Source organism: Streptococcus sp. 23.2 (genome assembly GCF_016648665.1).
In the GTDB taxonomy this organism is placed as follows: domain Bacteria; phylum Bacillota; class Bacilli; order Lactobacillales; family Streptococcaceae; genus Streptococcus; species Streptococcus salivarius_E.
Genome location: NZ_JACLQJ010000012.1, coordinates 1 through 56,853 on the forward strand (window position 1 = coordinate 1; position 56,853 = coordinate 56,853).

General features: G+C 39.4%; 65 protein-coding genes and 1 other RNA gene (1 of these 66 only partly in view). 12 read left to right on the forward strand and 54 right to left on the reverse strand.

Annotated features, from left to right (window positions below):
* Positions 1-158: 158 nt before the first annotated feature.
* From tgt to rplK, 18 genes are all read right to left on the reverse strand, one after another.
* Entirely contained in the window at positions 159-1,301 is a 1,143-nt protein-coding gene (tgt, locus tag H7T98_RS07185; RefSeq protein ID WP_037600045.1) for a tRNA guanosine(34) transglycosylase Tgt, read from the reverse strand.
* 204 nt (positions 1,302-1,505) lie between these two features.
* Positions 1,506-1,640 carry a 50S ribosomal protein L34 gene (rpmH, locus tag H7T98_RS07190; RefSeq protein ID WP_002885866.1) on the reverse strand — a complete coding sequence of 45 codons (135 nt, stop codon included), beginning with the start codon at positions 1,638-1,640 and terminating at the stop codon, positions 1,506-1,508.
* A gap of 195 nt (positions 1,641-1,835) precedes the next feature.
* Complete coding sequence (locus tag H7T98_RS07195) at positions 1,836-2,399, reverse strand: NAD(P)H-dependent oxidoreductase (RefSeq protein WP_073690051.1); 564 nt, start codon at positions 2,397-2,399, stop codon at positions 1,836-1,838.
* Positions 2,396-2,992 (reverse strand): TetR/AcrR family transcriptional regulator, encoded by a 597-nt coding sequence (locus H7T98_RS07200; RefSeq protein WP_073690050.1) that lies wholly within the window; start codon positions 2,990-2,992, stop codon positions 2,396-2,398. The genes H7T98_RS07195 and H7T98_RS07200 overlap by 4 nt, the downstream gene beginning before the upstream one ends.
* A gap of 129 nt (positions 2,993-3,121) precedes the next feature.
* Positions 3,122-4,165, reverse strand: a complete 1,044-nt coding sequence (jag, locus tag H7T98_RS07205; protein WP_201061581.1) for an RNA-binding cell elongation regulator Jag/EloR — start codon at positions 4,163-4,165, stop codon at positions 3,122-3,124.
* A gap of 11 nt (positions 4,166-4,176) precedes the next feature.
* Entirely contained in the window at positions 4,177-4,983 is an 807-nt protein-coding gene (locus H7T98_RS07210; protein WP_064523431.1) for a membrane protein insertase YidC, read from the reverse strand.
* A gap of 114 nt (positions 4,984-5,097) precedes the next feature.
* The gene (gene rnpA / locus H7T98_RS07215) at positions 5,098-5,433 is read right to left on the reverse strand and encodes a ribonuclease P protein component (protein WP_002891957.1); all 336 of its coding nucleotides are present in this window, start codon (positions 5,431-5,433) and stop codon (positions 5,098-5,100) included.
* Between the two features lie 84 nt (positions 5,434-5,517).
* Positions 5,518-6,903, reverse strand: coding sequence for an argininosuccinate lyase (gene argH, locus H7T98_RS07220; RefSeq protein WP_037600057.1), 1,386 nt, complete (start codon positions 6,901-6,903; stop codon positions 5,518-5,520).
* A gap of 326 nt (positions 6,904-7,229) precedes the next feature.
* On the reverse strand, positions 7,230-8,429 hold the full coding sequence (locus tag H7T98_RS07225; protein ID WP_002885646.1) for an argininosuccinate synthase: 1,200 nt from the start codon (positions 8,427-8,429) through the stop codon (positions 7,230-7,232).
* A 945-nt stretch (positions 8,430-9,374) separates the two neighbouring features.
* Positions 9,375-10,118, reverse strand: a complete 744-nt coding sequence (locus H7T98_RS07230) for a response regulator transcription factor (RefSeq protein WP_002885796.1) — start codon at positions 10,116-10,118, stop codon at positions 9,375-9,377.
* 1 nt (position 10,119) lies between these two features.
* Positions 10,120-11,436 carry a GHKL domain-containing protein gene (locus H7T98_RS07235; protein WP_021144662.1) on the reverse strand — a complete coding sequence of 439 codons (1,317 nt, stop codon included), beginning with the start codon at positions 11,434-11,436 and terminating at the stop codon, positions 10,120-10,122.
* A 23-nt stretch (positions 11,437-11,459) separates the two neighbouring features.
* A complete protein-coding gene (locus tag H7T98_RS07240; protein WP_002885700.1) occupies positions 11,460-12,740 on the reverse strand; it encodes a hypothetical protein in 1,281 nt (426 codons plus the stop codon).
* Positions 12,741-12,761: 21 nt separating this feature from the next.
* Positions 12,762-13,652: a hypothetical protein gene (locus H7T98_RS07245; RefSeq protein WP_002885882.1), complete on the reverse strand. Its 891-nt coding sequence runs from the start codon at positions 13,650-13,652 to the stop codon at positions 12,762-12,764.
* A gap of 59 nt (positions 13,653-13,711) precedes the next feature.
* Entirely contained in the window at positions 13,712-15,019 is a 1,308-nt protein-coding gene (locus H7T98_RS07250; RefSeq protein WP_002885760.1) for a GHKL domain-containing protein, read from the reverse strand.
* Positions 15,020-15,473: 454 nt separating this feature from the next.
* Positions 15,474-16,928: a glutamate--tRNA ligase gene (gltX, locus tag H7T98_RS07255; protein WP_021144664.1), complete on the reverse strand. Its 1,455-nt coding sequence runs from the start codon at positions 16,926-16,928 to the stop codon at positions 15,474-15,476.
* 236 nt (positions 16,929-17,164) lie between these two features.
* Positions 17,165-19,135, reverse strand: a complete 1,971-nt coding sequence (locus H7T98_RS07260) for a peptide ABC transporter substrate-binding protein (RefSeq protein ID WP_201061582.1) — start codon at positions 19,133-19,135, stop codon at positions 17,165-17,167.
* A 181-nt stretch (positions 19,136-19,316) separates the two neighbouring features.
* Positions 19,317-20,006 carry a 50S ribosomal protein L1 gene (rplA, locus tag H7T98_RS07265; RefSeq protein ID WP_037598508.1) on the reverse strand — a complete coding sequence of 230 codons (690 nt, stop codon included), beginning with the start codon at positions 20,004-20,006 and terminating at the stop codon, positions 19,317-19,319.
* A 99-nt stretch (positions 20,007-20,105) separates the two neighbouring features.
* On the reverse strand, positions 20,106-20,531 hold the full coding sequence (gene rplK / locus H7T98_RS07270; RefSeq protein WP_002885648.1) for a 50S ribosomal protein L11: 426 nt from the start codon (positions 20,529-20,531) through the stop codon (positions 20,106-20,108).
* A 171-nt stretch (positions 20,532-20,702) separates the two neighbouring features.
* Here rplK and H7T98_RS07275 point away from each other — a divergent pair, with 171 nt between their 5' ends.
* Complete coding sequence (locus tag H7T98_RS07275; protein ID WP_037600084.1) at positions 20,703-21,056, forward strand: DUF3397 domain-containing protein; 354 nt, start codon at positions 20,703-20,705, stop codon at positions 21,054-21,056.
* A 95-nt stretch (positions 21,057-21,151) separates the two neighbouring features.
* Here the strand turns inward: H7T98_RS07275 and H7T98_RS07280 are convergent, their stop codons facing one another.
* From H7T98_RS07280 to H7T98_RS07300, 5 genes are all read right to left on the reverse strand, one after another.
* Complete coding sequence (locus H7T98_RS07280; protein ID WP_002885818.1) at positions 21,152-21,649, reverse strand: beta-class carbonic anhydrase; 498 nt, start codon at positions 21,647-21,649, stop codon at positions 21,152-21,154.
* Positions 21,650-21,800: 151 nt separating this feature from the next.
* Entirely contained in the window at positions 21,801-22,496 is a 696-nt protein-coding gene (locus H7T98_RS07285; RefSeq protein WP_037598509.1) for a TIGR00266 family protein, read from the reverse strand.
* 88 nt (positions 22,497-22,584) lie between these two features.
* Positions 22,585-23,946 carry a DNA repair protein RadA gene (radA, locus tag H7T98_RS07290; RefSeq protein WP_110980829.1) on the reverse strand — a complete coding sequence of 454 codons (1,362 nt, stop codon included), beginning with the start codon at positions 23,944-23,946 and terminating at the stop codon, positions 22,585-22,587.
* An 11-nt stretch (positions 23,947-23,957) separates the two neighbouring features.
* A complete protein-coding gene (locus tag H7T98_RS07295; RefSeq protein WP_110980830.1) occupies positions 23,958-24,410 on the reverse strand; it encodes an isochorismatase family protein in 453 nt (150 codons plus the stop codon).
* Between the two features lie 9 nt (positions 24,411-24,419).
* Entirely contained in the window at positions 24,420-24,866 is a 447-nt protein-coding gene (locus H7T98_RS07300) for a dUTP diphosphatase (RefSeq protein WP_002886985.1), read from the reverse strand.
* A gap of 206 nt (positions 24,867-25,072) precedes the next feature.
* On the opposite strand from H7T98_RS07300, the gene H7T98_RS07305 reads away from it, so the two are divergent.
* From H7T98_RS07305 to galU, 6 genes are all read left to right on the forward strand, one after another.
* Positions 25,073-25,675, forward strand: coding sequence for an NADPH-dependent FMN reductase (locus H7T98_RS07305; protein ID WP_002886986.1), 603 nt, complete (start codon positions 25,073-25,075; stop codon positions 25,673-25,675).
* An 18-nt stretch (positions 25,676-25,693) separates the two neighbouring features.
* A complete protein-coding gene (locus H7T98_RS07310) occupies positions 25,694-26,944 on the forward strand; it encodes an NAD(P)H-dependent oxidoreductase (RefSeq protein WP_002885631.1) in 1,251 nt (416 codons plus the stop codon).
* A 116-nt stretch (positions 26,945-27,060) separates the two neighbouring features.
* A complete protein-coding gene (locus H7T98_RS07315) occupies positions 27,061-27,852 on the forward strand; it encodes a formate/nitrite transporter family protein (RefSeq protein ID WP_201061584.1) in 792 nt (263 codons plus the stop codon).
* Between the two features lie 8 nt (positions 27,853-27,860).
* Positions 27,861-28,421: an MptD family putative ECF transporter S component gene (locus H7T98_RS07320; protein WP_038676838.1), complete on the forward strand. Its 561-nt coding sequence runs from the start codon at positions 27,861-27,863 to the stop codon at positions 28,419-28,421.
* Positions 28,422-28,539: 118 nt separating this feature from the next.
* The gene (locus H7T98_RS07325) at positions 28,540-29,562 is read left to right on the forward strand and encodes an NAD(P)H-dependent glycerol-3-phosphate dehydrogenase (RefSeq protein WP_022496721.1); all 1,023 of its coding nucleotides are present in this window, start codon (positions 28,540-28,542) and stop codon (positions 29,560-29,562) included.
* Positions 29,563-29,579: 17 nt separating this feature from the next.
* Complete coding sequence (gene galU / locus H7T98_RS07330) at positions 29,580-30,494, forward strand: UTP--glucose-1-phosphate uridylyltransferase GalU (protein ID WP_003091906.1); 915 nt, start codon at positions 29,580-29,582, stop codon at positions 30,492-30,494.
* Positions 30,495-30,539: 45 nt separating this feature from the next.
* On the opposite strand, the gene H7T98_RS07335 is transcribed toward galU, so the two are convergent.
* The 7 genes from H7T98_RS07335 to ffs form a co-directional block, all read right to left on the reverse strand.
* Positions 30,540-31,214 (reverse strand): rhomboid family intramembrane serine protease, encoded by a 675-nt coding sequence (locus H7T98_RS07335; RefSeq protein ID WP_201061587.1) that lies wholly within the window; start codon positions 31,212-31,214, stop codon positions 30,540-30,542.
* Entirely contained in the window at positions 31,205-31,732 is a 528-nt protein-coding gene (locus tag H7T98_RS07340; protein WP_003092039.1) for a 5-formyltetrahydrofolate cyclo-ligase, read from the reverse strand. The genes H7T98_RS07335 and H7T98_RS07340 overlap by 10 nt, the downstream gene beginning before the upstream one ends.
* A gap of 68 nt (positions 31,733-31,800) precedes the next feature.
* Positions 31,801-32,934 carry an N-acetyldiaminopimelate deacetylase gene (locus tag H7T98_RS07345; RefSeq protein ID WP_014635100.1) on the reverse strand — a complete coding sequence of 378 codons (1,134 nt, stop codon included), beginning with the start codon at positions 32,932-32,934 and terminating at the stop codon, positions 31,801-31,803.
* A gap of 76 nt (positions 32,935-33,010) precedes the next feature.
* Positions 33,011-33,709: a 2,3,4,5-tetrahydropyridine-2,6-dicarboxylate N-acetyltransferase gene (gene dapD / locus H7T98_RS07350; RefSeq protein WP_002886999.1), complete on the reverse strand. Its 699-nt coding sequence runs from the start codon at positions 33,707-33,709 to the stop codon at positions 33,011-33,013.
* Positions 33,710-33,794: 85 nt separating this feature from the next.
* Complete coding sequence (locus H7T98_RS07355) at positions 33,795-34,547, reverse strand: HAD family hydrolase (protein ID WP_201061595.1); 753 nt, start codon at positions 34,545-34,547, stop codon at positions 33,795-33,797.
* Between the two features lie 113 nt (positions 34,548-34,660).
* The gene (locus H7T98_RS07360) at positions 34,661-35,500 is read right to left on the reverse strand and encodes a methyltransferase domain-containing protein (protein ID WP_201061589.1); all 840 of its coding nucleotides are present in this window, start codon (positions 35,498-35,500) and stop codon (positions 34,661-34,663) included.
* Positions 35,501-35,514: 14 nt separating this feature from the next.
* Positions 35,515-35,600: signal recognition particle sRNA small type (gene ffs / locus H7T98_RS07365), an RNA gene on the reverse strand.
* A 320-nt stretch (positions 35,601-35,920) separates the two neighbouring features.
* Here ffs and H7T98_RS07370 point away from each other — a divergent pair.
* The 3 genes from H7T98_RS07370 to H7T98_RS07380 are packed head-to-tail and all read left to right on the forward strand — an operon-like array spanning position 35,921 to position 36,568.
* On the forward strand, positions 35,921-36,079 hold the full coding sequence (locus tag H7T98_RS07370; protein ID WP_038676853.1) for a class IIb bacteriocin, lactobin A/cerein 7B family: 159 nt from the start codon (positions 35,921-35,923) through the stop codon (positions 36,077-36,079).
* Between the two features lie 19 nt (positions 36,080-36,098).
* Positions 36,099-36,266, forward strand: a complete 168-nt coding sequence (locus H7T98_RS07375) for a class IIb bacteriocin, lactobin A/cerein 7B family (protein WP_002885883.1) — start codon at positions 36,099-36,101, stop codon at positions 36,264-36,266.
* Between the two features lie 47 nt (positions 36,267-36,313).
* Positions 36,314-36,568 carry a hypothetical protein gene (locus H7T98_RS07380; RefSeq protein ID WP_048674209.1) on the forward strand — a complete coding sequence of 85 codons (255 nt, stop codon included), beginning with the start codon at positions 36,314-36,316 and terminating at the stop codon, positions 36,566-36,568.
* Positions 36,569-36,652: 84 nt separating this feature from the next.
* Here the strand turns inward: H7T98_RS07380 and tadA are convergent, their stop codons facing one another.
* The 8 genes from tadA to H7T98_RS07420 all read right to left on the reverse strand — a co-directional run bounded on the left by tadA (position 36,653) and on the right by H7T98_RS07420 (position 41,750).
* The gene (gene tadA, locus H7T98_RS07385) at positions 36,653-37,171 is read right to left on the reverse strand and encodes a tRNA adenosine(34) deaminase TadA (RefSeq protein ID WP_201061591.1); all 519 of its coding nucleotides are present in this window, start codon (positions 37,169-37,171) and stop codon (positions 36,653-36,655) included.
* A 768-nt stretch (positions 37,172-37,939) separates the two neighbouring features.
* The gene (locus tag H7T98_RS07390) at positions 37,940-38,332 is read right to left on the reverse strand and encodes a single-stranded DNA-binding protein (RefSeq protein ID WP_002885697.1); all 393 of its coding nucleotides are present in this window, start codon (positions 38,330-38,332) and stop codon (positions 37,940-37,942) included.
* 228 nt (positions 38,333-38,560) lie between these two features.
* A complete protein-coding gene (locus H7T98_RS07395) occupies positions 38,561-38,788 on the reverse strand; it encodes a sulfurtransferase TusA family protein (protein ID WP_003095911.1) in 228 nt (75 codons plus the stop codon).
* Between the two features lie 14 nt (positions 38,789-38,802).
* Positions 38,803-39,834 (reverse strand): YeeE/YedE family protein, encoded by a 1,032-nt coding sequence (locus H7T98_RS07400; RefSeq protein ID WP_021144677.1) that lies wholly within the window; start codon positions 39,832-39,834, stop codon positions 38,803-38,805.
* A gap of 137 nt (positions 39,835-39,971) precedes the next feature.
* Positions 39,972-40,595: a YtpR family tRNA-binding protein gene (gene ytpR, locus H7T98_RS07405; protein WP_070654501.1), complete on the reverse strand. Its 624-nt coding sequence runs from the start codon at positions 40,593-40,595 to the stop codon at positions 39,972-39,974.
* 31 nt (positions 40,596-40,626) lie between these two features.
* The gene (locus tag H7T98_RS07410; RefSeq protein ID WP_070654503.1) at positions 40,627-41,151 is read right to left on the reverse strand and encodes a hypothetical protein; all 525 of its coding nucleotides are present in this window, start codon (positions 41,149-41,151) and stop codon (positions 40,627-40,629) included.
* A gap of 3 nt (positions 41,152-41,154) precedes the next feature.
* Positions 41,155-41,469, reverse strand: a complete 315-nt coding sequence (locus H7T98_RS07415) for a thioredoxin family protein (RefSeq protein WP_084915253.1) — start codon at positions 41,467-41,469, stop codon at positions 41,155-41,157.
* Positions 41,466-41,750 carry a DUF4651 domain-containing protein gene (locus H7T98_RS07420; RefSeq protein WP_003091918.1) on the reverse strand — a complete coding sequence of 95 codons (285 nt, stop codon included), beginning with the start codon at positions 41,748-41,750 and terminating at the stop codon, positions 41,466-41,468. Before H7T98_RS07420 ends, H7T98_RS07415 begins: the two co-directional genes overlap by 4 nt.
* A 99-nt stretch (positions 41,751-41,849) precedes the next feature.
* On the opposite strand from H7T98_RS07420, the gene pepA reads away from it, so the two are divergent.
* Positions 41,850-42,917, forward strand: a complete 1,068-nt coding sequence (pepA, locus tag H7T98_RS07425; RefSeq protein ID WP_183137346.1) for a glutamyl aminopeptidase — start codon at positions 41,850-41,852, stop codon at positions 42,915-42,917.
* Positions 42,918-42,932: 15 nt separating this feature from the next.
* Complete coding sequence (gene proC / locus H7T98_RS07430; protein WP_183137347.1) at positions 42,933-43,703, forward strand: pyrroline-5-carboxylate reductase; 771 nt, start codon at positions 42,933-42,935, stop codon at positions 43,701-43,703.
* Between the two features lie 26 nt (positions 43,704-43,729).
* Here the strand turns inward: proC and H7T98_RS07435 are convergent, their stop codons facing one another.
* The 16 genes from H7T98_RS07435 to rpoB form a co-directional block, all read right to left on the reverse strand.
* Entirely contained in the window at positions 43,730-44,392 is a 663-nt protein-coding gene (locus H7T98_RS07435; RefSeq protein ID WP_183137348.1) for a CPBP family intramembrane glutamic endopeptidase, read from the reverse strand.
* 112 nt (positions 44,393-44,504) lie between these two features.
* A complete protein-coding gene (locus H7T98_RS07440) occupies positions 44,505-44,951 on the reverse strand; it encodes a hypothetical protein (protein WP_013991259.1) in 447 nt (148 codons plus the stop codon).
* 77 nt (positions 44,952-45,028) lie between these two features.
* A complete protein-coding gene (locus H7T98_RS07445) occupies positions 45,029-45,685 on the reverse strand; it encodes a CPBP family intramembrane glutamic endopeptidase (protein ID WP_037601483.1) in 657 nt (218 codons plus the stop codon).
* Positions 45,686-45,696: 11 nt separating this feature from the next.
* Complete coding sequence (locus tag H7T98_RS07450) at positions 45,697-45,894, reverse strand: helix-turn-helix transcriptional regulator (protein ID WP_002885716.1); 198 nt, start codon at positions 45,892-45,894, stop codon at positions 45,697-45,699.
* A 250-nt stretch (positions 45,895-46,144) separates the two neighbouring features.
* Positions 46,145-47,338: an acetate kinase gene (locus H7T98_RS07455; protein WP_037601479.1), complete on the reverse strand. Its 1,194-nt coding sequence runs from the start codon at positions 47,336-47,338 to the stop codon at positions 46,145-46,147.
* A gap of 56 nt (positions 47,339-47,394) precedes the next feature.
* Positions 47,395-48,351: a class I SAM-dependent methyltransferase gene (locus H7T98_RS07460; RefSeq protein WP_201061593.1), complete on the reverse strand. Its 957-nt coding sequence runs from the start codon at positions 48,349-48,351 to the stop codon at positions 47,395-47,397.
* A gap of 44 nt (positions 48,352-48,395) precedes the next feature.
* Positions 48,396-48,713: a competence type IV pilus minor pilin ComGG gene (gene comGG, locus H7T98_RS07465; RefSeq protein ID WP_021144683.1), complete on the reverse strand. Its 318-nt coding sequence runs from the start codon at positions 48,711-48,713 to the stop codon at positions 48,396-48,398.
* Positions 48,691-49,128, reverse strand: coding sequence for a competence type IV pilus minor pilin ComGF (gene comGF, locus H7T98_RS07470; RefSeq protein WP_002887014.1), 438 nt, complete (start codon positions 49,126-49,128; stop codon positions 48,691-48,693). The genes comGG and comGF overlap by 23 nt, the downstream gene beginning before the upstream one ends.
* The gene (gene comGE, locus H7T98_RS07475; protein ID WP_021144685.1) at positions 49,115-49,345 is read right to left on the reverse strand and encodes a competence type IV pilus minor pilin ComGE; all 231 of its coding nucleotides are present in this window, start codon (positions 49,343-49,345) and stop codon (positions 49,115-49,117) included. Before comGE ends, comGF begins: the two co-directional genes overlap by 14 nt.
* 31 nt (positions 49,346-49,376) lie before the next feature.
* Positions 49,377-49,805, reverse strand: coding sequence for a competence type IV pilus minor pilin ComGD (gene comGD, locus H7T98_RS07480; RefSeq protein WP_253183813.1), 429 nt, complete (start codon positions 49,803-49,805; stop codon positions 49,377-49,379).
* Positions 49,765-50,079: a competence type IV pilus major pilin ComGC gene (comGC, locus tag H7T98_RS07485; protein ID WP_037611125.1), complete on the reverse strand. Its 315-nt coding sequence runs from the start codon at positions 50,077-50,079 to the stop codon at positions 49,765-49,767. Before comGC ends, comGD begins: the two co-directional genes overlap by 41 nt.
* An 8-nt stretch (positions 50,080-50,087) precedes the next feature.
* Positions 50,088-51,188, reverse strand: coding sequence for a competence type IV pilus assembly protein ComGB (gene comGB / locus H7T98_RS07490; RefSeq protein WP_175057819.1), 1,101 nt, complete (start codon positions 51,186-51,188; stop codon positions 50,088-50,090).
* Complete coding sequence (gene comGA, locus H7T98_RS07495) at positions 51,070-52,011, reverse strand: competence type IV pilus ATPase ComGA (RefSeq protein WP_002885658.1); 942 nt, start codon at positions 52,009-52,011, stop codon at positions 51,070-51,072. Before comGA ends, comGB begins: the two co-directional genes overlap by 119 nt.
* Positions 52,012-52,092: 81 nt before the next feature.
* Positions 52,093-52,455: a DUF1033 family protein gene (locus H7T98_RS07500; RefSeq protein WP_002887019.1), complete on the reverse strand. Its 363-nt coding sequence runs from the start codon at positions 52,453-52,455 to the stop codon at positions 52,093-52,095.
* Between the two features lie 162 nt (positions 52,456-52,617).
* Positions 52,618-56,256 (reverse strand): DNA-directed RNA polymerase subunit beta', encoded by a 3,639-nt coding sequence (gene rpoC / locus H7T98_RS07505; protein ID WP_037603707.1) that lies wholly within the window; start codon positions 56,254-56,256, stop codon positions 52,618-52,620.
* A 100-nt stretch (positions 56,257-56,356) separates the two neighbouring features.
* Positions 56,357-56,853, reverse strand: partial view of a DNA-directed RNA polymerase subunit beta gene (gene rpoB / locus H7T98_RS07510; RefSeq protein ID WP_002892041.1) — the 3' portion only. It continues 3,082 nt past the right edge of the window; the window shows 497 of its 3,579 coding nt (coding positions 3,083-3,579); its start codon lies off the right edge, out of view; the stop codon is at positions 56,357-56,359.

The window sequence follows — 56,853 nt, forward strand, 5'->3', positions numbered from 1 at the left end:
TTATCTTGTCAATAACTTTTTTAAAGTTTTGGAACCTTTTCAAGTTTGTGGCAAGTCTGTTAAGACAACTTTTATATTCTAACACCCAATTTAGTTCTTGTCAATAGGGTTTTTGAAAAAAATAAAGCAGTACAATCATGTACTGCTAAATAAATTATTTAAAAATTTCTTTTACTTGCATTATAACCATATTTTTCAATGAAATCTTGGCGAAACTCAAGTAAATTGTCATCTATAATAGCTTGTCGTACCTTGGCCATTAAATTTACCAAGAAGTAGAGATTATGGTAACTTGTCAGGCGAATTCCAAACGTTTCATCTGCTTTCAACAAATGTCTCACATAAGCACGTGTGTAATTCTTACATGTATAACAATCACACTCAGGATCTATAGGGCTAAAATCTTCTGCATACGCCGCATTTTTAACCACGAGACGCCCTTGACTCGTCATACAAGTTCCGTTTCGAGCAATTCGAGTTGGAAGAACACAATCATACATATCAACGCCACGGATAACACCATCAATTAAACTATCTGGTGCTCCTACACCCATAAGATAACGTGGTTTATTCTCAGGAAGCAAAGGTACAGTAAAGTCTAGAACCGCATTCATCTCTTCATGAGTTTCTCCAACCGCAAGACCTCCAATTGAATAACCTGGAAAATCCATAGAAACCAAATCCTGTGCAGATTGTCTACGAAGGTCTTCAAAACCTGCTCCCTGCACAATTCCAAATAGGCCTTGATCATGTGGGCGACGGTGTGCTTTTAGCCCTCGTTCTGCCCAACGACTTGTCCGTTCAATAGAATTTTTCACATAATCGTATGGTTGGTAAAATTGAGGACATTCGTCAAAGCTCATCATAATATCTGAACCGAGATTGTTCTGAATCGAGATCGCTTTTTCAGGAGATAAAAACATCTTACTTCCATTAAGGTGATTTTTAAATGTTACACCTTCTTCAGAAATATTGCGTTTTTCTGCCAATGAATAAACTTGGAAACCACCGCTATCTGTAAGAATCGCTTGGTCCCAATTCATGAATTTATGGAGTCCTCCAGCTTTAGCAACGAGCTCATCACCAGGTCTTAGCCATAAATGATAGGTATTGGCCAAAATAATCCCTGAACCCATCTGTTTTAATTCTTCAGGAGATTGCGTTTTTACTGTAGCTTGGGTGCCTACAGGCATAAACATCGGCGTTGGAAAGGTCCCATGAGGCGTGATAATTTCCCCCAGGCGTGCTCCTGTGTGTTTTTCTTTCTTTATAAGACGATATTTAATAGGAAAATCAGTCATTTATACTCCTTACATTAGGAAAAACAGTCCTAAGTATTTTTTAGTCAGTGGTCATTATACACAACCGCTTTAGTTTATCAAAAATTACAAGAATTGTCAGCTCTATATTTTCAAACTCTCGATGAATAGCATCAAACATCAACACTAACATTCATAGCAAACAAAAAAACAACAGTCTCGAGCACTGTTGCTTTCAATAATGTCTTAAGCTGAAAGAACTTTACGTCCTTTACGACGACGAGCTGCAAGAACACGACGTCCATTTTTAGTTGACATACGGTGACGGAATCCGTGTTTACGTTGACGACGGATTTTACTTGGTTGATAAGTACGTTTCACGTTGAATACCTCCTGATAGATTTTCGTATTCGTTTAGCCGGCTATTTTTGATCAGTTACTAAACATACCATACTATTTTATAGCAATAGCTTAATCTTGTCAAGAATTACTTAGATATTAATTTTATTATATCTTTGAAACCCTTAGGCTGGTGATAATTGTAGACCACATTACTATCCCTATATCATCGCTTGCTCATAACGTTCTTGCTATTTTAGCTATTTTCTTGAGCACCTCTTTTCGCTTATGGTCACCCATATACTCAACAGGTGAAACCTGGGTAACTTTGACTGATTTAATACCACAAGGTTTTAGGACTTGAAATTTTAGAACTTTGCTATAATCTTGAACTAAAGGTAGAATAATTTTCGGTGTATTGTGGGTTGTAATAATCCAAGCTTTCCCAGTCAGATAACCATCCAATCCACGGGGTGTATTTTCATAGGCAAAACCAGCAACAAAGACGCGTTCAATAAATCCTTTCAAGATAGCCGGCATTCCACTCCACCAAATTGGAAAAATAAAAATCAACTGATCTGCCCAAATTATTAAATCTCGATAGTCTTTCATAGCTACATCGTGCGCTAAGTCTCTTCTCCTATGCGTTGTATCAAAGCGTAAAACAGGATCGAACCGCTCTTTATACAAATCTAGAACCTTTAACTCATGTTTAGACGATAAATTCTCCTTGACTGTCTCTAGTATAGAGGCATTGTACCCCTTGTCGTTTGGATGTGCGTAGATAATTAAAGTTTTCATTGTTTAGCTCCTTTAACGTAGATGTCTAACATAGTACTAACAGTCTCTTTAATAGTGTTACTATTGAAATTATCACCAATAGGACTCCTTACCAAAACAGCTAATCCAGTAATAAAACTCCAGATATGAACTAATATTTCTGTCTCACTACCAGAAATGTTCATTTCACTTTTTAGCTTCAAAACCACACTCTTAAAGTGCTCAAATCCTGGTAAATGGGCATTAACAGAGATACTGTTCTGGGTTAGTTCCATATAATTGAAAGGAAACTTAATAAATAAGGCCTCAAAACTGTTTGTTTCTTTTTGAGCAAATTCCACAAAATTACACCCCATTAATACTAAGTGATCCCTTACATCAAGAGGAGAGTCTATTCCTTGTGTCAGATACTTCAAAAAGATCTCGGATAAACGCTCTAAAACTACCTGAAGATATACACCCTTATTTTCAAAGTGCTTATAGGGTGCTCCATGGGTGATCCCGCATCTTTGAGCCACCGTTCGGATAGATAGTTGATCAATCCCTCTTATTCTTATCTCCTCAATTCCAGTTGTGATTAACTTTTCCTTCAATTCAGCAGTATTACGTTTCATTTTGACTCCTATTTGCATATTAGTAGACAGCGATTACTTTTTATTAAAGTATACACCGTCTACTTTTGATTGTCAAAAAAACTAGCCTTCAATTAAGACTAGTTTCTGTAAGCAATAACGCTATTCTAATTATACTTTTGTCACAACAACGTAACGATTAGGATCGTCCCCTTCCGAGTGACTTTCAACCCCTTCAATTTGAGAAAGTGCCTTATGGATAATTTTTCGTTCGCTATTCGTCATTGGATCCATAACATACTCTCGGCCTGTTTCTTTTACTTTAGCTGCTGTTTTTTCTGCTAAATCAATCAAAGTCTCTGTGCGCTGCTCCAAATAATCACGAACATTAAGAACAACACTAAAGCGTTTAGAATGACAATCGTGCAAATAATTTTGCGCTAAAAGTTGTAAAGACTTGAGAACCTTGCCATGATAACCGATAACACGACCAGGCTGGTCTGTTTCAATCTGAATGATAATATTGCGACGATTGTGACTAACCTCTAGGCTAGCATCAACATCCATTTCATAGATAATTTTTTCGAGATAAGATAAAACATCATCTGCAGCTGCTTGAATATCTTCTAAATTATTTTCAGAAGAATCATCCGAACTAAACTCAGATGCCACAAAAGCACTGAAATCTCCTTCTGGAGTTTCCAAAGTCTGAACTTTAGCGATTGATTCTAGTTGAGGTTCAAGCGAACTTGCCATAAATTCTGTAGCATCCTCTTCTGATGACTCACGTTTAACAGATAGAGGAATAATTGTTGCCTTTGGTTGCTCCTGTTTATTATCTAGCAGCTCTTCACCAAGGTGCTCTGTAGACACTGGTTGCTTTAAGTTTTCTTGTGTAATTTCCTTATTATCTGAAACCGTAACGAGTTTTGTCACTTTATTGAAAGCAATCGTTTCGTCTTTTGGACTTGCGACAGAATCGTCGAATTGTTTTATAGCATCAGGAGCCACTTTAACGGTGTTTTGATCTGCTTCATGAGCTATCTTTTCATTTATTGGTTCAACGCTAACTCGAGCTGGCTTCTTTCCGAACCCTAAAAAACCTTTTTTCTCACGAGAAATAACCTTAATATGAGCCTTCATACGGGGTAAATTAAGATCTTTCAAACCTTTTTCAATAGCTTGTTCGACTGTTCGTCCAGAATAGACAACCATAATAAGCCTCCTTATTTACGTTTATGCGCCTTTTTCTTGGCACGACGAATCTTAGCTTTACGTTCTTTTTCTTCCGCTTCCAAACGATTACGCTCTTCGATGATTTTAAACGGATTATTAAAAACCAAAATCTGAATAACTTGGAAGGCGTTTGAAACCGCCCAATAAAGTGCTACCCCTGAAGAAATCTGAGTTCCAAACCAGAAAATAAAGATTGGAAGCATGATATTCATAACAAGAAGCATTGCACTACGATCTTTAGCTGCCTTATTGGTCAACCAAGTTGAAAGGAAGGTGAAAGCAGCCGCCAAAATCGGAAGAATAAAGTAAGGGTCTTTCTGACCTAGGTCAACCCAGAGGAATGTTCCTTCTCGCAATTCTGGCACTCGCGTGAGTGCTCCATAAAGAGCCATCAAAATAGGAAATTGAATCAAGAGAGGAACAAAGCTTGCGTAAGGATTTACACCATGCTCTTTATAAAGATCTTGTTGTGCATAAGCAAGAGCTTCACGATTCTCGCGTCCAGGATACTCACTCTGCAAGCGACGTAACTCTGGCTGCAACTCTTGTAGTTCACGGCTTGACTTAATTTGGCGATTATAAAGAGGAATCATTACCGCACGAATTAAGATCGTGAAAATGATAATCCCTAATCCAATGGAACCTCCGAATGAGAGCCCTTGAATAGCCTTCCCAAACATTAAAATGAGACGTTCCCAAAGGCCTGTAGAATGACTTGTAACATCACTTCGTCCACATGCGGACAAAAGTAAGAGAACTCCTGCACCTAAAACAGATAAATTAAGTTTTTTCTTCACTAAAAACTCCTTTTTAATACGATAAAGAACTGCTTGCTTCCATTCATTAAGACTATCTCAAAAATCAGGAATGATCTTAGTTTATCCTACAATGTAAAGAAGCAAAATAATTTTCTAGTCCTTATATAACTTTGCTATTTTTAAGACATGAACGAGATTGCTATAAATGTCTTGATAACTTAAGTCTTCGACACCTTTACGAGCAATAACGACAAAATCTTGATGTTCTAACTGAGATGACATGTCCATCAGTGCATGTCGTAGACGACGTTTTACCCGATTCCGAGTAACCGCATTACCAAGACGCTTACTGACCGACAAACCTACTCTAAAATGAGGTAGATCACGATCCAGACAGTAGACAACAAATTTTCGATTAGCAACACTGTGTCCCGCATCAAATAATGCTTTAAAGTCTTTCTCTTTCTTAACGCGATAAGATTTTTTCAAAATACGACTCCAAACTCAAAATTAGTACTATTATATCATAAATAGCAAAAAAGCCCAAAACCTTATGGTTAGGGCCTTAGAGACTTATTTTTTTAGAGCTTTTTGAGCTTCTTTGATTTGCCATTTAACCTGGTCAAAACCAGTTCCACCAAGGGAATGACGACGTTCAACAGCTGTATGAGATTTAAGCGTCTCATAGATGTCCTCTTCAATTAAATCCGAAACTTCTTGATAACGTTCGAGAGGAACATCCTGAAGATAATAACCAGCTTTGGTACACTCAAGGACAAGTTTTCCAACAATCTCATGTGCTTCACGGAATGGAAGTCCTTTAGACGCAAGATAATCAGCCAACTCTGTAGCATTTGAAAAATCTTTCTCTGTTGATTCTGCCATATGCTTGTCGTTAACAGTCATTGTATTGAGCATACCTGCGAGAATATCAATAGCAACAGTAATCGTTTCTACCGTATCAAACATACCTTCTTTATCTTCTTGGAGATCTTTATTGTAGGCTAAAGGTAATGACTTCATCACAGTCAATAATCCAATCAGATTGCCATAGACACGACCTGATTTTCCACGAATTAGTTCTGCCATATCTGGGTTTTTCTTTTGAGGCATAATGGAAGAGCCTGTTGAAAAAGTATCTGATAGAGTCACAAACTTAAACTCGTTAGAACACCAGTTAATGATTTCTTCACAAATACGTGTCATATGCATCATTAGAATACTTGAGTTTGACAAGAATTCGAGAATAAAGTCACGATCAGAAACAGCATCCAAGGAATTGCTATATGGATTTGCGAAGCCCATTAAGTCAGATGTCATATTACGATCAATTGGGAAAGTTGTTCCTGCCAGTGCAGCAGCTCCAAGTGGAGAAATATCCGTATGCTTGATATTAAATTCAAAACGTTCGGCATCACGTGTAAACATGTTGTAATAAGCCATCAAGTGGTGACCAAAAGAAATCGGTTGTGCATGCTGCAAGTGGGTGTAGCCTGGCATAATTGTGTAGGTATGTTTGTCTGCTAGGTTGACTAAAGTACCACGTAAATTATCAAGCTTCTCAATAACTTCCACTAATTTAGCTTTCAGATACAAGTGCATATCCGTTGCCACTTGGTCGTTACGTGAACGTGCTGTATGAAGTTTTCCTGCTACTGGTCCAATTTTAGCTGTTAAAAGACTCTCCATATTCATATGAATATCTTCATTGGAAACATCAAATTCTAGTTTACCAGCCTTATATTCCTCAAGCAGCTCTTCCAATCCCTGTTTAATTTGTAATGCTTCCTCTTTGGTAATAATTCCTGTCTCACCGAGCATCGTAACATGGGCAATAGACCCTTTCAAATCAAACTCTGCCATCTTTTGGTCAAATGAGATTGAAGCACCAAATTCTTCTACCCATTTTTCAAGACTAGCTTCGAACCGACCGCCCCATAGTTTATGATTTTCTGCCATAGTTTTATTTTGAAGATTTCCCTACACTGAGATAATCTTCCATCCTTTCTTAATACTTATAACAAGCAACGACCTCTCAGGTCACAATAACTTAAATGAAAAAAGCTAGATAGTATTTGTCTAGCTTAATTTGTCTCTCTGGACACTTGTTTTCCTAAAACCAGATCTCTGTCGTAGTTTATTTAGGCTCGTGACGCCTCTCAGAACGCCTTAACGATAATAATATAAGTTATAAGAAAAGAGTATCAGATGTGGCTCTCTGTCCACTTTTATCTGATAAGAAGCGTTTTTCTTCTAATAGCCTACTTTTCTTATGTAATCTGTCATTAATTGTCAAATGGATGGTTAACTTGTGAATTAACCTGAGTTGGAAGACCCCAAAGCTTGATAAATCCAATTGCAGCATCCTGATCAAAGCTGTCAGCTGATGTGTAAGTAGCCAAGTTTTCATCATACAATGAATTAGCTGATTGACGTGCTACTACTTGAGCATGCCCTTTGTAAAGCTTAACTTTAGCGATACCATTAACAACTTTTTGTGTTTCCTTAATATAAGCAATGATAGCTTGTGTTGCTGGGCTAAACCACAAAGCATTGTAGATAAGGTTTGACAATTCATTTTCAAGAATTGGTTTAAAGTGAGAAACTTCACGTACCAAAGTTAAGTCCTCAATTTCTTTATGAGCTGTCAAAAGGGCGATAGCTCCTGGACATTCATAAATTTCACGAGATTTGATACCTACAAGACGGTTCTCAACGTGGTCGATACGTCCGACGCCATGCTTACCAGCAATAACATTCATTTCTTGGATAAGGTCAGCCAATTTCATTTCTTTACCGTTAAGAGCAACTGGTTTCCCTTCTTTAAAGGTTACATCGACATATTCAGCTTCATCTGGCGCAGACTCTGGTGAATTGGTAATCCCAAAAGCTTCTTCTGGAGCTTGATTCCAAGGATTTTCAAGAACACCACACTCGTTAGCACGTCCCCAAAGGTTTTGATCGACTGAGTAAGGATTATCAAGGTCTGCTGGAACTGGAACACCATTAGCCTTAGCATACTCAATTTCTTCCTCACGAGACCACTTCCATTCACGTACTGGCGCTACTACTTTAAGACTTGGGTCTAGGGCAGCAATGGCAACTTCGAAACGAACTTGGTCATTACCTTTACCAGTACAACCGTGAGCGATAGTCGTTGCTCCTGTTTTATGAGCAATCTCAACCAATTTTTTAGCAATGATTGGACGACTAAGTGCTGAAACCAAAGGATATTTTTGTTCATAGTAAGCGTGAGCTTGAAGTGCTGGAAGCACATAATCTTCAGCAAACTCATCTTTAACATCAAGCACGTATGACTCGACAGCTCCAACTGTCAAAGCTTTGTCATGGATAAACTCAAGGTCTTTACCTTCACCGACGTCCATACAAACGGCGATAACATCGTAATCTTTTTTAAGCCATGTAATAGCGACTGAGGTATCAAGACCTCCCGAATAGGCAAGAATAACTTTCTCTTTTGACATAATATTTTTCTCTTTTCTTATATTTTCTTGTGGTTGCTATCTCTATCAACCTTACGAGATTAATTATATTGCATATTTATTCACTTGTCAACACTTTTTTGTTATTTTTTTATATTTATTTAGTTTTTATTTGTTTTTACTTATTCTTTTGACCTAAAAAGTGCTTAATTCTTAATTTTTATTCAATTTTATGCAAGAAGTAATGAAAAATAAAAAACACTTTTGAAACTATACAAATAGATTCAAAAGCATCTTTAACTATTTATCTTCTAAAATGCCAAAAGGCCTGTACAAAGTACAGACCTTTTGAACAACAGCATCATCGGTAGAGAACACAACAGCAATTTTAGATAGAATGAATGAGGGAAATTATTATGTTTAAGGGACTAACTTAAACCATACATTCTTCTTGCTCTCTAACCTTGATTACATTATAGCATGCAATCCCCAAATGTATATCTTCATTTCCTAAAATGTCGAATTTCACTCACAGAATGTATTTTTTTATCCTAATCTGTACTAATGCCCTTAAAAACAAAAAAACGGCTTGATTTCTCAAGCCTATTAATTTCTATAAAAAAGATATGTAATTGGACGAGCGGCCAATAAAAAATGGGGATTAGGAAAAAGTTATATAAAAGTACATTATTTATTTTCATAAAGTGTATGTAGATTTCAATAAGATTGACGATGTCTCATTTCCGAATCACATATCTTGATTATATAATAGCTTTTTTCAATTTAATTGTCTATACGATTTCATAGAATGTCGTTTTTTCATCCTGAACTGCATTTTTTTTAAGATATTTTTTTATAAATCTCTAAATTTTATCACTAAAGGACATCTATTTTGTGTTTTTACAGAATTTGTTCACTCATAAGATAATCAATCACCTATGAAATAAACACATGCTTTTTTAGACTAAAAAGAACATTAGTCATCGACTAATGTTCTTTTACCTCTGACCATTTTTTAAGCAGAGCCTTCATTTTCAAACGTGAAACTGGACAAGAATCACCATTTTCAAAATAAATCATCAACTGAGTCTTATCAATACGAGATATGTTATCCAAATTAACTAAAAAGGAGCGATGACAAGAAAAGAGTTTTTTATTTACCGAAGTAATATCTCCAAGATTGGCATAAAACTCCAAACGCTCTGTTTTAGTAATCAGCATCACCTTATGAGGTGTCACAGCAGTCGCAAAATAATAAATATCTCTCATAGGGACTTGGATCCGAGACTGAGCGGTTTCAAACACAAAAATCTCATCATCATCCACATCTCCAACTTTTTGGTTCACAAAAGTCAATGTTTGTTTTAGTTGTTGTTTGAACTCTGCATTAGAAACTGTCTTATCAATGAAATCTAGTGCAGAAACCTTGTATTTAAAACTAATCGGTGCAAACTCTGAGTGAGTTGTTACAAAAATAATAACTGCATTAGCATCTTGTTGACGAATTTCTGAGGCAACTTCTAGCCCCTTCTTTCGCTCACCATCAATATCGATATCTAAAAGGAAAACCTGATGGTTGCCCTTTTCATTGATACTGGACAATAGTTTGTGAGGTTTAGAAAAAACTTCAAGTTTTCGTACGGAAAACGTGCCCTCTGAAACCAATTCTCTGATGATGTCACTAATACGTGTTTGCTGCATTAAGTCATCTTCTAAAATGTATATATTCATATTAGGGCCTCATTTCTAGTATTTGCATCATTTTATGATTCTGACTACGGACAGAGAAGGACGTGTTCGGATAACGTTCCAAAATATCTTGAACAGCATTAACACCTATACCACCCTCAGGATGAGAAAGCTGGGTACTCATCATTGAAAGTGGCACTTGCTCTTCTGCAATTGTACTTTCAATAATAAAACTCTGGCAATCCTCTTCATCAAAATAGGCCAGACTAATAAAACCTTCACTGGCTTTACGAGCACCATCAATAGCATTATCCATGAGGTGACCCAAAACAACAGCTAAATCTAAATCAGTTAGATAGTTATGAATCACTGGATCTGGAATCTCTGCATGAATATTGAGGCGATGCATCTGAGCTTCATGATATTTTGATGAAAGTAGACTATGAATACTTGGATTTTGGATATTATCCAAATCAGTGACCTGAGTTGAAAAACTATGCTGATCTCGATTGACATAAAGATCAACCAAATCTTTTTTATAAGAACGAATATCCCCTGTTCTTTCAATATCTCTCAGATTATTAAGTAGGAAATTATAGTTAGAGCGAACATGCATCAAGTCTCTATACAAACCTTCTACCCTAGTATTCTCACGCTTCAAATCATCAAGATAGTTAGCCTGCTTCATCGCTAAATCCTGCTCTATTTTCTCCTTAGCAAACTGGTTTACAGCACCAAGTACAAAGAGGAGTAAGTAGAGATATCCCATTACTAATGGCAACCTAAATCTACTCTCAAGATGTAACTCTGGAAAATAAGTATCAAATGTCGACACTAAAAAGATAACTAAATAATAAAGCAAAAGAAGCATGTTGACCAAACCCAGACGGTTCTTTTTTTCTTGTTGGGCAGCAACTTTCAAGATATCTGTAAAATCTAGACGTAAAATAAAATCTACTATTCTGACCGTCAACATGACGAAGGAAAGTGGTACCATAGACCACCAAATATTAGTGTTTAAAGTATCAACAGTTATGCCAAGTATCGGTGGAAAGAAGAAAGTAGCCAAAAAACGTCTTGCCAAATCGACTAGTACCACTGGGTAAAAACCTAGAAAAAAGCGCTCTACGGAGGTGACACTTTTATTCAATTGGTAACTAAATGTCAATGTTACAATGGCTACTAAGGGAGGTACTATGCCTATATAGCGTCCAATGAGTTGTCCCCAAATGCATAGAGCAACATCAAATAACAAATAAAGTATACGATTTTTAAGATTAGTGTTTTGTCCACCAATACGTAAGTAGATATCCCAAATAATGATAAACATCAAAATTTGAAATAGGATGTTACCCAGCATAGTTATCCCTCTCCTTTCTACGATTATAGTCCTACCGTGACAATTTGATAGGTTTTAAATAATTCTTTTTTATTTGTTAAACCGATACCGTTTGACCAGCAAAACTGGGCAAAATCACGACTAATAGCCAGACTACCATCGAGTTTCGGATCAGCTTCCTGATTGGTATTCTCAAGAATAAAGCTGAGATTACCATGCTCATTCTGTTGAATAAGGAAACCAATATCTGTCTCCGGCTCCTTGGCCCAAAGTTTTTCAGCTAAATTCATGCAACGTTCTAAAACTCTAATAAGAACTGCAATATTTAAATTGTTAGGATAAGCATCAACATTGACATCCAGCCTAACGGTGATACCTTTTTGTTCCAAAGGAATGATTTGGTTTACAATCCAACTTCTTAATACCGGATAAGGAATCTCAAACAGAGGGGCCAACTTATCATTTAAGTCCAAATTATCAAGTTTAAGATGATTCAAATGCTCATGATAAACGGATAAAACCTCTGATAATTGATTTTTAGCCAATGGGGTCTCAAGAGCTACCAAAAGACTCTCAAAATCTTTTTCAATAGGTTTTACTTTTGTAAAAAGATCCTCAATATGTTTATTATAGACTTCCAAGTTATAGACATAAGTCTCCACAGCTTCCTTACTACGTTCTCTGACAAATTTATGAGAGTAGCGATTCAAGGTTGTTACCATTAGGAGATAAACTGCCATCGCAATAAAAATTGGCCCTCCCACATCACTACCTGTTGATACCAAAAGAGTACTACAAATAATGTAGAGTGCAAAGGTCAGATCAACGGCTATCAACAGACGTTCACGACCACGTGAATAAATCAATTCCTTGACCTTATCAACATCTGAACTGGAAAGATAATTGATATAGAGAAAGAATGGGTAAATCATCACATAAGATAACAATTTAAGCAAGAAGTTTTCTTGAATCTCACCCAAGGTCATATTTGTGAACAGATTATTGAATACATAAAATGGGGTAAAAGTCGCAAATAAATCTGTAAAAAGAACCGAGAAGGCTCCAAAAAAGAGGCTTGCCCAGAGCGTCAAACGATGTTCCCGCCGTTCCTTTAAGGCCAAAGCTAAAAAGATAACAACTTGATAATAGAAGCCATCACCTTTACCAAGTGATACCACTATACCTAAGAGACTTAAACAAAATACTTTCCAGTAAGCTAATGTGCTCCTTGTTAGTTTTTTATAAATAAACCAGGTAATATGAAAACTAATAATCTGAATAATACTATTTTCAAGGGATACCATGGTCCAAAGCTGTAAGTTCATGATAATATTTCCTGTTTATACTCAAGAGACATTTTCGTCATCTTCTTCAATGAGTTCTTGACCTGCCTTTTTCAAAATATCCTGATAGGTTTGTTCAATAAGGTCAAAATCCCCACTATCAATACTTGTCTGCATACTAATGAGTATGTTTTCATAATCATGTTTAAACGAACGTACACTCTTATAGGCAGTTTCGATTTTTTCATTATAAGCTTCCAGACTCCTCAAGTGCTCCTCTTGTTCTCTGAGAATTTTGCTATCTCGTACGTCTTTACCGTAGGAAACAAAACGAACAAGAATATACATGTGTATAAGGAAACCAACCCAAATATAAATTTGAGGGTAACCTGGGAGGTAGGTCTGACTCAGAAGCAAGGAGAATATCTCCTGTTTAAAGAGGATAAGCAGATAACTGATAATTAAAATAAGATCAACTTGCAAGAGCATGCTCTTATATTTATCCTGCAAGTCCTGATAGGGTTCCTGGAAGAAGCTATCTAAACCGAACATTTTTTGCAAACCTAGAAAGAAGGGAAGAACAACACTATCTACAGCTAGGATTCCTAAATGGTTTGGAACCAACTCGACCGGCTTATTAAAGAAAACTCGGAAAAGATAAAAACTAAAGAAACTTGTAATCAAAGTCCAAAAGACAGGGGCAAAGAAAGCATAAAAATACTTTTCTTCTCGTAGAGCCTGAGGTTTTTCAAGAAAAATAAAGACTAGGAGATAAATTGCATCTGGAATATCAATTTGCCATAGCACCTTGGCTAACCACTTAACGGCAGTTACTACGATTACATAAGGAATGTAACGGTAAGTAAAAACATCTAGATAAGCCATTCTAGCTAAAATCACAAGATGTGAAACGACAACAACCAAAGCAATAAGGCCATCAATCGCAAGTTGCATATGCTTTTCCCCTTTCTATTTCCCTTATCCTATTCCCCACAAATAGTATCTTTGATTTATCAATTATCCTGAAAAGAGAGGACCTGTGTAAAATGATGGTCACAACTACGAGTCTCAAGATTTACTTTTGGATAGCGATTAAGTATATCTGCGACCTTAGACAAACCAAGCCCTCGGCCTTCACCTTTGCTAGAAACCCCTTCATCAAAAATCCTTGACACAGGAATACGTTCTTCTCTGGTTGTATTGTCAATAACCAAGATAAGATAACCTTGATTTTTAAAGAAAGATATAGTTAAAGTAGGATCTTCAGAATCCACCGCCGACTCAATAGCATTATTTAAGAAGACAGAAGAAATCACAACCAAATCTAAGGCCTCTATCTGAGTTGACGATATGACATCTGGCAACTCCAAGTTAACCTTAATTCCTAAGTTCTCTGCCTCAAGCACTTTAGCAGAAAAGAGACTCTTGAGAGATGTGATTTCTAAGTTGATCAAACGTGATAATTCATAATTTGATAACGTTAAGCTATTACCAGATTTCTCTAAAAGTTCTGCATACTCTTGTTTCAAAGCAGGTAAGTCTCGACGTTGGATACTAACCTCCATTGTTTTAAGCCCTTCGAGATAATCCTTCTTCACCTGAGAAATATCATTATAGAGTTTTTCTAAACGGTGGCTATATTCTTCTAAACTTTCCTCGTGTCTAGCCATTTCTTCAGCCAACTGATCCTTCACTCTTCTCTTAGAATAAATATTAAGCTGAGCAAAGAGCAAAATAAAGAGGATGGAGTAGACAACCGTAATACTGCCTGCTAAATAAATAAAGAGGCCTGTGTAAGGAAAGATGTTACTAGCATAGAAAATAATTAAAGATAAAATAATATAAGCCAGAGTCACCCCAACCAATAAGCGTTGTCTAACTTGGTAAGTATGGTTATTTCCCATAACATTGAGAGCACCAAAGTCAATAAAGAACACTTTGACAATCAGATGAAAAATTGGGTAAATCAAGAGATAAGACAAAGCAATGAGTACTGGGGTGTCTTTGACCTGTAAATAATTAATTTGAAAAATCCATGGGAAAAAATAAAGTTGAAGCAGTTTCGAGGTGACTTCAACAAAAACCCACGGCAAAAAGGTGAAAAGAAAAGAATTCTTTTCACTACTTGATATTTTATTTAAGAAAAGATAGCAGAACAAAAGTGCTAAGAGCGACCCTGTAATGCCTCCAACAAATAGAGAGAGCAAGAGACTCCCTGCGATAAACCAGCATTTACTCTTCCAAGTTTTGAGCAAACCTGACATATCGTGACTAACAATTAAAATAGCCAATAGACGTAGAACCGTAAATAAAACGATCATCTCTAGACTCCCCCCCTTCCTTTCAAAAATCAACCTACTTTATTGTAACATAAATATATAATTTAGCGTCACTCCTATTAGAAAAAGCTAAAAATATAAAGCTATTTTTTCCTGATTAAGAACAATCTAACATCAGACGATTCCACATGTCCCCTACTTTTCATAAACATAAAAAAGAGCTTAGAAAAACTAAGCTCTTTAACTGACTCATTACCTCTTTTTATGGGTACATGCCAATAACGTAGTAGAAATACCAACCAAATCTTCTCATAATGCTCACTCCTCCCTAATTTTTATTACCAATCTATTATAAAACTAATTTAAACTTTTGAAAATGATGATATGGTTACGAAATATCATCATTATATTACAAATGTAGGCTTAGCAATTATCATATAATCATTGACATATCGCTTATGTGCATTCGAAAACCCAACAATTGTTGGGTTTGTTTTTATAGTGTTGCAAGAACTTGATCAATATGTTTGATTGATTTTTCACGTCCGAGCAAGAAAATAGTATCTGGCAATTCTGGACCGTGCATTTCTCCTGAAACAGCAATACGGATTGGCATGAAGAGATTTTTCCCTTTGATTCCTGTTTCTTTTTGAACAGCCTTAATTTGTGGGAAAATGTTTTCAACAACAAACTCATCATCAGACATAGCTTCGAGTTTGGCTTTAAAGGCTTTAAGTACTGTTGGTACTGTTTCACCAGCCATAACCTCTTTTTCAGCCTCTGTCAATTCTGGGAAATCTTCAAAGAAGAGATCTGTAAGAGGGACAATTTCTTCTGCTGCTGTCATTTGTGGTTTGTAGAGTTCCACTAATTTTTCAGCTTTATCTGTCAAACGACCAGCTTCTTCCAAGAAAGGTTTGCAAAGAGCAAAGACCTTATCGAAATCTGCATTCTTAATGTAGTCGTTACTCATCCAGTCCAATTTCTTCTGGTCAAAGGCCGCTGGTGACTTGCTTAGACGGTTTTCATCAAAAAGTTTAATGAGTTCTTCACGAGAAAAGATTTCGTCTTCACCGCCAGGATTCCAACCAAGAAGAGCAATGAAATTAAAGACTGCTTCTGGAAGGTAACCTTTTTTACGGTAATCTTCGATAAATTGAAGGGTGTTAGTGTCACGTTTAGACAACTTCTTACCAGTTTCAGAATTGATGATAAGGGTCATGTGTCCAAACTCAGGTGCTTCCCAACCAAGAGCTTCATAAACCATGAGTTGTTTTGGTGTATTGGCAATATGGTCATCTCCACGGATAACGTGTGAAATTTGCATATCATGGTCATCAACAACTACCGCAAAGTTGTAAGTTGGGTATCCATCTTTCTTCTGGATAACCCAATCACCACCGATATTACCACCTTCAAATTCGATATCTCCCTTAACGATATCATGCCATTTATAAATCCCTGACTCATTAACCGCCAAACGAACTGTAGGTACAATACCTGCCGCTTCACGTTCTGCGATGTAGGCAGCTTTTTCTTCTTCAGTCATGCCAAGGAACTCGTTAATGTAACGAGGAGTTTCACCAGCTGCTTCTTGACGTTCACGCTCTGCAGCTAACTCTTCTTCAGTTACGTATGACTTATAGGCTTTACCTTCTGCCAAAAGTTGATCAATATATTTTTGGTAAAGCGGTAAACGTTCTGATTGACGATAGTTTTCGTGTGTTTCAGGACTTTCATCCCAGTCAATTCCCAACCAACGCAAGTTATCAAGCTGTGAATGCTCACCATCTTCAACGTGACGTTTACGGTCAGTATCTTCAATACGGATAATAAATGTACCGCCATGATGACGTGCATAAAGGTAGTTAAACAATGCTGTACGAGCATTACCAATGTGTAGAAGCCCTGTTGGACTTGGTGCGTAACGAACGCGGATATCTTTAGCCAAGATAAATCTCCTTTTTTTGTTTCATTCTTCAGTCTTTGGATACCTATTGAGCCTAAAGTCCCTTCCTTAGGACTAACCTTAAGATGATAAGTACCAGTAGGCAACTCTATCCCCCAAACTTTCCAAATAAAAATCTAGAAGCGAGTACCAATCTTTCTTATTATATCACAATCTAGGGGTGGTTCGAGAAATTTTGTTAAAAAAACGACTACCTAAAGGTAGACGTTTTCGATAGATTACTTAACGTGTTTGGCAAGATCTTTTTGAGCTTTGTCATTAGATTTTGCTTTTTCTTTAAGCCAATCTTTATAAGCTGAATCGTATTGTTTCTTAGTCACAATATCATCTTGAGATTTAAGATACTTGAAGTAGTATGTAGAACCTTTATCACCGGCTTGAGCATAAGCTCCTGAGAATGGCTTAATACGAGAAATTACAGCGGCTGCACCGTTATAAGTAGTCGTTGGGATATAAAGTGCACTATCCGTCAACCATGCCTGAGCTTTTGCATATTTTTCATAACGAGCCGTCAAGTCTGTTGTTTCCTTAGAAGCATCATCAACCAATTGGTCATATTCTTTAAGACCTACTTTTTCAACCGCTTGACTATTTGGATTGTCATAACCCATGAAAGATTTAGTATTTTCACCATTTGTAGTCTTCAAGACATCAAGATAAGTTGATGGATCAAGGTAGTCAGGCTCCCAAGCCACACCTACTGACAAGTCCCAATCCTCTGCCGCTGCATTTGAAGCAGAGTAGGTAATGTTATAGAAATCATCAGTTGACAATTGATGAAGATCAAGTACAACATTATCTTTTCCAAGAGCTGATTCAATAGATTGTTTAAGTGACTGCACTTGGTTCACAAAGATTTTATTTGACTGATTGACAGGAACATCCAAATGGATTGGGAACTGAACCCCTTCTGCTTGAAGAGCTTCTTTGGCTTTAGCAAATTCAGCCTTAGCTTTTTCTGGATTATAAAGACCATCTTGACTATCTGCAAGATTCACACCAGACCACTCATCACCATAAGCTGGAAGTTGATCCATCACCATTGTTCCGAAGTCCTTACCATCTGCTTGAACAAAGTCTGGTTTAACAAAGATATTACGAACGGCAGTGCTTCCACCTTCCTTACCGTTAAGTTGTGCGGCGTAATTTGTACGGTCAATGGCAAAACCTAATGCTTGACGGAAATCTTTGTTAAGAAGAGCTGTCTTAGTTGATGTCTTTTGTTGATCATTTTCTTTAGATGTATGGTCATAAGTTTGACGATCGATATTAATACCGACACCTTCTACAGCTGCTCCAGGTTGTGTATAGAAAATATTGTCTTTGTACTGTTTTTCAACTTTAGAATAGTTTGAGCTAGTTGGGTATAGACGAGCTAAATTATAGACTCCATCAGTGAAGTTACGTTCCAAGGATTCTTGGTCTGTACCATCATCGTAAGTCAATTTAACTGTATCAAAATAGACATTATCCTTATCCCAATAGTTTTCATTCTTGGTGAACTCAATAGAAGATTTCGTTGTCAAAGATTTAAGAAGATATGGACCGTTATAAAGAATAGATGTTGGGTCTGTTGACTTACCAAAGTCTTTACCTTTAGATTTCAAGAAATCTTCATTAACAGGCCAAGTAACAGAGTAGGTCAATTTTGAATTCCAGTAAGGTTCTGGTTGGCTAAGCGTATATTGCAAAGTGTAATCATCAACTGCTTTGATACCAACATTTGAGAAGTCCTTGTTGGCACCTGAAAGGTAATCATTCAAGCCCTTAACTGAGTTTTGTAGCAAATAAATCGCTTCAGAATTAGTATCAGCAGCATGCTTAAGACCTGTTACAAAGTCTTTAGCTGTTACATTGGCATATTCTTCACCGTCTGAAGTGTACCATTTGACACCCTTACGAATCTTGTAAGTATATGTCAAACCATCTTGAGAAACAGACCAGTTTTCAGCGACAGAAGGTTTTAGATTCCCATATTGGTCATTTTCAAACAAACCATCAACACCGTTACTAACGGCTGTCGTCATATTTTTCTTATTTGTAGAAACATAGTCTAGGGTTGCAGGATCGCCACCGTAGACATAATTATAAGTCTTACCAGACGTCTTACTTGATGACGAGCAAGCCGTTAAAACACCTACAGATAACAGGCCTACGGCTGCCAGTAAAAATACCTTACTCTTTTTCATTCATTGCCTCCTTAAATTTGCAACGTAAAAAATTCAAAAATCAATAATTATGTGTATACGTTTAAATTATACCATAAATTCGAAAAAGCAACACTACTTTCTGAATATTTTTTATTTTCTACTCAAATTTCGTGTTTAGAGCAAGAAAAAAGCCTATCCGAAGATAGGCCCTTTACTACTCTTACAATGAGTTAGGATCAACTTTGATACCAGCACCTTGTGTAGTAGTAATTGAAAGGTTTGTGATGTAAGCACCTTTCGCTGTAGCTGGTTTAGCTTTTTGGATTGCATCGTTAAATGCTTTGAAGTTTTCAACCAATTTTTCAGTTTCGAATGAAACTTTACCGATGATAGCTTGTACGTTACCTGCTTTATCAGCACGGTAAGTGATTTTACCACCTTTAGACTCTTCAACTGCTTTAGCAACGTCCATAGTTACTGTACCAGTTTTAGGGTTTGGCATCAAGTTACGTGGTCCAAGGACACGTCCAAGACGACCAACGATTGCCATCATGTCTGGTGTTGCAACAACAACGTCAAAGTCAAGCCATCCACCGTTGATTTTAGCAACGAGTTCGTCTTCACCAACGAAGTCAGCACCTGCTGCTTTAGCTTCTTCAGCTTTAGCACCACGAGCAAATACAAGAACGCGTTGAGTTTTACCAGTACCGTTTGGCAATACCATTGCTCCACGGATTTGTTGGTCAGCTTTCTTAACGTCGATGTTAAGGTTGTATGATACTTCAACAGTAGCATCAAATTTTGCGAAGTTAGTTTCTTGTGCAAGAGCTACAGCTTCTTCTACGCTGTAAGCTTTTGTGCTGTCGATTTTCTCAAGAGCAGCACGCATTTGTTTGCTTTTTTTAGCCATGTTAATTATTTCTCCTTGTGTAATGTGGTCATAACGACTTTCATCTTCCACGTCACTCAGCGAAGTGAGACGACGTCTGTGGTTTTCTTGTTAACTGAATTAGTCAGTAACAGTGAATCCCATTGAACGTGCAGTACCTTCGATCATACGCATAGCTGATTCGATGTTTGCAGCGTTCAAGTCAGGCATTTTAGTTTCAGCAATTTCTTGTACTTGTGCACGAGTTACTGAAGCAACTTTAACTGAGTTTGGAGTACCTGAACCTTTTTCAACACCTGCAGCTTTTTTCAAAAGAACAGCAGCTGGTGGTGTTTTAGTGATGAAATCAAATGATTTATCTTCATACACAGAGATAACAACTGGGATGATCATACCAGCTTGGTCAGCTGTACGAGCGTTAAACTCTTTAGTGAATCCCATGATGTTGATTCCGGCTTGACCAAGAGCTGGTCCAACTGGTGGAGCTGGAGTCGCTTTACCAGCAGGAATCTGAAGTTTTACGATGTTTTCGACTTTTTTAGCCATTTTGTAATTTCCTCCTATTGTGGTTTTGGCGGTAAGTAAGTTTTGTTACCTCCCACAAGTATGTTTTTACATACCTTATCTATTATACAGAAATTCTTTTTAGATGCAAGAATTTCTTATTAAGTTTAGGAAAAAATTTACATAAAGGGCTTTTCGAGGTAAAATAGACTTATGATTCTATATAAATTCTTTGCTATAGCATTTTTGATTCTAACACCTATCTTTGCTTTTATTATCCACCGCTTCTTCAGTTTAAAATACCTCGGGCTTAATTTTGCTGACCTTACCTTCCCTCTTTATTTTATTGAGATAGTTGCTGTGTCAGCCCGTTTCTTTACCCATAGCTTTTTGCCTTACATCACCATTTTATTATCCTTGGCGGCTATCATTATCACGATTCAGATGCTAAGAAAAACACAATCCTTCAAGTTTAAACGTTTTCTTAAGTTATTCTGGCGTATCAGCTTTTTTATCACCAGTCTTTTCTATTTAGGGACTGTGATTCTCATTTTTATCGTTTCTTAAAAACCAGCTTAACTCAGCAAATTTATTTTGTGCTGAGTTTTTTTATATCCAACCATGAAAAAAGCAGGCAACCATGCCTGCTTAACTTTTCGGTATTAGGGGTGAACTTGAGTCATTCGGCCAGTATCTACATCATAAACCGCACCGGAGATGATAACATCCTCAGGGATAAGCGGTGACTGACGAAGAATGGCCATATCTTCACGAACACTCTCTTCCACATCTGTGAATGGAAGAAAATCTTGATCAGAAACATCAACACCAAGTTCTTTATTGAGATAGGCGGTAAACTCATCGTTCTTAAAGGTCTGAGCACCACAATCTGTATGGTGAAGAACTACGATTTCTCGTGTCCCCATCTGTTGTTGAGAAATGACCAAAGAACGAATCATATCTTCCGTCACACGACCACCCGCATTACGCAAAATATGAGCGTCACCTAGGGCCAACCCCAAGGCCTGAGCAACGTGAAGGCGTGAATCCATACAAGTCACAATAGCCACCTTAGTCTTTGGTTTCAAGGGAAGATGGGCTGTCCCGTGGAGGTCAACATAGGCTTTGTTGGCATTGAGAAAGTTTTCAAAATAAGACATAATAACTCACTTTCTAATGAAGAAAATAATTTGACTATCAAATTATTTACACACTATCTTATCATCTTTTTATTAACTTGTCAGCTATTGAGTCCGCAACATAAAAAAGGAGAATAAATGCTAACAAGCATCCATCCTCCTTCAATTTATATTATGAACGTTTTGGCAAGTATCTATTAAGCAAGCCTGCAAAGGTTTGAAGATTGAGACTTTGAACATAAATTTCACCTGTTCCTCTAAAGGTATTAACAACACCCTCTCCTGTCCCAATAGACTGCCAGAAACCATTTTCCAGGTGAATATTATAATCAAGTGTCTGACTCCAGGCAACGACATGAGCATTATCAATAGTCACTTCTTGATTGTTTAGCTCAATTTTTTTAATAGAGCCGTAAGCATTTGCCAAGAGAGTTCCTTGGCCTTGGGTAGTCATTACAAAGAAACCACCCTGACCACCAAAAAGAGCCTTACCAACAGACTGGAGCTCCATTGTATAGTAAGCTGTGCCATCAAGTGCTAGAAAGGCACCGTCGTTGAGTCGGTACTGTTTTTCACCTAAATAAAGTGGAATCACTTGACCTGGAGAATCAGGGGCCAAGGCTATATAGCCATTATTGGACTGCGAGACAACCTGAGTAATAAAGCTACTTTCGCCCGAAACCATTGAACGCCCAACTGCTTTTACAAAGCGACCTAAACCTGATCCACTGGCATTTAATTTGGTACTCAGTGTCACATTCGGTGTGTGATATACCATACTGCCACGCTGGATAAAGACTGTTTCACCTTGATTAAGAGATAACTCTACTAAAGGGAACTGCATGTTGCTGTCTGTAAAAAATTGCATAATAAATACCTCCCTATTCTTAAGAAAAGTATAGCATCGAACAGGTATTTTTGCAAGCGCTTCCAAATTCTGGCTTTGAGGCATTTTTTTAAGAAAAAACTTTTTTGAGTACTTCTCCTACCGTCGTGACCCCAATGATCTGGATACCTTCTGGAATCTTCATGCCATGAAGCGAATTTTTAGGAGCATAAATCTTAGTAAAACCTAATTTAGCAGCCTCATTAATACGCTGTTCAATGCGAGTTACTCGGCGAATCTCTCCAGTCAACCCAATTTCTCCTATGAAAGCTTCTTGTGGATTGGTTGGAAGCTCCTTGTAACTAGAAGCAATCGCAACGGCTACAGCAAGGTCAATAGCTGGCTCGTCCAATTTGACACCACCAGCCGATTTGAGATAGGCATCTTGATTTTGGAGAAGAAGGCCACAACGTTTCTCTAAAACAGCCATAATGAGGCTGACACGGTTAAAGTCCAGTCCCGTCGTTGTCCGCTTGGCATTACCAAAGACGGTTGGTGTCACCAAGGCTTGAACTTCAGCTAAGATAGGTCTGCTACCTTCCATTGTCACAACAATGGCAGAACCTGTGGCACCGTCTAGGCGTTCCTCTAAGAAAACCTGGCTAGGGTTTAGCACTTCTACCAAACCACCAGACTGCATCTCAAAAATCCCAATCTCATTGGTTGAACCAAAACGGTTTTTGACTGCTCGTAAAATACGGAAGGTGTGATGACGTTCCCCCTCAAAATAGAGTACCGTATCTACCATGTGTTCCAACATACGTGGTCCAGCCAGCTGTCCCTCCTTGGTCACATGCCCAACAATAAATGTGGCAATGTTATTGGTTTTGGCAATCTGCATGAGTTCAGCAGTGACTTCACGAACCTGAGATACAGAACCTTGAACGCCAGAAATCTCTGGACTCATGATGGTCTGAATAGAGTCGATAATGAGGAAATCGGGTTTTATGACCTCTACTTGACTGCGAACGGCTTGCATATTGGTCTCAGCATACAGATAAAATTCGTTATCAATATCACCTAAACGTTCACTCCGCAATTTGATTTGCTCGGCAGATTCTTCTCCAGATACATAGAGGACCGTACCCTTGTTAGCCAGTTGCGTTGACACCTGTAAGAGGAGGGTTGATTTCCCTATTCCTGGATCTCCTCCAATAAGAACCAAACTACCCGGAACCACACCGCCACCTAAAACACGGTTAAACTCATCCATGTCAGTCTTTATGCGAGCATAATTGATTGAGGATACTTCTTTTAATTTAGTTGGTTTAGACTTTTCACCCGTCAAACTGACACGGGCATTTTTCACCTCCTGCACCTCAACCTCTTCTTCAAAAGAGGACCAAGAAGAACAGTTGGGACAGCGCCCTAGATATTTGGGTGAATTGTAGCCACATTCTCGACAAACAAAAGTTGATTTTTTCTTTGCTATGATAATTCTCCTTATACGATTACTCCGACAGAATGCCACTTATGCAATGTTTTTTTAAATTTCTTCTGGTTGGCAACTCCGACAGCGGACAAATCGACAGAAACCTGATAATTCTCCTTGACAGCTGCCAAAACGGAAGCCTTAACACAGCCATTGCCATCTACCCCTATAAACTCTATGCTTTTAGCACCGTCTCCCTCTAAAAAATCTTTTAAATCTGGATTAGTAAAGCAAGAAGCCCGACGCTTCTCAAAGATACGAGAAGATACAAGCAGCAAGCCGGTCGCAAATTTCTTCTTTCTATCTTTTCTCTCCCAGAAAAAACGATTGAGAATATAGATAACCCGGTCGCTGGGATAGCTAGCAATTTTGTCATTTACAGCTGCAGTCAGTTCTTCATGATATGCTTTTCCTACAGCAACATAATCTGACTGCATATCTACAACTAATAAATAGTCTGCCATATTCTTTCTCTATTTCCCTGTCGATCCGAAACCACCTGTACGAACACCGTCAGCTTCATCTCCATCTACAATTAAGAAGGGCATAAAGACACCTTGAACGATGCGTTCGCCGACTTCAAGAGTCACGGGCTGATCAGTAATATTTTTCATCTGGGCGAAGATGTGACCCTCATTCCCTGGATTTCCATAGTAATCGCCATCAATAACCCCCACAGAGTTGATCAAGACCAGACCTTTTTTGCGAGGATTAGAAGAACGATCATAAAGATAAAGCACCTCACCCGCTTGCATATAAGCCTTGACCCCAGTTGGGACGAGGACGATTTCTCCTGGTGCAATCACTGTGCGCTCTGCCACCTTTAAGTCGTAACCAGCTGCATGGGCTGTCTCCCGTTTTGGAAGCAAGTCCTGATTGGTATAGGTTGATACAAGTTCAAATCCACGAATTTTTGTCATTATTTTTCCTTTCGATACATCTATAAATTAATTCTTGTAAAACTAGCCATGCTAGCTTCAGACTTTTAAATCTATCCTATTATAATCTATTCGAAATAAGATGACAAAGGTAATAGTCTAATCACTTTCTCATTAAACGAAGATTGACTTTTAACCAGGAAAACGCTAACATAATAATAGATATAATACTTTTAAGGAGAATTGTCATGAAATTCATCGGACTTGTTGGTACGAATTCAAAACGTTCAACTAATAGACAATTATTGCAATATATTCAGAAACATTTTGCAGATAAGGCAGACATCGAACTTGTTGAAATCAAAGACCTCCCTGTCTTTAACAAACCCGCTAACAAACAATTGCCAGAAAGTGTCCTTGAAATCGTTAAAAAAATCGATGAGGCTGATGGGGTTATTATTGGAACACCTGAGTATGACCACTCAATTCCAGCTGTTCTCATGAATGCTTTAGCTTGGGTCTCATACGGTGTTTTCCCTCTTTTGAATAAGCCTGTTATGATTACAGGAGCATCTTATGGAACTCTAGGAGCTTCTCGTGCACAGCTACAACTTCGTCAAATTTTGAATGCTCCAGAAATCAAAGCTAACGTGCTTCCAGACGAATTCTTGCTTTCACATTCCCTTCAAGCTTTTGATAGCAACGGCGATTTAGTTGACCTCGATGTCATCAAAAAATTAGATGCTATTTTCGATGACTTCCGTCTCTACGTCAAAATTACTGGTAAACTCTCACATGCTACAGAGTTGCTACATAAAGAAGCTGAAGACTTCGACTGGGAAAGCCTATAAGACAGGAGAATATAAACTATGAAATTTGTTGGACTCGTTGGAGCAAATTATGATCAATCATATAACCGTAAACTGCTCGAATTTATCAGAAGACATTTTAAAATTAAATTTGAACTTGAAGTTTTGGAAATTGATGAAGTTCCTATGTTTAACCAAGATGAAAAATGGGATGAAAGTTTCCAACTTCGCTTACTTAATAACAAAATTACACGCGCTGACGGTGTCATCATTGCAACACCTGAGCACAATCACACTATCTCTGCAGCACTTAAATCAGTATTAGAGTGGCTATCATTCGAAGTGCACCCTTTTGAAAACAAGCCTGTAATGATTGTTGGTGCTTCTTACTACGACCAAGGAACTTCACGTGCCCAAGTGCATTTGCGTAAAATCCTTGAAGCACCTGGTGTTAATGCTTATACACTTCCAGGTAATGAATTCTTGCTTGGAAAGGCTAAAGAAGCTTTTGACCTTGAGGGGAACATTACCAACGAAGGTACTATTAATTTCCTTGAACAATGCTTAGACAATTTCATCCAATATGTAGGAGTGGTTTCTAAATTGAAAAAACCAAAACCAATTGAACCTGAAGACTTGGATTGTAACAACCCAATCGCTACAACTGTTACCGAAGTTGATCCTGACGATCCAGAGTGGGTAGAAAAAGTAGCTGAAATCACTGGTGCGGTATCTGGTGATACCTACGTAAAATTGGACCACGGTATTTTGACGGTTAATCAAATTGACATGTTCCTCAAGGCTATGCCATTTGAATTGACCTATGCCGATGATAACAACCAGTTCCTCTACTACAACAACGCCCATCAAGATCCTGACACTATGTTCGCCAAACGTGTACCACCTCAATCTGGTAGCCGCATGTCAACTGTTCACGGCTCACTTCCACCAGCTCGTATGAAAAATGTGGAATGGGTTATCGGTACACTGCGTAATGGTAACCAAGAATATGTTCGTACGATTGTTCCAGGGTCACCTGAAGGAGTTATCAATACGCATAACTATCAGGCTATGTACTATGATGATGGTTCTTATGCAGGAATCAATGAAATCGTCTTTAACTTTAAACCATGGCTTGACTGGTATCTCGAAACAACTGGTCAACGCCTTGTCGGAGGAAGCGGTCCTTTTGCACCAGCTGCAGCTAGTCATGGCGGTAGCGACGCCACATCTGGTGCATCAGATGCGGGTGGTCATGGTGGCGACGCAGCCCCAGCCGCAGATGCTACATCTGGAGCATCCTCATATTAAGACTTGGAAAAGTTGGGACAACTGTCCTGACTTTTTTTCATGGTCATCCTAGATTAAATTTCACTCGAGCTTGCGCATTTGCCATGCTCCATGCCACATATTTTAGAGGTAAACCTATGTCTCAATTTAAAGAAAAAGTATTCGCTGCTTGTGCTAAAAAAGAAGCTCTCTTTGACGAAAGTCTGGGTCGCTATGCCTTGCGTTCTATGCTTGCAGGAGCTTATCTTACCATGTCAACTGCTGTAGGAATTATTGGTGCGGATGTTATCGCTACAGGTATTCCGGCCATTTCTCGTTTTGTTTTTGCCTTTATCTTTGCCATCGGACTGGTCTTCGTTCTCATATTCAATGGAGAGTTGGCTACTTCAAACATGATGTTCCTGACCAGTGGTGCCTATTATGGTAAAATCAAATGGAGCAAGGTGTGTACCATCCTCCTCTACTGTACCTTCTTTAATTTTGTCGGTGCCCTTATCTTGGCCTGGTTCTTCAACCAATCCTTCTCTTTCCAACATTTGACTGACAAGAGTTTCTTAGTTACCGCTGTCTCAACCAAGCTTGGAAAAACAGATTGGATGAACTTTACAGAAGGTATTACAGCGAATATGTTCGTTAATATTGCCATCTTGGGCTACATGCTCCTCAAAGAAGAATCTGCTAAGATTTTCATTGCGCTATCAGCCATCTTCATGTTTGTATTTTTAATTAATGAACACTTGATTGCTAACTTTGCCTCTTTCATGTTGCTCGGTTTCAACGGTGTGCGTGACGCTGTGGATAATTTCACTTTGACAAATATTCTACGTCAGTGGATAGTCGTTTTCTTCGGTAACTGGATTGGCGGAGGTATTTTCATTGGTTTGGCATACTCTTGGCTCAATAAAACTAAAACACCTCACATTGATTAGGAGACCTCATGCGTCAAAAGACATTCATCAAACAAACCAGCCTAGCTATTCTACTGTATTTTATTTGCCTAGCCCTTGCAGTTGCTATTGATTTAATCTTTTTCAAAGTCAAAAATATGTATCATACACCTGCCTTAGCGGCTATCTTTGCAGGCTGGGTCTACTTGGGGCTTATCAGAAAGACAAAACAATTTGGAGCGATTACCTGTCTGGGTATCTTTATGTCCCTCTTCTTCTTTGCTTCTGGGCACTTTGTTCTAGCCTTTCTTCCTAGCTTTCTGGCTGGCCTTGTCGCTGACTTTCTAGCTAAGAAAGGGAACTATGAGAATAGTAAACTTAATTTACTTTCCTATATGATCTTTTCCCTAGGGAACTTAGCACCCATTATCACCATGTGGCTTGCGCCCAAAGCTTATATCGCACAGCTCCTAGCCAAAGGGAAAACTCAAGATTATGTAAATCAAGTTATGGTTCCCTTTACAGCCAGTCATGTCTTAATCCTGATTGGAGGAACGCTCATGGCTGCTCTCATTGGGGGCTACATTGCCCAAAATTGGCTGAAAAAATAAATAGCCATCAGCCCTCCTAACAGAGAGTACAAGACAAACATGCTTTTCTTATGTTATAATGAGAAAGAATACAGTCTTTTTCTACTTTGTTAGAAAGGACCTAAAGGGAGACCTAATGATGAAAAAACAAAAAATCGCTGTCTTGGGCCCTGGTTCATGGGGAACTGCCCTTGCTCAGGTACTCAACGACAACGGACACGAGGTCCGTATTTGGGGAAACATCCCTGAACAAATTGATGAAATTAACGAGAAACACACCAATACCCGCTACTTCAAGGATGTGGTTTTGGATGAAAACATTAAAGCCTACAAAGAGCTATCTGAAGCCCTAGATAGTGTCGACGCTGTTCTCTTTGTTGTTCCAACCAAGGTCACTCGCTTAGTTGCTAAGCAAGTTGCTGAACTTTTGGACCACGAAGTTGTTGTTATGCATGCTTCCAAAGGTTTGGAACCTGGAACACACGAACGCCTTTCAACAATCCTTGAAGAAGAGATTCCTAAGGAACTTCGTAGTGAGATTGTTGTCGTATCTGGTCCAAGCCACGCTGAAGAAACTATTGTTCGCGATATCACTTTGATTACAGCAGCATCTAAGGATCTTGAAGCGGCACGCTATGTCCAAGGTATTTTCAGCAATAGCTACTTCCGCCTCTACACCAATTCAGATGTGATTGGTGTTGAAACAGCTGGTGCTCTTAAAAACATTATCGCGGTAGGTGCTGGTGCCCTCCACGGTATGGGATATGGGGACAATGCTAAGGCAGCCGTTATTACTCGTGGCCTTGCGGAAATTACTCGTCTTGGTGTGAAACTTGGGGCTGATCCTTTGACTTACAGCGGTCTATCTGGGGTTGGTGACCTTATTGTTACAGGAACTTCTATCCATTCACGTAACTGGCGTGCTGGGGATGCGCTCGGTCGTGGAGAAAAGCTAGAAGACATTGAACGTAACATGGGAATGGTTATCGAGGGTATTTCAACCACAAAGGTTGCCTATGAAATCGCCCAAGAACTCGGCGTCTACATGCCAATAACAACAGCAATCTACAAATCTATCTATGAGGGTGCTGATATCAAGGAATCTATTCTCAATATGATGTCCAACGAATTGCGCTCTGAAAATGAATGGGATAAAAAATAAAAATCTAAGGAGTTCTCATGAAGAATCAAAAAGTTAGAAAAGCTATCATCCCCGCTGCAGGACTCGGAACACGCTTTTTACCAGCTACTAAGGCCTTGGCCAAAGAAATGTTGCCAATCGTTGACAAACCAACCATCCAATTTATCGTTGAAGAAGCCCTCAAATCAGGTATCGAAGATATCTTGGTGGTTACTGGTAAGTCAAAACGTTCTATCGAAGACCACTTTGATTCAAACTTCGAGTTAGAATACAACTTGGAACAAAAAGGTAAGACAGACCTGTTGAAATTGGTTAATGACACCACTGCTATTAACCTCCACTTTATCCGCCAAAGCCACCCACGTGGCCTTGGAGATGCTGTTCTTCAAGCCAAAGCATTTGTCGGAAATGAGCCATTCGTTGTCATGCTTGGTGACGACCTCATGGATATCACTAATGACAAAGCAGTACCTTTGACTAAGCAGCTCATTAATGATTATGAGGAAACACACGCATCAACCATTGCAGTTATGCCTGTACCTCATGAAGAAGTTTCTTCTTATGGTGTCATCGCCCCTCAAGGCAAAGGTGAAAATGGACGTTATAGCGTTGAAACTTTCGTTGAAAAACCAAATCCAGAGGATGCACCAAGTGATCTTGCTATCATCGGGCGTTACCTTCTAACACCTGAAATTTTCGGTATTTTGGAAACTCAAGAACCAGGTGCTGGAAATGAAGTCCAATTGACTGATGCTATCGATAAACTTAACAAGACACAACGCGTCTTTGCTCGCGAATTTACTGGAGACCGTTATGATGTCGGTGACAAATTCGGATTCATGAAAACATCAATCGATTACGCACTTAAACATCCTCAAGTTAAAGATGACCTCAAGCAATACCTCATTGACTTGGGCCACAAACTTGAAGGCAAAGCAGCTAAAAAAGACTAATATAAAAACCATCGAATGTCAGGTTCGATGGTTTTTTCATATAATTTAAAAATAAGTAAATCCTAGAAGAATCAGCAATAGTAAAATGTAAGTTAAAAGAGCTGTAAAACGCCAACCTTTACTAAATAAGCGACTTTCAACCTTGTTAGCCAAAAAGATAGCTGCAAGAGCACCTCCAACTAAACCACCAAGATGGCCTGTAATCCCAACACTAGGTGTAAACAGGTTGAAGATTAAGTTTATGACAATCAAAGCCAAGTAATTGCGACCTAACTGATTAAGCAAAGGACTATGACTATAGTAGCCAAGAATCACAACAGCCGCAAAAAGTCCAAACAAGGATGTCGAAGCACCAGCTGCAATAACATTAGGCGTAAAAAGTAAGGTAAAGGCATTTCCCATAACACCAGCCAACAAATAGAGCCCTAGAAAACGTAGAGTCCCAAAAATCTGCTCAGCCATTTTCCCCATAAAGTAAAGGGCAAGCATATTAAATAGAAAATGCTCAACACCTATATGCACAAAAATTGGTGTTACAAGACGCCAGAGGTTCAGTGGGCTGTACTGAACAAAAGCACCGTACATAGCCCCCATCTTAAAGAGGCTCAAAGGCGAGGTCGCTTGAAAGCCATTTAAGAGATATTGACAGATGAAAGTCAGCGTCGTAAGCCCCAACAATAGATAGGTTGCTGGGTATTTCTTCCACTCATTTATTTGCATGTGACGACCTCCTTAACAGGTATATCATAGTTGTCTGGTTGAAAATCATGTTTCTGGCAAGGATAAACCGTACTAACGGTCTCCCCTTCAAAATCAGACAAATAGCGGTCATAGTAACCTGCTCCGTAACCAATGCGATAGCCTTCATCATTAAAAACTACTCCTGGCACATGAATCAAATCAATCTCTGATTTTTCCACAGCCAAATCAGACGCAGGTTCCATCAAGCCAAAAGAGGTTGCAACAAGATTATCTGGATCATAATCCACAAAAATCATTCGACCTTGTTTATATGTTTTAGGAATCAACAGTCGTTTACCATCCTTTAAAGCCTGATTGATTAAAAGACTGGTATCATATTCATGAGGAAAAGACAAATAAGTCGCAATCACCTGGGCATCTTTATAAGCAGGTAAGGCAATCAATTGCTCCAAAAGATGTTTATCTATCTTAGCCTTAGTCTCAGGTTCTTGTGAAGTTAACTGAGCCAAGACTGTTTTTCTAAGTTCATTTTTCATAGGTTTATCATATCAAAAAAGCTACCAAAAGTCAGACTTGGTAGATTTTTTAGTTGTATCAACTATGGTTAGGCTTCTGCCTTGTGTTTAAGGAATTTTCCAATTTCAGCCACTGCAAAAGCGAGAGCATCTTCATTTGGACTCATCTTAGGATGGTGAAGTGCATATGGCGTGTCAATTCCCAACCAGAACATGACACCAGGAACCTTACTAAGCAAATAACCGAAATCCTCTCCAGTCATAGCTGGTGGACAATCAATCAGGTTGACCTCTGGGCTAGCATCAAAGAAGCTCATTAACTCTTTAGCCAAGGCTGGATTATTTTCCACAGGAAGATAACCACCTTGTTTCAACATGATATCCACTTCCATACCAAAGCTAGCTGCTACACCCTCTGCAATCTGGCGCACGCGCTTCTGGATAAGGAGACTCATTTCCTGAGTAAGGGTACGAATAGTTCCATAAACCTCTGCAGTTTCAGCGATAACATTGTTAGTAGTTCCTGCATGGAAAGAACCAAAGGTAACTACCCCACCCTGGATAGGGTCAACATTACGACTGACAATCGTTTGCACCTGAGTAATAAAGTAAGAAGCTGCTACAAGGGCATCATTGGCCTCATGTGGAAAGGCCGCATGTCCACCTTTCCCCTTGAAAGTAACGAGGACTTCACAAGTCCCAGCAAAAAGGGTGCTTGTGTTAGTCGCAATATCACCTACCTTGAAATCTGGGCGGACGTGGAGGCCATAGAACTCATCTGGCAACCAATCTCCAAAGGCACCATCTTCATACATAAGCATACCACCAGCTTCATTTTCTTCAGCTGGTTGGAAGAGGAAGAGCATGTTATTTTTAGGCTGTACTTGAAGCATCTGGTCCAAAAGACCAAGTGCTGTGGTCATGTGCATATCGTGTCCACAAGCATGCATACGACCTTCATGAGTAGACTTAAAGTCAAGATCTGTTTCCTCTACGATTGGGAGGCCATCAATATCTGTACGCCAACCAATGGTTTTTTCAGGAGCATGCCCGTGAAGATAGACAAGAATTCCTGTACGCCAAGTACGTTGCTCCACAAAGTCCTTACCTTCAGTCATTTCAGCAATACGTTCTAAGAGATAGGCCTGAGTTTTAAATTCTTCCAACCCAATTTCGGGAATTTGGTGAAGGTCTCGTCTGATTTTGATTAAATCAAGTGTCATGTTTTTGTCCTTTTTATTGTCTTATTTTATAGAGAATCTAGAAATAGAGGCCTTACAGGCCTCTACTATCAATATGTTACAAGTTACGCAAAGCGTCTTCGAGTGCTGTTTTTTGTTGTGTTTTTTCATCGATTTCCTTAATAATGCGAGCTGGAACACCAGCTACAACCACATTTTCAGGGACATCTTGAGTAACGATCGCTCCAGCGGCAACGACTGAACCGTTACCAACTTGAACACCTTCAATAACAACAGCATTAGCACCAACAAGAACGTTGTCACCGATACGAACTGGGTCTGCTGAAGCTGGTTCAATCACACCAGCAAGGACCGCACCCGCACCGATGTGGCTATTTTTACCAACAGTAGCACGACCACCAAGGATTGCGCCCATATCAATCATAGTACCAGCACCGATTTCAGCACCGATGTTGATAACAGCACCCATCATAACGACAGCATTATCTTCGATAGTTACTTGGTCACGGATAATAGCGCCTGGTTCGATACGCGCATTAAGGTGACGTTTATCAAGCAATGGAACAGCTGAGTTACGGCCATCTTGTTCCACAACATAGTCCTTGTTTTCAGTCAAATTCGCAAGAAGTGGTTCGATATCTTTCCAGTCTCCGAAAAGAACATTACCAAGCTTAGTGACAGAAGCTGGAACAGCGGTTGCCAATTCCCCTTCAAAAGTTACTTTAACATTCGTTTTCTTTTCAGCATTACCGATAAAAGCGATAATTTCTTGTGCAGACATTTTTTGTGCAGTCATGAGATTCTCCATTCACATAAAGTTAGGAATTATTATACCAAAAATTCTGATAATTGTCTTTGCTTTTGCCAAATAGAGTGTATTTTTATGTAAAATTTGTCTTTAGAGCCTCTATGTCAGTAATCACTCGATCTGGTTTGATTGGGGATTTCTCCAACTCTCGACGAGAATAAGGGAAGGTATTCAGCAAGATACCATCGATCCCAACTGCCTCAGCCACAGCAATATCAGTCGTCAGGTCATTTCCCACCATGACAGTCTCAGATGGCTTTAACCCATGATCATCCAAAACTTGCTTTAAAAATTCAGGTTGAGGCTTACAGATACCCACATCCGAAGACAGGTAAATGGCATCAAAGTAAGGTCTTAACTCCATTAAGTCAATCTCAGCATTAGTAAAGGCTGCTTGAGCATTAGACAAGAGATAAAGACGACAGCCCTGCTCTTTTAGAAAGGTCAAAACCTCCTTGGTATGCGGATAAGCTAACAACTGCTTACGAGATAAGACGCGAAATACCATAGCTATCAGTTGGCCCCAATCTTCTGGCTGATTAGAGTTACTAGACTGAGGCCGACCATCTATATAAAGCTGGTTGAAAATGTGAGCTAAATCAATTTCTGGATAAGCAACTCCTTTAATCTCTATTAACTCCTTACGAGTCTGAGCCACACGCTTAGCATAAGATTTTTTAAGACTTTCACCCTTATAATCCGCCCCATAAGCTTGGTAAAGTTGGGCTAATTTATCCCATAACATAGGATCCTTCTCATCGGTTAGGATATCAACCAAGGTACCATAAAAATCAAAAATGTAGTTCTTATAGGCTCTATTTTTCATCACTTTTTACCCATTACTGAAGCTTTCTTACTTATTGCTCCCATCATACACCTTTTAGGAAGACCAAACAAGCTAACTGAGATATTTTCCCATCAAAAAAATCCCAACGACTGTTAGGATTGCTTATCATCTCTAATACGACCAATCAGCAGCTCTCCCGCAACGGTTAATTGCGTCACTGAAGTCAAGTCCAAAGTATCCTTATTGGCATGGAAGAAAAGAGGTGTCATCTCAGCAAATGTTTGAACATGCTCTGATGGCATAGACCAAGCCTTAGCAATCGTCACACGCTCTAAAAGGTCACAGGACTCTTGAAAATGTTCCAGAACATCCTGGTTCGAATAGGCCTGCGTCTCCGGCAATAGTTGGCGAAACTCTTTAAGATGATCCTCATGAGGAATAACCTTAAAAATCAAGCCATAATCAGACAAAAGTCGTCTAAATTCTTGATAATTAGCTGGCGAAAAGATATCTAAAATCACATCGATACTGTGTTCACGTAAAGGCAATTGAGCCAAATCGCCAACAAACCAAGCTACATTTTTCTGAGGATTTTGACGAGCCGCAAGAAGGATAGAATCCTTAGACAAGTCAAAGGCCATGAAATCCTTGTTAAACTCTTGAGCTAACTGACGGCTATAATAGCCCTCACCACAGGCAACATCTAGAACGTGCGAGTGTCCAGGAAGGTCACGCAAGCGCTCTGAAATCACCTCTAGGATAGGATCGTAATAGCCTGCTGCAAGAATCTGACTCCTCTTTTCAAAAGAAGCCATATCATAGTGCTTATCTCCCTTAGTCTGTCTCAAAAAATTGACAAAGCCCTGCTTGGCGATATTAAAGGTATGCCTATTCTGACAAACCAAGCTAGACAAATCCAAATGCATTGGCGCTTGACAGATAGGACAAGCAAAAAGAGCCTCTTGATCTTTAAAAACACTAAATTTGGCCATAAATCCTCCTTAACACAAAAAAAGAGCACACACCTGAAATCGCTTAGGGCTGCTGGATTCCTCCCCTGACCCGCTTCACGCACAGATGTTGCTCCGAAAAATATTATACCATAAATTGAAGTGATTGCAAGTAGAGAACTTATGATAAGACTAGCTAGACCTACCCCTATCAATCCCTATTATCTTCTTCTGTCAGTCTAAACTTCGATAAAACATAAGACTTACCATGGTGACATTTATGTCACTACTTTTTTATTTCTCGACACCTTATAATAAATCCATAGCTTGAGGAAAGCACCAAAAGCTAGTGACATGGCTGACTTTATTGAAAGGAGAAGTCATGTTTAACATATCTCTTAACTCGTGGTGAGAGGGTATGAGATTTAAAAACTCACCAAAAATAAAAAAAGGAGAATGACAATGATTAACAAAGAAATGAAGGCAGCTGACCTAGCCTCAGTAACAGGAGGCGGATGGAAGACTAACCTTGCCATTGGAGGGCTCTGCCTAGCTTCAAGACCTATTGGAACTATGGTATGCCTTGGAGCCTACAATGGCTACATGGACTCTGCGCGATAAAAGAAAGGACATATGAACAATGACTAAGACCATTAACAATCGTAAAAACATGACTACTCAAGAACTTGAAGCTGTATCAGGTGGAGTGGTTCCTTGGGCCGCTATTTCTGTTGGCATTGCTGCTGCAAAACTAACTTATGACCTTAGCTATGCCGCAGGTAAATCTTTCTATAACCTCACCCACTAACTAACAGAACTCACCTGACATCTCAAAGATTTTGAGGATGATAACTCATGAAACATACAAAAAATCAAACAAATGATACTACTGCTAATCAATCACCTAAAATGAATAACTATTTGCTCGTAAAAATAGCTTTAGCTGGAATTATCAGTAGCTTACTTCTGATACTCCTAATCAACCTTATCTTTCATGTACGATTAGGAACACCAATTATTGATACTAATTTGAAGTCCGCTTTTGGTACTCTGATTCTCTTTATGCCTATTTTTCTTTTAACAAGAGAGAAAGAAAAAAATAAAGCATAGAAAGAGTGACCTAAATTGCTTTCAGGAAAACAAAAACTCATCTTCCATTAAAAAGTGCAAGGCCCTTTGGCCTTGCACTTTTGTTTACATATCTTGCCTTGTTTCCAATTTAGCCAATCGTTTGGCTTCTTTTTTGCGTTCACGACTCTGACGGAAAAAGTCTTGCATAATCTTAGCACACTCTTCCTCCATGACACCAGTCTCTACTTCTACACGATGGTTGAGACGCTCATCTCTTAGGATATCGTAAAGGCTACCCGCACCACCAAACTTTTGATTGCTTGCTCCATAGATTACTTTAGGAATACGAGCCAAGCCAATTGCCCCACTACACATGACACAGGGTTCGATGGTTACAAAGAGGGTACAATCTAACAAACGCCAATTGCCCACAGTCCTATTAGCCTCCTGAATAGCCATGACCTCCGCATGCATGATAGCTTGATTGAGCTCCTCACGTGCATTGTGCCCACGACATAAGACTTCTCCATCTTTAACGATGACACAACCAATTGGGATCTCTGCTTTATCTAGAGATTTTTCGGCTTCCTTAAGAGCTTCAGACATAAAAAAGTCTTTCTCTTCTTGGGTAAAGTCAAGCATTAGTGTCACTCCCGTTCCAAGATTTGCGAGACAATATCTCGCTTAGTCCTTCTATTATAGCATAAGAAAAGCAATACCGAAGACCTCCATTTTAAAGAACACAAAAAAGCTAAGACGAATCATCCTAGCTTCAAACACATTAGTCTGGTGAGTCTTAGGAATCACACCAATGTGTTCCCCCAAGGCTAGACGAAAAGTCAACGACCGCTTAACATCCTAATTCATATGTCAGTCGGAGTGTCATAGTCAATTGTCTGTGAAATCATTATACAGGCCTAAGGCCTCACAACGATAAACAAAAATGCAACTGTCTCAAACAATTGCAAGGATAGCGTTATAGTTGTGATATTTCACACTTTCCTTCCAAACAAATAATGCCTACTATAAAAGTAACTTTTATAGCTTTTTCCTTACCCACCTATAGTTTATCATGAAACCTCTATCATTTAATTTAAAAATCGGTAATAAAACAATGATATAGATTAGAAACAACTGTTAATTGTATGCATTGTTTTGAATATTTCGCTTAACATTTAAAATGTTGATATATCAGCATTTTATGGCTTCTTAAACTATTTTTTCTAGTCTATCTACACTATTAAACACCTATCATCCTAAGTCTTATCTAATTTTACTGTTTATTAATCTAACAAGTGTTTAATGTTTTATCTCCAACAATTCTTCAAAACAAGGTATGGAACAAGATAATGATTTTTTGGAGAGGTTGCTTCAAAGATAGGAGACCTAGATAGCTAGTCAAAGGATAAACTAAAAGGGAAGTTCTTCTTCCAAGACGAGGTCAGCCAAGTCATTATCAGGATTATTTTCCCTAACAGCACGCTGAGCACGACTCTCCAGAAGTTGGAAAGAGGAACAAAGCACTTCAGTAACGTAATGGGTTTGACCATCCTTATCGTACTTACGGGTACGAAGCTCACCATCAAGAGAAATTAAACTCCCCTTGCTAGCATAAGATGCTAAGGTCTCAGCCAAACGCCCCCAGACAACCACTGTAATAAAGTCAGCCTCACGCTCACCATTTTGCGTCTTATAGCGACGATTAACCGCAACTGTAACACGTGTAAAAGACCTATCACTAGCAGTTTTTACCATTTCAGGAGTCGCCGTCAAACGTCCAATTAAAATAACTTTGTTATACATTTTTTTACCTCCACCTATCTATTCGTAAGCGGAAGTAAAAAATAGATTATTTTAAATAGCTTTACAAATTTCTTTGAGAGTATCCTTACTAATACCCCAATCTACATAACCAAATTGTCCTAATATTCCTAGTAAATAGGAGACTATTACTTTTCTAGTAATACTGCTCTCTCAGATATTTTCATGACAGCAGTTGAATGTTGAATTTTCTCTACTCGTTTGGCTAGCTCAACGTTTTTGAACCACAATTTCCCATGAAGCAGGACCGACTTGTTCAAAGCGCGTCACAGGATAATCATTATCTGCAGCCCAGTTTGGTATACTTTCCGTTGCTTGCGTACAATCAAAAGCTATCAACAACTCATCACCTGTAGCTAATTCAGCCATTTTTTTCTTCGCATCAATCAATGGGAATGGACATACCAATCCACCCGTTTCAAGTTTTATCAAAGCCATATGATATTCTCCTCTTAATTTTTGTTGGGTTTTACAAAGATAATATAGGAAGCCGTCCAAACACCTAAAATAGTCACTGGTAAAGCAATCCATCCCTTACTAGAAAAAATTGCTGTAGCTGTTAAACCATTACCAATCGTACAGCCACCAGCCCATGAAGCACCTATTCCCATAAAAATACCCCCTAGTGTGCTCTTACCGATGGTTGACAAGTCTGGCAAGCGCCAGCGAAACTCTCTAGAACCCTTTGCAGCAAGAAAGGAACCAAGAAAAATCCCCAATACAAGAAAAACACCCCAACCAAGCTGTTTACTATCACCTGTAATAATATAACTAATTAGATGTGCTGAGGGAGTTGTAATCCCTAACCCTCCAACACGACCTGTCAACTGACTAGCAGGCCAAGCAATTAAAGCAACAAGACCTATTAGAAATCCTGCAAAATATTTATGGTAAGTTTTCTCAAAAAGATAGTGTCTCACTCCCTTATATTTTGATGGAAGTGTAGCAATCTGACGTCTGGGCTTACGTAACTCTCGAATGACAATGAAACTTGTTATAGCTACTAAGAAAACAAGAAGATACCAAACCGGAATTCCTAATTGACCAGCTAAATCATCATTAATTACCCATCGCTTAGCTATTAATTGATTCAAAGGAACAAGAAATCCTGATTTCATAGCCGCTGCACTTGTCATATAAAAGAATAGTGCAACCCAACTACCTAGGAGACCTTCACCGGCACGATACCACGTTCCTGTGGCACATCCCCCAGCGAGAACAATTCCAATACCAAATAGATAGGAACCCACAATTGCTCCTAACACGGAAAATTCTTCATAAGGGTTTCCAATAATACCTAATTGAATCAGGGAAAGTACTCCTATACTTTCTACTGTGATTGCAATAAGAAAAGCGTAAAATAATGTATTATTACGTGCAATATACATATCTCGGAAACCACCAGTCAAGCAGAAACGAGTTCGTTGCAAAATGAATCCAAATATCAGACCAATGAGCCCACCAGAAAGAATAGTTGTAAGCATAAGTACCTCCTAAAGTAAATATTGATTACATTTTAAGAAAAATATTATAACTTGCATAATCTTTCTTTTTTATGATTAGCTATAAACTTTCTTTATGACAAACAAAAAAGCGGCTTTCTTACCGCTTCTTGTCCTATTTACCCTTTCCAGTGTTTAGCTGGATCAAAAGCCTCTCCGACTACTGCTGAATCATCAAGTTCAATAATACCACGTTTTTGTGGGGCATTTGGAAGTGCCAACTCACGTGGGGCGCACATCATACCATAACTATCTTCACCACGAAGTTTTCCTGGGAAGATAAGGGCACCGCTAGGCATCATAGCACCAGGAAGAGCTACAATAGTTTTAAGCCCAAGCGCTGCGTTTGGTGCTCCTGCAACGATTTGGACCTTCTTATCACCGATGTTCACTTGGCAGATGTTAAGGTGATCGCTATCTGGATGTGGAACCATTTCATCAATTTGTCCAACCACAAAGACTGGTCCTTGTGTGTTTTCCAAACGCTCTTCAAAGCCCTCTTTAGCCAATTCCTCGTTCAAGACAGCTACATCTTGGTCTGACAAGAAAACTTGACCATTACCTTCGATATTAATGAGGCTTGATGCTTCAAAAATATTCCAAGCAAGAGTCTTACCTGTTTCATCAGCTGTGACACGCGCCACTTTACCTTTACGTTCTACGCTACGTTTGATGTCCTTAGTATCTTCCAAGATAACCAACAAAACGTCGCCAACTTGTTCCTTATTGTATGCAAAAATCATGGGTTCTCCTTCAATAGTTCTTTTATAGATTTTAAAATCGACTGACATGCCAAGAATCGTCATTACTACCATAGCGATAACTAATCTTGTCAATTTTCCAGTCACTCTCTGTTAATTTTACGATAAATTGTTTATGGTACCAAAAGTCATTCCCATAAGAAAATTCGAGAAACATCTTAGCCTTACTCTTCATAATAAACTTAACTCGACAGGGCTCTAACACAAAATCATAGGTGCCCGGAGAACCAAAAGAAGCTGAAAAACCTCTTTTATAACAGTTATCAGTCAAGTGTTTTTGAGCTAAAGGAGTCAACTTCACTTTAAATTCATCAAATAACTCCATTTCTCCAGGAATAGTTTGATGTGTAGGAAGATTATTTTCCTTTTTGTAGGTGTTTATTTCTTGGTGTTTTAGGAAGATATCACTTTCAATTTTGGAATGCTCTACTAAAATTTGGCATAATTCTTCGATAATCTCCTCATTTTTTTCTGTCAGATACTTTTCTTTAGTTTCTGAAATATCAAGAGAGATATTAGGAAAGTGATTGATTTTCATCTTTTAAATCTCCGACAAAAAGGCATTGACTTCTTCTTTGGTTTTACGAGCTTTATTGACCAAGCGTCCCAATTCCTGACCTTTCTGAGTCACGACAAAACTTGGGATACCAAAAATATTCCAAGTTTGCGCCAAAGCCATATAATCATCACGGTTAACACGCACAAAGGTCATATCTGGATGGAGGGCTTCAATTTCAGGCATAACGGGATAGATAAACTGGCAGTCTGGACACCAATTGGCAGTGAAAAAGAAAACCACCTTTTGATCACTTTCAACATAGCTTGCCAATTCTTCAAGATTCTTAGGAATAATCATGCCTGCTCCTCCTCATAAGTCAAGATATCCTCTGCATAAACAAAGCTATAGGCACGGCCATCCTCTAAGACGATACCTCCTGTAAGCCCTGGATTTTCCTTATCAGTGGGATTTGTATAAAGGACTGCGATAGTCCCCAAGTGCGATAATTCTTGTCTAATATCTTGGATTAATGCAGCCTTCTTCATTTCTGCACGTGACTGTCTATACTTCTCTGCCATTGCCAAGAGACCTAAAGCTCCTACGCCTCCAGCAAACAAGGCCAATGTTTTACGTTTCATAAGAAACATTTTACCATAATTTTAGACGAATGGGGAGAGGCTACCTATCTCTTGAGAATCGTGCTAAAATAGTAGCAAGTACTACTCAAGGAGGATTTTATGACTACCCTATTTGACAAAATTAAAGAAGTAACCGAGCTCAGTGCTACTTCAGGCTTTGAAGCTCCTGTACGCGACTACCTTCGCAAAAACATCACCCCACTTGTAGATGAGGTCCAAACAGACGGTCTCGGTGGTATTTTCGGTATCAAGCATAGCCAAGCAGAAAATGCCCCTAAGGTGCTTGTGGCTGCCCACATGGATGAAGTTGGGTTTATGATTAAGGAAATCAAAGCAGACGGGACTTTCCGTGTCGTCGAACTTGGTGGTTGGAACCCACTGGTTGTCAGCTCACAACGCTTTACCCTACACACCCGTGATGGTCGTGTTTATCCTGTTATCTCAGGTTCGGTGCCACCTCATTTCTTACGTGCTAGTGGCGGGGCTTCAAGTCTTCCTAGTGTTTCTGATATCGTCTTTGATGCTGGTTTTGCCAACCAAGAAGAGGCTAATGCCTACGGTGTTTTCCCAGGTGAGGTCATCATTCCTGAATCAGAAACGATTCTCACAGCCAATCAAAAAAATGTGATTTCTAAAGCTTGGGACAACCGTTATGGTGTTCTCATGATTCGTGAACTCTTGGAAAACGTTAAAGATCAAGAACTCAATAATACTCTAATTGCTGGTGCCAACGTTCAAGAAGAAGTTGGTTTACGTGGTGCCCATGTTTCTACCACTAAATTTGATCCTGAAGTTTTCTTTGCAGTGGACTGTTCTCCTGCAGGTGATATCTATGGTAATCAAGGTAAGGTAGGTGATGGTACCCTTATTCGTTTCTTCGACCCAGGTCACATCATGTTGCCAAATATGAAAGATTTCCTTTTGACTACAGCTGAAGAAGCTGGTATCAAATACCAATACTACTGTGCTGCGGGCGGAACAGATGCTGGTGCTGCTCACTTGCAGAATGCTGGTGTCCCATCAACAACTATCGGTGTTTGTGCCCGTTATATTCACTCGCACCAAACCCTTTATGCGATGGATGACTTCCTAGAGGCACAAGCCTTCTTACAAGAGATTGTTAAGAAGTTGGATCGTTCAACAGTGGATTTGATTAAAAACTACTAAGACAAGGAGTAACCCATGATTATTGGTTTTATTGGCGTTGGAAAGATGGCGACAGCCATTATCAACGGCCTAAATACAAGCTCACATCGTATCATTATTTCAGGGTCTTCCTTGGCTCGTTCACGCCAAATTGCAGAGGAACTAGAGGTTGAAGCTGCTGCTTCCCATCAAGAATTGTTGGATAATGCTGACTTAGTCATTCTTGGTATCAAACCTCAAATGTTTGATAAGGTACTAACTGGCCTCAATTTCCATCAACCTATCATGAGTATGGCTGCTGGAGTAACCTTAGAACGCCTCGCTTCACTCACCAGTCCAGACCTTCCTCTCATTCGTATCATGCCTAACCTTAACGCTCAGATTCTCAAGAGCACTACTGGTCTTTGTACTAACGATAAGGTATCCGAGGACCTTTTGGCAGTTGCCAAGGAAATCATAGACAGTTTTGGAACCACTGTTGAATTGGCTGAGAAGGACTTTGATACCTTCACTGCCCTAGCTGGCTCTAGTCCGGCCTATATCGCCCTCTTTATCGAGGCTCTGGCTAAGGCTGGCGTCAAAAATGGCCTAAGTAAGCAGGTCGCTCTGACCATTGCCACACAGACGGTTCTAGCTACCGCTGAAAATCTCAGTCTTGGTAGCGACAGCCCACATGATCTTATTGACAAGGTCTGTAGCCCTGGTGGGACTACTATCGCCGGTCTCATGGACCTTGAGCGTACAGGCCTCACCCATAGTGTAGTTTCAAGTATTGATACAACCATTGCTAAAGCCAAAAAACTATAAGAAAAAAGCTCGGAAGATTCCGAGCTTTATTTGATATATGGCGCTAAAAATTGTAAGAGTAACAACATTGAAACCGCAATGCTATTGTTAATGATATGGGCCATGATACAGTACTCTAACTTTTGAAACTTACGATATGCTATTCCAAGGGCAAGACCCATACCTGCATATACAATCCAAACACCGATACTATTCGGCATATGAACAAGGCCAAAAAGTAAACTACTAACAATCAAGCCAACAATAGAATATGGATTAAAGACGCGTCCCATGAGGAGCCCGCGAAAAACCAGCTCTTCCACAATCGGTGCCATAATTACCGCAAACGTTATGAGGAGGAAGGGATTCATATGGGCATTTTCTATGGCTGCCTGATTGGTGCTATTACTAACACCTTCCATCATCATGACCATAGAACCAATCCTAGTAACGATATAAATACCTAGGTAGGTCAAGCCAATCATACCCCAGGCCTTCAGGGAAGAAAGGGCCTTAAAGCCTTCGAAAAGCCCAAGACGTTTTCCTAAGAAAAGAGCTCCTGCGCTCATAAGAAGCAAGACAAAAATTAAGAGACAGACCAGCCTTATATCTTTGACACCTAAATAGATGGTTGGAACTTGATCAATAATTAGTATTAGGAAAGCTAGTAAAAAATAAAGAAAGCGTTTGAGAATTGACCCTTTGTTCATGAGAATCCACCTCTTTTCATCATTTATTTGTATCTTTATTATAATACAATAAAACTTACTTGACAAGACAAAAAGAGAACGAGAGGTGAATTTTTCAAGATAATATAGGCTCTTATCCTATTTTAGATAGGATGAGACGAATAAGAGCAAATCCCAATACTAAGCCATAGAGCAAGACTGATAAGACTGTAACATATGGCAACTGAATATTGACAAAGGCATATAGAGCAATCAAAGCAAAGATAAGCAAAAACTCTAAAATCAGAGTTGCAACTGCTGTCGCCATTAAAATCTGTTTATTTCGCTCATCATAGGCAGCAATATACATCTGGTGAAGACGTTTAGGATGAGTAAGCGTCGCAAAATAATAGATTGACAAGACATAAACCCCAATGGTAAGTCCTAAAACTAAGCCTAGAGCATAATCACTAAGACTGTTAGAGCGAATAATAAACAATCCCAAAACACCCAAAGACAAAAGAGAACAGGCTACTCGTGTAATGTATTTCTTAAACTCATCCTCTGTTTTTCTCTTTCCTACTAACATTTTTATTAACATATCTTAACACTCCCTTTATTATCCTTTATAAGAGCAATATAACTTTTTTCACTGACAACTTTAAACACTTATTCACCTTAAACGAAAAGACTGAGTAGTACACTTATGCTATTGTTTAAGATATGAACACCCATACTGTACTCGATACGCTTAGTCTTATAATATGTTATCGCAAGACCAGCTGACATAATACCATAGATGACAATTGTCTGAAGCGTAAATGCTGAGTGACCAGCCATAAAGAGAAGACTGGAAATAACAAGACCCGTCTTAAAGTATTTTCCAAAGAGCACCTTGGCTAAGAGTCCCCTAAAAATGATTTCTTCCATAATCGGAATAATAAAACCGGCGACTACTAGGTGAAGATAGAATGGTACGTGGGCAAAGATATCATTTAAAGCATCTTGATTTTCCATAGTCGCATTGTGTGTTAACTGACCAATAAAATACCCTAGAAGATCACCTAGGAAAAAGATGACGAGATTAAGAGAAGCAATCGCAACGAGACGTCTCCAATTAATCTCTTTAAGCGATAAAAGTTTAAATCTATAAGCAATCACGATAAAAATAGTCAAACTCCCTAATGCCCAAATACCGTAACCTATTTGCTCCACAAGTGAAAACTTACCATCCTGAGTAAGTAGCGGGAAAGCACCTAATAGTGTTAAATCTAAGATTAGTAGAGTGAGCGCTAAAACAATAACACCAATTTTCTTCATGACTTGTTTAAACATATCTTTTCTCCTTAATCTTCCTCAAAAATAAAGACTTCTTCAATAGTCTTTCCAAAATATCTAGCAATTTTAAAAGCTAGTTCCAACGACGCATTATAGCGACCTTTTTCGAGTGAAATGATGGTCTGTCTCGTGACCCCCATTTCATCTGCTAACTCTGCCTGACTAATCTTATTAGCCTTGCGAAGTTCCTGAATTTTTGTTTCCATGTGGTACCTCAACCTTATCGTTTATTCTCAAATAGTTAAACTCCTTACTTTTCTTTGTTAAGTTAACTTTACATTTATAGTATAGTCTACTTTACATATTTTGTAAAGCCTCTTTTACATTTTTTGTAAAGTTTTCTTTACTTATAGAATTACACATAAATAGAAATAGTCGAATGATTCTGTCAGAGCATTCAAAAAAGCTGGCCAATCACTCAGCCAACTTTTCTGGTCTTATCAAATTTTTGATAACTTATTTAGTTTTAAGGCGCTCAACATCACGCGCAATCACCAACTCTTCATCCGTTGGGATAACAAATACTTTAACAGCTGACTCTGCTGTTGTAATGTCGCCTACATGTCCAAAGACATTCTTTTCAGGATCCACTTCAATACCAAACCAAGTGAGACCATCCAAGACTGAAGCACGAACTTCTGCAGAGTTTTCACCAATACCTGCTGTAAAGACGATAGCATCCGCTCCGTTCAACACACCGAAGTATTGAGCAATGTATTTACGCAAACGATCCACATAAAGATTATAGGCTAACACACATTTTTCATCGCCAGCATTCTTACCAGCAATGATATCACGCATATCACTTGATTTTTCAGAAATACCAAGGAGACCTGATTCCTTATTAAAGACGTGACGGATACGCTCAGCATCTGCCATTTCAGGCTCACGGTCGATAACAAATGGAATAATCGCAGGGTCAAGATCCCCAGTACGTGTTCCCATCATAACGCCACCAAGTGGTGTCAACCCCATTGACGTGTCTACTGATTTACCACCATCAACGGCAGTAATTGAAACACCATTTCCCACATGGGCTGTGATAATCTTAGTTTCTTCAATTGGCTTACCTAACAACTTAGCTGCTTCTTGAGAAACATATTGGTGGCTAGTTCCGTGTGCTCCATACTTACGGACTTGGTAGTCTGTATAGTAACGATTAGGCACTGGATAACGGTAGGCCACTTCCGGCATAGACGTATGGAAGGCTGTATCAAAAACAGCAACACTCGTAATATCTGGGAGGAGCTCCTTAAAGGCCCGAATCCCTGAAGCTGCACCTGGATTGTGCAAAGGTGCTAAGGCTGACAATTCTTCAATCTTAGCCAAGGCATCTTCATCCACCAAGCTTGATTCTTTGAAATATTCTCCACCAGCAACCACACGGTGACCAACACCTATAATTTCATCATAACTCTTGATAATATCAAAACGAATCAAATCATCAAGCAAGATTTTTACTGCCTGAACATGGTCAGCAATATCTAGGGTTTGCGATTCTGAACGGTCATCAAATTTTACTGTTGAAACAGAATCTTTCAAGCCGATACGTTCAATCAAACCCTTAGCAAGAACAACTTCATCTGGCATCTCATATAGTTGCCATTTCAAGCTTGAGCTTCCTGCATTAATTGCTATTGTTTTTGTCATAAGCCACCTCTTTGTAAAACGCTTTCAATAATATAGTCCTATTCTAACATGTTTTGCTAGAAAATGGAATTATCTGATTTCCATTTTTGGAAATTATCTGTAAAATCCTTGAGGACCTCTGGGTTTTGCAAATCGCTAAGTGGATAAACAAAGGTCTCAGGAGCATTTTCAGTTTGTTTTTTAAGCACAAAGATAGACTTCATGTTATGTTTATTGCCAAAAGCTGCTTCTGGAAGAGTGATAACGGCAATAATATCAGCATAGCCTGATAGCCATTTCTTAAGCAAATCACTTTGTGGGCTTGTCAAAAGATTAGTTGGTGCCAAAAGAATAGCAATACCATCTTTCTTCAAGTACTTGAGTGATTGCTCCATAAGAAGGTGATGGGCATAGGTGTGTTCACCAGTTGCTGCAACCTTGAAACGACTCGCAATCTCATCATTAGGGTAGTAACCAACAGGTAGGTCACTAATAATAACATCACTCTCTTTGAGAATGTGTGGTCGAACAGCATCTTCTTGGATGTAAACTGCACTTGAATTCACCACATCAGCAATACTAGCTGACAAATCGATAAGGAGATCGTCAACTTCCATTCCCATATAATTAAGGTTTTTCTGACTATTATTTAGAAGAGTTTCAGCCAAGTTTCCTGTCCCCGAACCAATCTCCAAAACATCTAATTGGTCGTCCTTGGTCAAACCTTCAAGTAGGTAGAGGATGATAAATCCAATAGCATCAGGTGTAAATTGGTGATTGGCTTGTAAGGCTTCCAATTGCCCTAGCTTGATAAACAAGAACTGAAAAGCACGACGCCACTCCTCTTTACTTAGATTAAGGGAACGTAATTTCTCGTTGTTTTTGATGATGACTTCATTAGCTACCTCAGCCCCCAAATAATAGGAATTTTGCTCGATAAGGGCATCGTAAGCATGGGTTCCAAGATCATTTTCAATGGTTTGGACATTTTCTAACAACAGCTCAAAGGCTGTCTCAATTGCTTCAAAATTCATGATTTCCTCCGTCCTTCTATCATATCAAAAAGGAAAGAGAATTTCTATTTCTGCTCCTGCTTCTTCACATAACGATAGGTCTTGATTTGGCCTTTACTGGCAACTCTAACAATCACTTGTTTGTCCTTAACCTCATAAGTCGTAGTTCCCTGAGAGAAACTAAAAGCACCTGCTTCCTTGTCCGCCAAGTCCATGGTCATCTCTGCCATGAGACGACTCTGACTGGAGATCATTTGCGCTTGGTTCTGTCTAGAGCTAGCAACCACCCGCTCCAGATAAACATGCAGAAGAAGTGTGAAAATGCCAGCCATAAAAAGAGCGTAGAGAAGAACGCCTCCCCTAACCTGTTTTTTCAAAAGCATAAACAAAACTCCTTTGTAGCCCATTTTTAAGAGTCACTTGGATGGTGACTATCTGGTTATTTTGACTAATTGTACTAGCTTTTACATTGAAAAGCATTGGTTGGTAGCCTCGACCGTCAGCATTTGTTTTTCGAAAATCAGTAGCACTTGATAGTCCAAAAGCTAAGTCTTGATTATCCTGCTTGACATAGAGTTTGTTCCCCTCTACCTTTACCAACTGACAACCTTCTAATTCTGCCTCCATTTGTTGAACAAATAGAAGCCAGTCTTGGCTTTCTTGTTGCTTGACCTGCTTAACATTGCTCACCAATACTGTGGTCAGACCTTGATAAACTTGAACTGAACCAGCAATCACCAACAAGGCCACTAGACATTCCAAGAGGGTAAAAGCACGAACCTTGCTATTGAGAGACATGAATAATCTCCTTTCCTGATTCATAAACCGCGATACCTTGCTTGCTACGTTTAACTGTCACTGTGATGCCATTTAAGGTCAACTGATCCTGTTTGGTCTGAACTGCCATGGTTGCCACACTCAAGACCTCCTGTTGGTGGAGATTCCTAGCCATTAGCCTACGATTGGTATTGATTTGTTCCAAAATAAGACCACTGACAAGTACTAAAACAGCCATTGCTACCAGGCTTTCGATAAGAATATAGCCTCTAAGAGACCGTCTTTTTATATTTACCGCTGCCCATATTAAGCTGATAGGTCACCACCTCCTTATCACTTGAAAAACGAATCTTTGTGAGGCTAGAGTTGCCTCCTTTGGCATCAAACACTAGCGTCTGCCCCTTATCCAGATGTATATTTTTAGGAATCACCAGACTTGATTTTCCGTTACTGATTTTATCCTTGGCCAACTGCAATTCAACATTGGACCCTTCCGCCGCTGCCAAGCGCTGACTATCTCGGTATAGGTACTCAAAGCGCAGATAAAAAAGATTAGTCTCAACCTGCTGAAAAATACCTGTGACTGAGCCTGATAAACTCAGAGTGAGAAAGGCAACCACTGCTAAAGTCACCAGACTCTCCAACAAGGTAAAGGCTCTAATTGGCCACTGAGCGGCTTTCGCCACCATGTTTCGCATAGTAATCATTGTATGAATCTGCCTGTTTTTGCGTGATTTGACCTTCTGAAACAAGAGCGGCTAAGCTAGCTGTCTTGTTATTCTTCATTTCATAAAGTTCTGCTTGAGAATCCACGACCTTGACCACAGCCGCATTTCCAGTCTCTTTAACAGAATCCTTCTGCTTGCTCAAGTTAGGTACAAAGAGCAAAAGGAGAATACTGATAATGAGAAGCACGACCAGCATTTCAATCAGCGTAAAAGCACGTAATTTAACGGCATTCAATTTTTTCAACATCATTTTCATGACATCATTCCTTCCATATTTTGATACATTGGTAATAGCATAGCTGCATAGATCATTACAATCACGACAGCAACAATAACAAAAATGAGGGGTTGCACAAAGGTTGTTGCCTTATTAAGACGGTTAAAGAAAGCCTGCCAAACCTCTTCAGCATAGACTTCTAACTCATAGCCCAACCTAGCATTAGCCTCTCCATAAGCAATAATTAAGGATAGTTCCTTAGTGAAGAAAGGGTGACTAGCAATACGGTCAGGAAAACTCTGTCCTAGCATCAAGGCTTCTTCTAAATCAGTCCCCAGCTCACGAAAGAGCTTGGACTTTTGCTCTTTCATTAGAGCAACCAAGTCTAGCAAGTCAATACCTTGCCCTAAGAGATTTCCCCATTCTCTAGCATAATAGGCGGTCGTATATAGCCTGACAGTTTGGCCTATAAAAGGGATTTTTGCCATTCGTCGATAAAAGACAAGGGCTGGCTGGCGTTTCACCCATAGATAGAGAATTAAGCTTAATACAAGCAGTCCGCACAAAGTCACAAAAAAGAGCTGGGGAAAGATTTGAACCAACTGTACAGCCCAATTATCCTTACCATCACCCTCTAACAGTTGAGGTAAAAGATAATTTTTAAGTCCTAACATAATCAGAATCAGGAAACCCAGGAGTAGGATAGGGTAGGTCGCTACCTCCATGAGTTTCTTGCGAACCTTGGTCATGCGAAGCATGTAGGTTTCAATCTTGGTTAAACTACCTAGAAGATTACCGTGCTTATCAGCAAGGGCAATCTGAGTAACAATATTGTCCGAAAAACCCACTGACGCAAACATCTGGTCTAGCCTGTCGCCTCGCATTAAGCTTGCTTTCATAAGAGATAATGACGATTCTTTCAACAAGTGACTTCGCTCCAAAAAGGCTACGATTTCAGTTAAAGTAAACCCTGCCTTTAGAAGTTGTTTGAAAAGCTGGATAACCTTGACTTGCTGATTAATCTTTAATTTTTTCCCCTTGGATATCCCCTTCAGTGAGATATCCTTGTTGAACCAAGCCTTCCAACTGTTGGTTCCAGCTGGTTGACGAATGGCTTTGGAAATTTTCACTGGCAAAATCAATCACACCTCCTCCCTTAATCAAACGCATATAGGCAATCCCTTGAAGAGCATTATCCAACTCAGACTTATCTACACCAAGGTCCAGAAGACGCTCATAAACACCTGCCACACTCTTTGCGTGAATAGTTGAAAGAACAGTCACTCCTGTCAGACTAGCTCTAATAACCGCTCGAGCAGTCTCCTTATCTCGAATTTCTCCAATAATCAAAACATCCGGGCGGTGACGTAGTGATAGCTTAATCAAATTATCATAGGTCATGTCAATTGCCTGATTTACCTGGAGTTGCAAGACATTATCCTGTTTAATTTCCACAGGATCTTCAATCGAAATCACCTGCTGTCCCTTAAAACGCTCCTGAACCAATTCATGCATAAGCGTAGTCTTTCCAGAACCTACGGGACCTGCAAAGAGATACAAGCCACGATAATCCAAAGCATCCATAATCGGCTGGATTCCTTGATTCCAATACACCAATTCTCGACGTTCGGAATGTAGAACACGAATAACTAAACTTTCTAAGCCGCGATAATCCCCAACGGTTGATAAACGCAGAGAAACCCTTTGACCATCACCACAATCATAGTCACAGGAACCTAGTTGACTCCTACGCTTCTCACCCACCATCATTCCCGCCACAAATTTAAAGTGACCAATAAGACTAGCCATGAAATCAGGCCGATATACATCAATTAATCTCCTCTCCTGGCCAACTCGCATATAGAGCTCGTAATTATCCTGACGTGGAATGACATAGATGTCTTGAGCCCCACAACTATCAGCATTTTTGATCATTTCCTTAGCAAATTCTGTTACCATAAGGACCTCCTCATAAACCTATTCGTAAAAAGTTTAAGAAAATGAAAAGAAGCCCGAAAAAAATTCGAGCTTCTGCATTGTTTAACGTTTAATTTTACAGTGGGCATGATTTGGAAGATCATTTCGCTTTTCATATCCCGGACGGTATTTTTCCTCAGGAATTTCCTGCCAATCATCCAAAAGAGCAATCGATTGATAGACCTGCAGGTATTCGTCACACTCCTCACACCAGTGTTTATCCTCTTGGTCCCAAAAAGCAGTCATGACACTACTACGGCTGATATAACTTGGCAAGGTTTCTTCCATGGCAAACCAAAGTTTTTTATAGTACTTGAGGGCATCATAAAAATTTTCAAATTCCTTAGTACTGATGATATCTTCTTGCCAGCCTTCTAAGAACCACCACGGTTCCAAATCCCCTTTCATTTCAACTACTTGGTACATTTTTCTTTCTCACTTCATCTTTGGTGTTCCTATTATACAAAATTTTCTGGAAAAGATAAAAAAAATGGTCTTATATTTTATATTTATCAAAAATTGAAGAAATTCTAGTCATATAAATACGAAAAGAACTCACAATGAATTGTGAGTTCTTTTGATTTCGTTTTAGTCTTCAGATGATTCCACAATTGCTTCATCAACAGCAATATTTTCAATAACTTCAACTTCGTTAACTGAAAGTGGTTCAATGTTACGGTAACGAGCCATACCTGTACCAGCAGGAATAGTCTTACCAATGATAACATTTTCTTTAAGACCAAGGAGATGGTCTTTCTTACCACGGATAGCTGCATCTGTAAGCACACGTGTTGTTTCTTGGAAGGAAGCCGCTGACAAGAATGAATTTGTTTCAAGTGAGGCTTTCGTAATACCAAGAAGAACTGGACGAGATGTTGCAGGAACACCACCAGAGATAACAATATCCTTGTTAGCATCTGTGAAGTCAGAAATGTCCATAAGTGTACCTGGAAGGAGATCTGTATCACCTGGATCCATAACACGTACTTTACGAAGCATTTGACGAACCATTACTTCGACGTGTTTGTCACCGATTTCTACCCCTTGGCTACGGTAAACTTTTTGTACTTCTGCAAGAAGATAAGTTTCAACTGACAAGGTATCACGCACTTCAAGGAGACGTTTAGGTTGGATTGACCCTTCTGTCAAGGCTGCACCGCGGTGTACTTCGTCACCCACTTCAACTTTCATACGAGCTGTAAATGGAACAACGTATTCACCCATTCCAGTCTTACCTTGAACGAAGACTTTCTTAGTACGTGTTGCGGCATCTTCTTCGATTTCAATAACAGTACCTTTAACTTCAGTGATAACCGCTTCCCCTTTAGGGTTACGTGCTTCAAAGATTTCCTGGATACGTGGAAGACCCTGTGTGATATCGGTGTTTGAGGCTACCCCACCGGTGTGGAAGGTACGCATAGTAAGCTGTGTACCAGGTTCCCCGATAGATTGAGCGGCGATAGTACCAACTGCTTCACCAACTTCAACCGCATCACCTGTTGCCAAGTTGATACCGTAACAGTGACGGCAGACACCGTGACGTGTGTTACATGTAAAGACTGAACGGATAGTTACTTCTTCAACACCAGCATTGACAATAGCAGCAGCCATGTCTTCAGTAATCAAAGTATCTGGACCTACGATTACTTCACCTGTTGTAGGATTCTTAACTGATTTCTTAGTGTAACGACCTTGAAGACGTTCTTCAAGTGTTTCCGTAACTTCTTTACCGTCAGTAATCGCACGGATGAGAAGACCACGGTCTGTTCCACAGTCATCTTCACGGATGATAACATCTTGGGCAACGTCAACCAAACGACGAGTAAGGTAACCTGAGTCGGCTGTCTTAAGGGCCGTATCGGTCATACCTTTACGCGCACCGTGAGTAGAGAAGAACATTTCCAAAACGCTCAAACCTTCACGGAAGTTTGAAAGGATAGGCAATTCCATGATACGTCCGTTAGGAGCGGCCATCAAACCACGCATACCGGCAAGTTGAGAGAAGTTAGAGATGTTACCACGAGCTCCTGAGTCCATCATCATAACGATTGGGTTCTTAGGATCTTGTGTCTCAATCAGACGTTTTTCAAGTGCTTCTTTCGCTTCACGCCATGTTGTTGTAACAGCAACATAACGGTCATCATCTGTCATCAAACCACGACGGAAGGCCTTGTTAATTTCTTCAACACGGTGGTGAGCAGCATCGATAATTTCTTGTTTGTTATCGATAACTGGGATATCGGCGATACCCACTGTCAAACCAGCAAGTGTTGAGTGGTAGTAACCAAGGTCTTTCAAACGGTCAAGGAAGGCTGATGTTTCAGTCGTACGAAGACGTTTGAAGGTTTCAGCGATGATGTTACCAAGATTTTTCTTCTTGAATGGCGCATTAATTTCCAAACTATCAATAACTGTTTGGATATCTTGACCTGGTTCAAGGAAGTACTTATCTGGTGTACTATCTGTCAAGTTCTCATTTGTTGTTTCTTGAAGATATGGAATTTCTGCTGGAATGATTGAGTTAAAGAGAATCTTACCAACAGTTGTAACCATAATCTTGTGAAGTTGGTTTTCTTTCCAAGGTTTATCAGGCATGCTGTCTACTGCGATACCGACACGACTATGCAAGTGAACATAACCATTACGATAAGCCATAACTGCCTCATCAATATCCTTGAAGACCATACCTTCACCCTCACGGCCTTCTTCTTCCATAGTGAGGTAGTAGTTCCCCAATACCATATCCTGAGATGGCGTAACGACTGGTTTACCGTCTTTAGGGTTAAGGATGTGTTCAGCCGCAAGAAGGAGCAAACGTGCTTCAGCTTGAGCTTCTTCAGACAATGGAACGTGGATGGCCATTTGGTCACCGTCAAAGTCGGCATTGTAGGCCTCACATACCAATGGGTGAAGACGAAGGGCCTTACCATCAATCAAGACAGGTTCGAAGGCCTGGATACCCAAACGGTGGAGGGTAGGTGCGCGGTTAAGAAGTACTGGGTGTTCCTTGATAACATCTTCAAGAATATCCCAAATACGTTCATCACCACGTTCAACCATACGTTTAGCGGCTTTCACGTTACCTGCGTATTCACGCGCAACGATTTCACGCATCACAAATGGTTTGAAAAGTTCGATGGCCATCAAACGTGGCACACCACATTGGTACATTTTAAGTGTTGGACCAACGGCGATAACGGAACGTCCAGAGAAGTCAACACGTTTACCAAGCAAGTTTTGGCGGAAACGACCTTGTTTACCTTTAAGCATGTGGCTCAAAGATTTAAGTGGACGACTACCTGGTCCAGTGATTGGACGACCACGACGTCCATTATCGATAAGGGCATCTACCGCTTCTTGCAACATACGTTTTTCGTTTTGCACGATGATACCTGGGGCATTCAATTCAAGCAAACGAGCCAAACGATTGTTACGGTTGATAACACGACGATAAAGATCGTTCAAGTCAGATGCCGCAAAACGTCCACCATCCAATTGAACCATTGGACGAAGGTCTGGTGGCAATACTGGCAAGATGTTAAGCACCATCCATTCTGGTTTGTTACCAGACTTGTAGAAGGCATCAAGAACGTCCAAACGACGAACAGCTTTAACACGTTTTTGACCAGTTGCTGTTTTCAACTCTTCTTTGAGTTCAGCAATTTCAGCTTCCAAATCTACTTGTTTCAAGAGATCTTGGATAGCTTCGGCACCCATTTTAGCGACAAATGAACCATGTCCATACTCTTGCAATTTTTCACGATATTCACGTTCTGTCAAGAGAGATTTTGGTTCAAGTGGTGTTTCCTTTGGATCAATAACCACATAAGCTGCGAAGTAAATAACTTCTTCAAGCGCACGAGGACTCATGTCCAAAGTCAATCCCATACGAGAAGGGATTCCCTTGAAGTACCAGATGTGTGATACTGGTGCTTTCAACTCGATGTGACCCATACGTTCACGACGAACCTTAGCACGTGTTACTTCAACACCACAGCGGTCACAAACGATACCTTTATAACGGATACGTTTGTATTTCCCACACGCACATTCCCAGTCTTTGGTAGGACCAAAGATCACTTCGTCGAAGAGACCTTCGCGTTCTGGTTTGAGCGTACGGTAGTTGATTGTTTCAGGTTTCTTAACTTCACCATAAGACCATGAACGGACCTTAGTTGGTGAAGCTAGTGTGATTTGCATACTTTTAAATCGATTTACGTCAACCACTAATATTACCTTTCTTTTGTTCTATTGACAATAGCAGCGCTATTCTCACCTTTATCAGCTACCTTAGCAGAGAGAGTGAACTCCCTCTCTAAAGCTTATTTTATTCTGTTTTATCTGAAGCTTCTTTAGCTTTTTCTAATTCAGCAGCTTCTTTGGCTTGTTGTACACGTGCTTTTTCAAGATCATCAACGTGCATGACATCATCGTCTTCACCTTCATCAAGATCACGTAATTCAACTTCGTAGTCATCCTCATCAAGGACACGCATATCAAGACCAAGTGATTGCAATTCTTTAACAAGTACCCGGAATGATTCTGGTACACCTGGTTTTGGAATTGGTTTACCTTTAGTGATAGCTTCATAGGCTTTCAAACGTCCGTTAACGTCATCTGACTTGTAAGTCAAGATTTCTTGAAGGATATTTGATGCACCATAAGCTTCAAGGGCCCAAACCTCCATCTCACCGAAACGTTGTCCACCAAATTGTGCTTTACCACCAAGAGGTTGTTGGGTAACAAGTGAGTAAGGACCTACTGAACGAGCGTGAAGTTTATCATCAACCATGTGGTGAAGTTTGATCATGTACATGACACCAA

What these genes read in the sequence shown, in the direction of transcription:
- tgt (WP_037600045.1), bottom strand. Translation starts at nt 1,301, where the DNA reads ATGACTGATTTTCCTATTAAATATCGTCTTATAAAGAAAGAAAAACAC.
- H7T98_RS07195 (WP_073690051.1), bottom strand. Translation starts at nt 2,399, where the DNA reads ATGAAAACTTTAATTATCTACGCACATCCAAACGACAAGGGGTACAAT.
- H7T98_RS07200 (WP_073690050.1), bottom strand. Translation starts at nt 2,992, where the DNA reads ATGAAACGTAATACTGCTGAATTGAAGGAAAAGTTAATCACAACTGGA.
- jag (WP_201061581.1), bottom strand. Translation starts at nt 4,165, where the DNA reads ATGGTTGTCTATTCTGGACGAACAGTCGAACAAGCTATTGAAAAAGGT.
- argH (WP_037600057.1), bottom strand. Translation starts at nt 6,903, where the DNA reads ATGGCAGAAAATCATAAACTATGGGGCGGTCGGTTCGAAGCTAGTCTT.
- H7T98_RS07225 (WP_002885646.1), bottom strand. Translation starts at nt 8,429, where the DNA reads ATGTCAAAAGAGAAAGTTATTCTTGCCTATTCGGGAGGTCTTGATACC.
- H7T98_RS07230 (WP_002885796.1), bottom strand. Translation starts at nt 10,118, where the DNA reads ATGAATATATACATTTTAGAAGATGACTTAATGCAGCAAACACGTATT.
- H7T98_RS07235 (WP_021144662.1), bottom strand. Translation starts at nt 11,436, where the DNA reads ATGCTGGGTAACATCCTATTTCAAATTTTGATGTTTATCATTATTTGG.
- H7T98_RS07240 (WP_002885700.1), bottom strand. Translation starts at nt 12,740, where the DNA reads ATGAACTTACAGCTTTGGACCATGGTATCCCTTGAAAATAGTATTATT.
- H7T98_RS07245 (WP_002885882.1), bottom strand. Translation starts at nt 13,652, where the DNA reads ATGCAACTTGCGATTGATGGCCTTATTGCTTTGGTTGTTGTCGTTTCA.
- H7T98_RS07250 (WP_002885760.1), bottom strand. Translation starts at nt 15,019, where the DNA reads ATGATCGTTTTATTTACGGTTCTACGTCTATTGGCTATTTTAATTGTT.
- H7T98_RS07260 (WP_201061582.1), bottom strand. Translation starts at nt 19,135, where the DNA reads ATGAAAAAGAGTAAGGTATTTTTACTGGCAGCCGTAGGCCTGTTATCT.
- rplA (WP_037598508.1), bottom strand. Translation starts at nt 20,006, where the DNA reads ATGGCTAAAAAAAGCAAACAAATGCGTGCTGCTCTTGAGAAAATCGAC.
- rplK (WP_002885648.1), bottom strand. Translation starts at nt 20,531, where the DNA reads ATGGCTAAAAAAGTCGAAAACATCGTAAAACTTCAGATTCCTGCTGGT.
- H7T98_RS07275 (WP_037600084.1), top strand. Translation starts at nt 20,703, where the DNA reads ATGATTCTATATAAATTCTTTGCTATAGCATTTTTGATTCTAACACCT.
- H7T98_RS07280 (WP_002885818.1), bottom strand. Translation starts at nt 21,649, where the DNA reads ATGTCTTATTTTGAAAACTTTCTCAATGCCAACAAAGCCTATGTTGAC.
- H7T98_RS07285 (WP_037598509.1), bottom strand. Translation starts at nt 22,496, where the DNA reads ATGCAATTTTTTACAGACAGCAACATGCAGTTCCCTTTAGTAGAGTTA.
- H7T98_RS07295 (WP_110980830.1), bottom strand. Translation starts at nt 24,410, where the DNA reads ATGGCAGACTATTTATTAGTTGTAGATATGCAGTCAGATTATGTTGCT.
- H7T98_RS07300 (WP_002886985.1), bottom strand. Translation starts at nt 24,866, where the DNA reads ATGACAAAAATTCGTGGATTTGAACTTGTATCAACCTATACCAATCAG.
- H7T98_RS07305 (WP_002886986.1), top strand. Translation starts at nt 25,073, where the DNA reads ATGAAATTCATCGGACTTGTTGGTACGAATTCAAAACGTTCAACTAAT.
- H7T98_RS07310 (WP_002885631.1), top strand. Translation starts at nt 25,694, where the DNA reads ATGAAATTTGTTGGACTCGTTGGAGCAAATTATGATCAATCATATAAC.
- H7T98_RS07315 (WP_201061584.1), top strand. Translation starts at nt 27,061, where the DNA reads ATGTCTCAATTTAAAGAAAAAGTATTCGCTGCTTGTGCTAAAAAAGAA.
- H7T98_RS07320 (WP_038676838.1), top strand. Translation starts at nt 27,861, where the DNA reads ATGCGTCAAAAGACATTCATCAAACAAACCAGCCTAGCTATTCTACTG.
- H7T98_RS07325 (WP_022496721.1), top strand. Translation starts at nt 28,540, where the DNA reads ATGAAAAAACAAAAAATCGCTGTCTTGGGCCCTGGTTCATGGGGAACT.
- galU (WP_003091906.1), top strand. Translation starts at nt 29,580, where the DNA reads ATGAAGAATCAAAAAGTTAGAAAAGCTATCATCCCCGCTGCAGGACTC.
- H7T98_RS07335 (WP_201061587.1), bottom strand. Translation starts at nt 31,214, where the DNA reads ATGCAAATAAATGAGTGGAAGAAATACCCAGCAACCTATCTATTGTTG.
- H7T98_RS07340 (WP_003092039.1), bottom strand. Translation starts at nt 31,732, where the DNA reads ATGAAAAATGAACTTAGAAAAACAGTCTTGGCTCAGTTAACTTCACAA.
- H7T98_RS07345 (WP_014635100.1), bottom strand. Translation starts at nt 32,934, where the DNA reads ATGACACTTGATTTAATCAAAATCAGACGAGACCTTCACCAAATTCCC.
- dapD (WP_002886999.1), bottom strand. Translation starts at nt 33,709, where the DNA reads ATGACTGCACAAAAAATGTCTGCACAAGAAATTATCGCTTTTATCGGT.
- H7T98_RS07355 (WP_201061595.1), bottom strand. Translation starts at nt 34,547, where the DNA reads ATGAAAAATAGAGCCTATAAGAACTACATTTTTGATTTTTATGGTACC.
- H7T98_RS07360 (WP_201061589.1), bottom strand. Translation starts at nt 35,500, where the DNA reads ATGGCCAAATTTAGTGTTTTTAAAGATCAAGAGGCTCTTTTTGCTTGT.
- H7T98_RS07370 (WP_038676853.1), top strand. Translation starts at nt 35,921, where the DNA reads ATGATTAACAAAGAAATGAAGGCAGCTGACCTAGCCTCAGTAACAGGA.
- H7T98_RS07375 (WP_002885883.1), top strand. Translation starts at nt 36,099, where the DNA reads ATGACTAAGACCATTAACAATCGTAAAAACATGACTACTCAAGAACTT.
- H7T98_RS07380 (WP_048674209.1), top strand. Translation starts at nt 36,314, where the DNA reads ATGAAACATACAAAAAATCAAACAAATGATACTACTGCTAATCAATCA.
- tadA (WP_201061591.1), bottom strand. Translation starts at nt 37,171, where the DNA reads ATGCTTGACTTTACCCAAGAAGAGAAAGACTTTTTTATGTCTGAAGCT.
- H7T98_RS07390 (WP_002885697.1), bottom strand. Translation starts at nt 38,332, where the DNA reads ATGTATAACAAAGTTATTTTAATTGGACGTTTGACGGCGACTCCTGAA.
- H7T98_RS07395 (WP_003095911.1), bottom strand. Translation starts at nt 38,788, where the DNA reads ATGGCTTTGATAAAACTTGAAACGGGTGGATTGGTATGTCCATTCCCA.
- H7T98_RS07400 (WP_021144677.1), bottom strand. Translation starts at nt 39,834, where the DNA reads ATGCTTACAACTATTCTTTCTGGTGGGCTCATTGGTCTGATATTTGGA.
- ytpR (WP_070654501.1), bottom strand. Translation starts at nt 40,595, where the DNA reads ATGATTTTTGCATACAATAAGGAACAAGTTGGCGACGTTTTGTTGGTT.
- H7T98_RS07410 (WP_070654503.1), bottom strand. Translation starts at nt 41,151, where the DNA reads ATGAAAATCAATCACTTTCCTAATATCTCTCTTGATATTTCAGAAACT.
- H7T98_RS07415 (WP_084915253.1), bottom strand. Translation starts at nt 41,469, where the DNA reads ATGATTATTCCTAAGAATCTTGAAGAATTGGCAAGCTATGTTGAAAGT.
- H7T98_RS07420 (WP_003091918.1), bottom strand. Translation starts at nt 41,750, where the DNA reads ATGAAACGTAAAACATTGGCCTTGTTTGCTGGAGGCGTAGGAGCTTTA.
- pepA (WP_183137346.1), top strand. Translation starts at nt 41,850, where the DNA reads ATGACTACCCTATTTGACAAAATTAAAGAAGTAACCGAGCTCAGTGCT.
- proC (WP_183137347.1), top strand. Translation starts at nt 42,933, where the DNA reads ATGATTATTGGTTTTATTGGCGTTGGAAAGATGGCGACAGCCATTATC.
- H7T98_RS07435 (WP_183137348.1), bottom strand. Translation starts at nt 44,392, where the DNA reads ATGAACAAAGGGTCAATTCTCAAACGCTTTCTTTATTTTTTACTAGCT.
- H7T98_RS07440 (WP_013991259.1), bottom strand. Translation starts at nt 44,951, where the DNA reads ATGTTAATAAAAATGTTAGTAGGAAAGAGAAAAACAGAGGATGAGTTT.
- H7T98_RS07445 (WP_037601483.1), bottom strand. Translation starts at nt 45,685, where the DNA reads ATGTTTAAACAAGTCATGAAGAAAATTGGTGTTATTGTTTTAGCGCTC.
- H7T98_RS07450 (WP_002885716.1), bottom strand. Translation starts at nt 45,894, where the DNA reads ATGGAAACAAAAATTCAGGAACTTCGCAAGGCTAATAAGATTAGTCAG.
- H7T98_RS07455 (WP_037601479.1), bottom strand. Translation starts at nt 47,338, where the DNA reads ATGACAAAAACAATAGCAATTAATGCAGGAAGCTCAAGCTTGAAATGG.
- H7T98_RS07460 (WP_201061593.1), bottom strand. Translation starts at nt 48,351, where the DNA reads ATGAATTTTGAAGCAATTGAGACAGCCTTTGAGCTGTTGTTAGAAAAT.
- comGG (WP_021144683.1), bottom strand. Translation starts at nt 48,713, where the DNA reads ATGCTTTTGAAAAAACAGGTTAGGGGAGGCGTTCTTCTCTACGCTCTT.
- comGF (WP_002887014.1), bottom strand. Translation starts at nt 49,128, where the DNA reads ATGTCTCTCAATAGCAAGGTTCGTGCTTTTACCCTCTTGGAATGTCTA.
- comGE (WP_021144685.1), bottom strand. Translation starts at nt 49,345, where the DNA reads ATGGCTGTTTTAGTACTTGTCAGTGGTCTTATTTTGGAACAAATCAAT.
- comGD (WP_253183813.1), bottom strand. Translation starts at nt 49,805, where the DNA reads ATGCGAAACATGGTGGCGAAAGCCGCTCAGTGGCCAATTAGAGCCTTT.
- comGA (WP_002885658.1), bottom strand. Translation starts at nt 52,011, where the DNA reads ATGGTAACAGAATTTGCTAAGGAAATGATCAAAAATGCTGATAGTTGT.
- H7T98_RS07500 (WP_002887019.1), bottom strand. Translation starts at nt 52,455, where the DNA reads ATGTACCAAGTAGTTGAAATGAAAGGGGATTTGGAACCGTGGTGGTTC.